Origin of the sequence: Pseudomonas sp. PAMC 26793, assembly GCF_000313235.1 — a bacterium.
Taxonomy (GTDB): domain Bacteria; phylum Pseudomonadota; class Gammaproteobacteria; order Pseudomonadales; family Pseudomonadaceae; genus Aquipseudomonas; species Aquipseudomonas yamanorum.
This window is the reverse complement of sequence record NZ_AMXG01000042.1, coordinates 1-57,671: the sequence shown is the minus strand read 5'-3', so window position 1 is coordinate 57,671 and position 57,671 is coordinate 1. Positions and strand designations below refer to the sequence as shown.

The 57,671-nt window shown below is 62.2% G+C and carries 48 protein-coding genes and 2 pseudogenes (1 of these 50 running past the window's edge); 25 read left to right on the top strand and 25 right to left on the bottom strand.

What is annotated here, in order from left to right; translation table 11 throughout:
* Together D109_RS0123070 and hpaR (D109_RS0123065) are read right to left on the bottom strand one after the other, a co-directional pair.
* A protein-coding gene (locus D109_RS0123070) for a TonB-dependent receptor (protein WP_017478956.1) crosses the window boundary here: on the bottom strand, positions 1–1,479 show its 5' portion. 912 nt of this gene lie to the left of the window's left edge; only the first 1,479 of its 2,391 coding nucleotides appear in the window; its start codon is at positions 1,477–1,479; the stop codon falls past the left edge of the window.
* A gap of 87 nt (positions 1,480–1,566) precedes the next feature.
* On the bottom strand, positions 1,567–1,989 hold the full coding sequence (gene hpaR / locus D109_RS0123065; RefSeq protein ID WP_010175430.1) for a homoprotocatechuate degradation operon regulator HpaR: 423 nt from the start codon (positions 1,987–1,989) through the stop codon (positions 1,567–1,569).
* A gap of 212 nt (positions 1,990–2,201) precedes the next feature.
* Here hpaR (D109_RS0123065) and D109_RS0123060 point away from each other — a divergent pair, with 212 nt between their 5' ends.
* Entirely contained in the window at positions 2,202–3,458 is a 1,257-nt protein-coding gene (locus D109_RS0123060; protein ID WP_017478954.1) for an OprD family porin, read from the top strand.
* An 11-nt stretch (positions 3,459–3,469) separates the two neighbouring features.
* Here the strand turns inward: D109_RS0123060 and hpaA are convergent, their stop codons facing one another.
* Positions 3,470–4,372, bottom strand: a complete 903-nt coding sequence (gene hpaA, locus D109_RS0123055; protein ID WP_017478953.1) for a 4-hydroxyphenylacetate catabolism regulatory protein HpaA — start codon at positions 4,370–4,372, stop codon at positions 3,470–3,472.
* 143 nt (positions 4,373–4,515) lie between these two features.
* Between hpaA and D109_RS0123050 the strand changes: the two genes are divergently transcribed.
* The 8 genes from D109_RS0123050 to hpaI all read left to right on the top strand — a co-directional run bounded on the left by D109_RS0123050 (position 4,516) and on the right by hpaI (position 11,838).
* Complete coding sequence (locus D109_RS0123050; RefSeq protein WP_017478952.1) at positions 4,516–5,181, top strand: fumarylacetoacetate hydrolase family protein; 666 nt, start codon at positions 4,516–4,518, stop codon at positions 5,179–5,181.
* Positions 5,178–5,948: a fumarylacetoacetate hydrolase family protein gene (locus tag D109_RS0123045; RefSeq protein WP_017478951.1), complete on the top strand. Its 771-nt coding sequence runs from the start codon at positions 5,178–5,180 to the stop codon at positions 5,946–5,948. The genes D109_RS0123050 and D109_RS0123045 overlap by 4 nt, the downstream gene beginning before the upstream one ends.
* Before the next feature lie 5 nt (positions 5,949–5,953).
* Positions 5,954–7,414, top strand: a complete 1,461-nt coding sequence (hpaE, locus tag D109_RS0123040) for a 5-carboxymethyl-2-hydroxymuconate semialdehyde dehydrogenase (protein ID WP_017478950.1) — start codon at positions 5,954–5,956, stop codon at positions 7,412–7,414.
* A gap of 170 nt (positions 7,415–7,584) precedes the next feature.
* Entirely contained in the window at positions 7,585–8,442 is an 858-nt protein-coding gene (gene hpaD, locus D109_RS0123035; protein WP_017478949.1) for a 3,4-dihydroxyphenylacetate 2,3-dioxygenase, read from the top strand.
* Between the two features lie 14 nt (positions 8,443–8,456).
* Complete coding sequence (locus D109_RS0123030) at positions 8,457–8,849, top strand: 5-carboxymethyl-2-hydroxymuconate Delta-isomerase (RefSeq protein ID WP_017478948.1); 393 nt, start codon at positions 8,457–8,459, stop codon at positions 8,847–8,849.
* A gap of 51 nt (positions 8,850–8,900) precedes the next feature.
* A complete protein-coding gene (locus D109_RS0123025) occupies positions 8,901–10,205 on the top strand; it encodes an MFS transporter (protein WP_017478947.1) in 1,305 nt (434 codons plus the stop codon).
* A gap of 10 nt (positions 10,206–10,215) precedes the next feature.
* Positions 10,216–11,019, top strand: a complete 804-nt coding sequence (gene hpaH / locus D109_RS0123020) for a 2-oxo-hept-4-ene-1,7-dioate hydratase (RefSeq protein ID WP_017478946.1) — start codon at positions 10,216–10,218, stop codon at positions 11,017–11,019.
* Between the two features lie 18 nt (positions 11,020–11,037).
* The gene (gene hpaI / locus D109_RS0123015; protein ID WP_017478945.1) at positions 11,038–11,838 is read left to right on the top strand and encodes a 4-hydroxy-2-oxoheptanedioate aldolase; all 801 of its coding nucleotides are present in this window, start codon (positions 11,038–11,040) and stop codon (positions 11,836–11,838) included.
* A gap of 131 nt (positions 11,839–11,969) precedes the next feature.
* Here the strand turns inward: hpaI and hpaR (D109_RS0123010) are convergent, their stop codons facing one another.
* A complete protein-coding gene (hpaR, locus tag D109_RS0123010) occupies positions 11,970–12,392 on the bottom strand; it encodes a homoprotocatechuate degradation operon regulator HpaR (RefSeq protein ID WP_017478944.1) in 423 nt (140 codons plus the stop codon).
* A gap of 195 nt (positions 12,393–12,587) precedes the next feature.
* Between hpaR (D109_RS0123010) and D109_RS0123005 the strand changes: the two genes are divergently transcribed.
* The 8 genes and pseudogenes from D109_RS0123005 (at position 12,588) to D109_RS0122970 (ending at position 22,680) form a co-directional block, all read left to right on the top strand.
* Entirely contained in the window at positions 12,588–13,886 is a 1,299-nt protein-coding gene (locus tag D109_RS0123005) for an FAD-binding oxidoreductase (protein WP_017478943.1), read from the top strand.
* Between the two features lie 127 nt (positions 13,887–14,013).
* Positions 14,014–14,379, top strand: a complete 366-nt coding sequence (locus tag D109_RS0123000) for a cupin domain-containing protein (protein ID WP_017478942.1) — start codon at positions 14,014–14,016, stop codon at positions 14,377–14,379.
* Between the two features lie 51 nt (positions 14,380–14,430).
* Positions 14,431–15,090, top strand: a complete 660-nt coding sequence (locus D109_RS0122995) for a helix-turn-helix transcriptional regulator (RefSeq protein ID WP_017478941.1) — start codon at positions 14,431–14,433, stop codon at positions 15,088–15,090.
* An 86-nt stretch (positions 15,091–15,176) separates the two neighbouring features.
* Complete coding sequence (locus D109_RS0122990; RefSeq protein WP_017478940.1) at positions 15,177–15,998, top strand: molybdenum cofactor biosynthesis F family protein; 822 nt, start codon at positions 15,177–15,179, stop codon at positions 15,996–15,998.
* Positions 15,991–16,791, top strand: a complete 801-nt coding sequence (locus tag D109_RS0122985) for an SDR family NAD(P)-dependent oxidoreductase (protein WP_017478939.1) — start codon at positions 15,991–15,993, stop codon at positions 16,789–16,791. Before D109_RS0122990 ends, D109_RS0122985 begins: the two co-directional genes overlap by 8 nt.
* Positions 16,784–17,545 (top strand): SDR family oxidoreductase, encoded by a 762-nt coding sequence (locus tag D109_RS0122980; protein ID WP_017478938.1) that lies wholly within the window; start codon positions 16,784–16,786, stop codon positions 17,543–17,545. Before D109_RS0122985 ends, D109_RS0122980 begins: the two co-directional genes overlap by 8 nt.
* Before the next feature lie 174 nt (positions 17,546–17,719).
* Positions 17,720–22,381 (top strand): annotated as a pseudogene (locus D109_RS01000000132090) (RNase A-like domain-containing protein).
* The gene (locus D109_RS0122970; RefSeq protein WP_017478937.1) at positions 22,378–22,680 is read left to right on the top strand and encodes a contact-dependent growth inhibition system immunity protein; all 303 of its coding nucleotides are present in this window, start codon (positions 22,378–22,380) and stop codon (positions 22,678–22,680) included. Before D109_RS01000000132090 ends, D109_RS0122970 begins: the two are co-directional and overlap by 4 nt.
* A 60-nt stretch (positions 22,681–22,740) precedes the next feature.
* Here the strand turns inward: D109_RS0122970 and feaR are convergent, their stop codons facing one another.
* The 3 genes from feaR to D109_RS0122955 all read right to left on the bottom strand — a co-directional run bounded on the left by feaR (position 22,741) and on the right by D109_RS0122955 (position 25,876).
* A complete protein-coding gene (feaR, locus tag D109_RS0122965) occupies positions 22,741–23,694 on the bottom strand; it encodes a transcriptional regulator FeaR (protein ID WP_017478936.1) in 954 nt (317 codons plus the stop codon).
* 117 nt (positions 23,695–23,811) lie between these two features.
* Positions 23,812–24,396 (bottom strand): DUF3156 family protein, encoded by a 585-nt coding sequence (locus D109_RS0122960; RefSeq protein WP_017478935.1) that lies wholly within the window; start codon positions 24,394–24,396, stop codon positions 23,812–23,814.
* Positions 24,377–25,876, bottom strand: a complete 1,500-nt coding sequence (locus tag D109_RS0122955) for an APC family permease (RefSeq protein WP_017478934.1) — start codon at positions 25,874–25,876, stop codon at positions 24,377–24,379. The genes D109_RS0122960 and D109_RS0122955 overlap by 20 nt, the downstream gene beginning before the upstream one ends.
* A 217-nt stretch (positions 25,877–26,093) precedes the next feature.
* Between D109_RS0122955 and D109_RS0122950 the strand changes: the two genes are divergently transcribed.
* Positions 26,094–27,422 (top strand): hypothetical protein, encoded by a 1,329-nt coding sequence (locus tag D109_RS0122950; RefSeq protein ID WP_017478933.1) that lies wholly within the window; start codon positions 26,094–26,096, stop codon positions 27,420–27,422.
* A 173-nt stretch (positions 27,423–27,595) separates the two neighbouring features.
* Here the strand turns inward: D109_RS0122950 and D109_RS0122945 are convergent.
* Positions 27,596–28,072: pseudogene (locus D109_RS0122945) on the bottom strand (flavin reductase family protein); the annotation flags it as partial.
* A 59-nt stretch (positions 28,073–28,131) separates the two neighbouring features.
* On the bottom strand, positions 28,132–29,301 hold the full coding sequence (locus D109_RS0122940) for a p-hydroxyphenylacetate 3-hydroxylase oxygenase component (protein ID WP_017478931.1): 1,170 nt from the start codon (positions 29,299–29,301) through the stop codon (positions 28,132–28,134).
* A 228-nt stretch (positions 29,302–29,529) separates the two neighbouring features.
* On the opposite strand from D109_RS0122940, the gene D109_RS0122935 reads away from it, so the two are divergent.
* The gene (locus tag D109_RS0122935; RefSeq protein ID WP_017478930.1) at positions 29,530–31,017 is read left to right on the top strand and encodes an aldehyde dehydrogenase family protein; all 1,488 of its coding nucleotides are present in this window, start codon (positions 29,530–29,532) and stop codon (positions 31,015–31,017) included.
* 161 nt (positions 31,018–31,178) lie between these two features.
* Here D109_RS0122935 and D109_RS0122930 read toward each other — a convergent pair whose 3' ends face one another.
* From D109_RS0122930 to D109_RS0122905, 6 genes are all read right to left on the bottom strand, one after another.
* Entirely contained in the window at positions 31,179–32,789 is a 1,611-nt protein-coding gene (locus tag D109_RS0122930) for a gamma-glutamyltransferase family protein (RefSeq protein ID WP_017478929.1), read from the bottom strand.
* Positions 32,790–32,814: 25 nt separating this feature from the next.
* Positions 32,815–33,906 (bottom strand): polyamine ABC transporter substrate-binding protein, encoded by a 1,092-nt coding sequence (locus D109_RS0122925; RefSeq protein WP_017478928.1) that lies wholly within the window; start codon positions 33,904–33,906, stop codon positions 32,815–32,817.
* Positions 33,907–33,926: 20 nt separating this feature from the next.
* Positions 33,927–34,706 carry an amino acid ABC transporter ATP-binding protein gene (locus D109_RS0122920; RefSeq protein ID WP_017478927.1) on the bottom strand — a complete coding sequence of 260 codons (780 nt, stop codon included), beginning with the start codon at positions 34,704–34,706 and terminating at the stop codon, positions 33,927–33,929.
* Between the two features lie 2 nt (positions 34,707–34,708).
* Positions 34,709–35,485, bottom strand: coding sequence for an amino acid ABC transporter permease (locus D109_RS0122915; RefSeq protein ID WP_017478926.1), 777 nt, complete (start codon positions 35,483–35,485; stop codon positions 34,709–34,711).
* A 12-nt stretch (positions 35,486–35,497) separates the two neighbouring features.
* On the bottom strand, positions 35,498–36,304 hold the full coding sequence (locus D109_RS0122910; protein ID WP_017478925.1) for an ABC transporter substrate-binding protein: 807 nt from the start codon (positions 36,302–36,304) through the stop codon (positions 35,498–35,500).
* A 74-nt stretch (positions 36,305–36,378) separates the two neighbouring features.
* Positions 36,379–37,047 carry a GntR family transcriptional regulator gene (locus D109_RS0122905; protein WP_017478924.1) on the bottom strand — a complete coding sequence of 223 codons (669 nt, stop codon included), beginning with the start codon at positions 37,045–37,047 and terminating at the stop codon, positions 36,379–36,381.
* Positions 37,048–37,339: 292 nt separating this feature from the next.
* Here D109_RS0122905 and D109_RS0122900 point away from each other — a divergent pair, with 292 nt between their 5' ends.
* Genes D109_RS0122900 through D109_RS0122890 form a run of 3 tightly spaced genes read left to right on the top strand, consistent with a single transcriptional unit; the run spans position 37,340 to position 39,737 of the window.
* Positions 37,340–37,876, top strand: coding sequence for a DUF3833 domain-containing protein (locus D109_RS0122900; protein ID WP_017478923.1), 537 nt, complete (start codon positions 37,340–37,342; stop codon positions 37,874–37,876).
* Between the two features lie 17 nt (positions 37,877–37,893).
* The gene (locus tag D109_RS0122895; RefSeq protein WP_017478922.1) at positions 37,894–38,199 is read left to right on the top strand and encodes a DUF6482 family protein; all 306 of its coding nucleotides are present in this window, start codon (positions 37,894–37,896) and stop codon (positions 38,197–38,199) included.
* The gene (locus D109_RS0122890) at positions 38,196–39,737 is read left to right on the top strand and encodes a cryptochrome/photolyase family protein (protein ID WP_017478921.1); all 1,542 of its coding nucleotides are present in this window, start codon (positions 38,196–38,198) and stop codon (positions 39,735–39,737) included. The genes D109_RS0122895 and D109_RS0122890 overlap by 4 nt, the downstream gene beginning before the upstream one ends.
* On the opposite strand, the gene D109_RS0122885 is transcribed toward D109_RS0122890, so the two are convergent.
* Positions 39,729–41,009 (bottom strand): MFS transporter, encoded by a 1,281-nt coding sequence (locus tag D109_RS0122885; protein WP_177325535.1) that lies wholly within the window; start codon positions 41,007–41,009, stop codon positions 39,729–39,731. The genes D109_RS0122890 and D109_RS0122885 overlap by 9 nt on opposite strands.
* Before the next feature lie 133 nt (positions 41,010–41,142).
* Here D109_RS0122885 and D109_RS0122880 point away from each other — a divergent pair, with 133 nt between their 5' ends.
* The gene (locus D109_RS0122880) at positions 41,143–41,607 is read left to right on the top strand and encodes a hypothetical protein (protein WP_017478919.1); all 465 of its coding nucleotides are present in this window, start codon (positions 41,143–41,145) and stop codon (positions 41,605–41,607) included.
* 144 nt (positions 41,608–41,751) lie between these two features.
* Here the strand turns inward: D109_RS0122880 and D109_RS0122875 are convergent, their stop codons facing one another.
* Complete coding sequence (locus D109_RS0122875; RefSeq protein ID WP_017478918.1) at positions 41,752–43,857, bottom strand: TonB-dependent receptor domain-containing protein; 2,106 nt, start codon at positions 43,855–43,857, stop codon at positions 41,752–41,754.
* A 412-nt stretch (positions 43,858–44,269) separates the two neighbouring features.
* Here D109_RS0122875 and D109_RS0122870 point away from each other — a divergent pair, with 412 nt between their 5' ends.
* Complete coding sequence (locus D109_RS0122870) at positions 44,270–45,457, top strand: acyl-CoA dehydrogenase family protein (RefSeq protein WP_026078168.1); 1,188 nt, start codon at positions 44,270–44,272, stop codon at positions 45,455–45,457.
* Positions 45,458–45,465: 8 nt separating this feature from the next.
* Positions 45,466–46,554: a sigma-54-dependent Fis family transcriptional regulator gene (locus D109_RS0122865; protein ID WP_017478916.1), complete on the top strand. Its 1,089-nt coding sequence runs from the start codon at positions 45,466–45,468 to the stop codon at positions 46,552–46,554.
* Between the two features lie 35 nt (positions 46,555–46,589).
* On the opposite strand, the gene D109_RS0122860 is transcribed toward D109_RS0122865, so the two are convergent.
* From D109_RS0122860 to D109_RS0122825, 8 genes are all read right to left on the bottom strand, one after another.
* A complete protein-coding gene (locus D109_RS0122860) occupies positions 46,590–48,395 on the bottom strand; it encodes an ABC transporter ATP-binding protein (protein WP_017478915.1) in 1,806 nt (601 codons plus the stop codon).
* A gap of 324 nt (positions 48,396–48,719) precedes the next feature.
* Positions 48,720–49,232, bottom strand: a complete 513-nt coding sequence (locus D109_RS0122855) for a GNAT family N-acetyltransferase (protein WP_017478914.1) — start codon at positions 49,230–49,232, stop codon at positions 48,720–48,722.
* Positions 49,232–50,671 (bottom strand): MFS transporter, encoded by a 1,440-nt coding sequence (locus tag D109_RS0122850; protein ID WP_026078167.1) that lies wholly within the window; start codon positions 50,669–50,671, stop codon positions 49,232–49,234. Before D109_RS0122850 ends, D109_RS0122855 begins: the two co-directional genes overlap by 1 nt.
* Positions 50,668–51,876 (bottom strand): acyl-CoA dehydrogenase family protein, encoded by a 1,209-nt coding sequence (locus D109_RS0122845; protein WP_017478912.1) that lies wholly within the window; start codon positions 51,874–51,876, stop codon positions 50,668–50,670. The genes D109_RS0122850 and D109_RS0122845 overlap by 4 nt, the downstream gene beginning before the upstream one ends.
* Positions 51,877–51,896: 20 nt before the next feature.
* A complete protein-coding gene (locus D109_RS0122840) occupies positions 51,897–53,612 on the bottom strand; it encodes an ABC transporter ATP-binding protein (protein WP_017478911.1) in 1,716 nt (571 codons plus the stop codon).
* Complete coding sequence (locus tag D109_RS0122835; protein ID WP_017478910.1) at positions 53,609–54,472, bottom strand: ABC transporter permease; 864 nt, start codon at positions 54,470–54,472, stop codon at positions 53,609–53,611. The genes D109_RS0122840 and D109_RS0122835 overlap by 4 nt, the downstream gene beginning before the upstream one ends.
* Complete coding sequence (locus D109_RS0122830) at positions 54,469–55,449, bottom strand: ABC transporter permease (RefSeq protein ID WP_026078166.1); 981 nt, start codon at positions 55,447–55,449, stop codon at positions 54,469–54,471. The genes D109_RS0122835 and D109_RS0122830 overlap by 4 nt, the downstream gene beginning before the upstream one ends.
* Positions 55,446–57,107: an ABC transporter substrate-binding protein gene (locus tag D109_RS0122825; protein WP_026078165.1), complete on the bottom strand. Its 1,662-nt coding sequence runs from the start codon at positions 57,105–57,107 to the stop codon at positions 55,446–55,448. Before D109_RS0122825 ends, D109_RS0122830 begins: the two co-directional genes overlap by 4 nt.
* Positions 57,108–57,671 lie beyond the last annotated feature (564 nt).

Below are 57,671 nucleotides of genomic sequence, written 5' to 3'. Positions count from 1 at the left end.
GCTTGGCGTAGGTGTTTCCACCGGGTTGTAGAGATTGCTCGGGGCTGCGGCATAGCGCGCGCCGCCGTTTTCGAAGTCCATGTAGAAGTAGCTGGCCGCCAGGTTGACCTCATGGCTCACCGGGCCGGTGTGGAACCAGTTGCGCACGCCCGCCGTGGCGGTGCGCACGTTTTCGTCGCGGGTGAAGTCGCGGGGCTGCACGCTGAAGTCACCGGCGTTGTTGGTCACCGACACCGCGTGGCGCAGGAAGTCGTGGTTGCTTTTGCGCGCGCCGACGCCGCCATAGAGCATCACGTTGTCGCTGAGGTCGAACTCGCCGTTGACCGTGCCAAAGGTGTCATTGGTGCTCGCCTTGCTCCAGGGCTGCGCGTAGTTGTGACGCACGTCGTTGGCACTCGGCACCTTGGCGTTGGGTCCAACTTGCACACGCTCTTGCGGGGCGTTGGTGTCGCGCTCGGTGCGGCCGATGTCGGTGGAGAGGCGCAGGCGTTCACCGCGAAAATCCAGACCCAGCACGGCCATTTCGCGGTCGACACTCTGGTCGTCCCAGGCGGTGTCGCCGGACTGCTTCACGCCGTTGAAACGCAGGCCGAATTGATTGTCTTCACCAAAACGCCGGCCTATGTCCACGGCCCCGCCCGCCTGGCTGTCGGAGGCCCAACTGCCGGTAAACGAGGTGATGGGTGTGTCGGTAGCGCGCTTGGGCACCACGTTGATCCCGCCACCGACGCTGCCCCGCGGCGAGATGCCGTTGATCAACTGGCTGGGGCCTTTGATGATGTCGACGCGCTCAGCCATTTCCATGTCGATGGTGTAGGTCGGCAGCACGCCGTAGAGGCCGTTGTAGGCGACATCGCTATTGAACAGGCTGAAGCCGCGAATGGTGAATTGCTCATAGCGCCCGCCCGCCGGGTTGGTGGCGCGCACCGAGGGGTCGCTGGCGATCAGGTCGCCGAGGGTGCGCGCCTGCTGGTTCTTGACCGCCGCGCTGGTGTAGGTGGTCATGCTGAACGGGGTGTCCATGAAGTCCCGCGAGCCCAGCAGGCCCTGGGAGCCACGGCGCGCCACCTGGCCACCGGCAAAGGACTCGCTGCCGGCATCGCCGACGGTGCCAAGAATCGAGGTGGGCGCCAGTTGCAGGCTGCCGCCTTCCGGAATTGGGGTCAGCATGTAGGCCTGCTCGCCCATGGGTTGCAGTTGCAGGCCTGAGCCTTGCAGCAAGCGGGCAAACCCTTCTTCGACGCCGTATTCGCCGGACAACCCGCTGCTGTTGCGGCCGCTGACCAGCGCCGGGTCTACCGAGAGGTTGACCCCGGCCAGGCCGGCGAAACGGGTCAGCGCGGCGCTCAGGCTGCCGGCCGGCACCTGGTAGCTGCGCCGAGACGCGCCGTCTTCGGCATAACTGATGGGGACGAACAACGGGCTGGCACTCAGGCTCAGCATGAGGCTGAAATTCAGCAGCGGACGGATTGCGGGCATTGGCAGAAGCTCTCGATTTTGTTCACTTACCTGGAATGACCAGTCACGTGAAAAAAAGGGACAGGCTTCAGCCAATTTTTTTGAATATTACGGTTTGATGCCTTTGAGCTTTTGGAGCAACTCCATCAATTGCTCCAGGGATTCCTCGCCGAACTGCTCCTGAATCTTCTGGTAGTTGCTTTCCATCCCGGCGCTCATGTCGACGAAACACTGCTGGCCCTGTTCGGTCAGGGCGACGAACACCCGGCGCTGGTCTTCGGCGGATTTGCGCCGGCGCACGATGCCGTCACGCTCCAGCCGGCCCAGTACGCCGGTCATGCTCGGCTTGAGGATGCACGCGAGGTGCGCCAGTTGGTGACTTTCGAGTTCGCCCTGCTGACGCAGGATGCGGATCACCCGCCATTGCTGTTCGGTCAGGTCATGTTCATTGAGCAGTGGCCGGAAGAACGCCATGGTCGCTTCGCGGGCCTGGAGCAAGGTGAGCGTAAGGGACGGTCTAGGGGTGGGCATGGTTCACGCGCATTAAAGGTCGAAGCGTCGAAGCTTAGAGTCGGTGTCCGGTGCATGCAACCCGGGGCATGGAACAAATCATTAACCTATAAATGATTTTTCAAAAACCTGTTAATCACGCTATTCAGCCTATAGATAACATGTTAACAATATGCCGCCCCTGACCTAGCAGAGGGCGCATACCAACAAAAACAACAAAAGGAACGCCCCTCATGCATTCGTGCCTCTTTCGCACGGCGGCAAGCGCTGGCCTGTGCGCCGCGTTTACCCCTCTGGTCGCCCACGCCGATTTCATCCAGGACAGCAAAGCCAGCCTGGAGCTGCGCAATTTCTACATGAACCGCGACTTTCGCCAGACCAACGCGCCGCAGAACAAAGCGGACGAATGGGCGCAAGGTTTTGTGCTGCGCCTGGAGTCGGGCTACACCGAAGGCGTGGTCGGTTTTGGCGTGGATGCCCTGGGCGAAATGGGCTTGAAGCTCGACTCCAGCCGCGACCGCCGTGGCACCGGGTTATTGCCATTTGGCGCCAGCGGCGAGCCGGCTGACAGCTACAGCGAACTCGGCCTGACCGCCAAGCTGCGCCTGTCGAAAACCGTGCTCAAGCTCGGCACCCTGCAACCGCTGTTGCCGGTGGCCGCCTACAACGACACCCGCCTGCTGCCATCGACCTACAACGGTGAACTGGTGACCTCCCAGGACATCGACGGCCTGACGTTGAACCTCGGCCGCCTGGAAAAACAGAACCTGCGGGACTCCTCCAACAACGAATCCATGAGCTACGGCGGCGTCACCAGCAGCCACCTGGACCTGGCCGGCGGTACCTACGCCATCAATCCGCACCTGGCAGCGACCTATTACTACGCGCAGATGCAGGACATCTACCGCCAGAATTTCATCGGCCTGGTGCATGACCTGCCGCTGGCCCAGGGCGTGAACCTGCGCACCGACCTGCGCTACTTCGACACCCGCGAGCAAGGCAGCGCACTGCTGCGCAGCCCTACCCGCGTGGACGGCGGCCGGATCGACAACCGCTTTTTCAACGGCATGTTCAGCCTGTCGGTGGGCGCGCACAAATTCGGCCTGGGCTTTCAGAGCCTTTCCGGTGACGGCGACTTTGCCTTCCCGGGGCAAGACCCGTACTCGGTCAACCTGGTGACCATCAATATCTTCACCAAGGCCAACACAGACGCGTGGCAGGCGCGCTACGACTACAACTTCGCCGCCCTCGGCCTGCCCGGCCTGACCTTCATGACCCGCTACGTCGACGGCAGCCACGCGCAAACCGCCACGGTGCGTAACGGCCGGGAATGGGAGCGCGACACCGACCTGGTCTACACCGTGCAGAGCGGCCCGCTGAAGAACGTCAACGTGCGCCTGCGCAACGCCACCCTGCGCTCAAGCAACGGCCTGACCAGCGACATCGACGAAAGCCGGGTGATCATCGGCTACACCGTGGCCCTGTGGTAACGCCGGGCGCCTCAACGCAACCCCGATTGACGCTGGCGGTATTCCCCCGGCGTCATTTGCGCGTAGCGCTGGAAAAACCGGCTGAAATACGCCGGGTCCTTGAACCCCAGCTGGTAGCAGATTTCATTCGCCGAGTTGCCGGTGAACAGCAACAGGCGCCGGGCTTCCTGCATCAGCCGTTCGAGGATCAGGCGTTTCGAGGGCAGATCGGCGATCCGCCGACACACCTCGTTGAGCCGCGCTTCAGTGACGCCGATACCGTCGGCATAACGCGACAGCGGCCAGTGTTGCAGGTAGTGGTCTTCGATCAGCTCGTTGAAGCGGTGGAAGATTCGCAGGTCTTCGTGACGTGCCGGCCGAGCCTCCAGGGAATTGGCGCAGAGCCGCAGCAGGCTGATCATGATCAGCCGCGTCAGGCTGTCCAGGGCCGAACTGCGCCCGCTGGCCTGGGCGTTGATCTCGCTGCACAGCTCATCGAACAGGAATTCCAGGCGGCGCACTTCGGGCTGAAACTCCGGTGCCAGCCGCGCCAACGCCACACAGGCCGCCGGCAATTGTGCGCCGGGGGCCAGGCTCGGGTCGGCGTCGATCAAGGCCCACACTAGTTGCTGGCGCACGGTCAGCACATGGCCATCGGCGTCGGCTTCGGTGACGAAGGAATGCGCCACCGTCGGCGGCGTGAGGAAAAACATCGGCCCGGATTCGAGGTACTGCTGGTCGTCCAGGTAGACCCGCACCGCGCCGGTCTTGACGTAATGCACCTGGAAAAACCGGTCGTGACGATGCACCGGCATGTTCCGCCCAAAAAATCCCGCCAGGTTGCCGAGCCGGTCGTAGTGCACCTCGGCATCGCTGTAACGCTGGTCGTAGACCTGCCCGATATTGATGTTGGGGATCGGCTGACGATCGCTCATCACTGCATTCTCTTTGTTGTTTTGAGTGCCCTGAAATATTGCCACGCTTGACGATAGTTAACATCTTAATTATAACGTTAATAGGTTAACTAATATCCCACGGAGCAGGCCCGAATCTGCCCCGCCACTGCCAGGAGAAAAGCATGAGCCGTGCCCTGCATGATGTTGCGAACGGCACCCTGTTCGGCGTTGCGCTGAACTACCAGGGGTTGCTGAACCAACGTCTCGCCGAATTCGAACAAGCGCCCTACCAGAAACCGCCGGTGAAGCCGGTGCTGTTCATCAAGACGCCCAACACCCGCAACGGCCACGACGGCGTGGTGCTGCACCCTCAGGGTGAACGCCTGCAACCGGGCCCGGCACTCGGTGTGGTGATTGGCAAGACCGCCAGCCGTGTCAGCGTCGAAAATGCCCTGGAGCATGTGGCCGGCTACACCATCATCAATGAGTTCAGCCTGCCGGAAGACAGCTACTACCGCCCTGCGGTGAAAGCCAAGTGCCGGGACGGTTTCTGCGCCTTGGGCCCGGAACTGGTGGCCCGCGACCAGGTTGCCAACCCGCACCAACTGAGCGTGAAGCTGTTCGTCAACGGTGAGCTGCGCCAGCAAAACTCCACCGCCAATTTCGTGCGCAGCCTGCCGCAGTTGATCGCCGAGATCAGCGAGTTCATGACCCTGCACGCAGGCGATGTGCTGATCACCGGGACCCCCGAAGGCCGTGTGGATGTGCAACCCGGCGACACGGTTGAAGTCGAGATCAGCGGCCTGGGCCGCCTGGTCAACCACATCAAGGCAGAGGAGCTGTCATGAAACACGCGCGTATTCGCTTTGAAGGTGAAGTTCATTCGGTACAGGTCGACGCTGAGAACGCCGTACGCCTGGCCGACGGTCGCCTGCTGGCTGAAGACCAGGTCGAATGGCTGCCACCGGCCAACGGGAGCATGTTTGCCCTGGGCCTGAACTACGCCGACCACGCCGCCGAACTGGCCTTCAAGCCGCCGACCGAACCGCTGGCGTTCATCAAGTCCCCCGGCACCTACACCGGCCACCACCAGGTGACCTGGCGCCCGGACAACGTCGCCTACATGCACTACGAGTGCGAGCTGGTGGCGGTCATCGGCAAACCGGCGCGCAACGTCAAGCGCGAGAATGCCCTGGAGTATCTGGCCGGCTACACGGTGTGCAACGACTACGCGATCCGCGACTACCTGGAAAACTACTACCGCCCCAACCTGCGGGTGAAAAACCGCGACGCCACCACGCCGGTGGGCCCATGGATAGTCGACGTCGCCGACGTGCCAGACCCAAGCAATCTGAAGCTGCGCACCTGGATCAACGGTGAACTGCGCCAGGAAGGCAGCACGAAAGACATGATTTTCGACATCCCGTATTTGATCGAATACCTGTCCAGCTTCATGACCCTGCAGCCCGGCGACATGATCGCCACCGGCACGCCGGAAGGCCTGGCGGATGTGGGGCCGGGGGATGAAGTGATCGTGGAAGTGGAAGGCGTCGGCCGCCTGGTGAATCGAATTGTCAGCGAGGCGGACTTTTTCGCCGCCCGTAAAGAGGCTTGAGCAACATGATCAAACACTGGATCAACGGCCGTGAGGTCGAAAGCAAAGACACCTTCATCAACTACAACCCGGCCACCGGCGAAGCCATCGGTGAAGTGGCCAGCGGCGGCGCCGAGGAAGTGGCGCAGGCGGTAGCAGCAGCCAAGGAAGCCTTTCCGAAGTGGGCGGGAACGCCAGCCAAGGAACGTGCCCGCTTGATGCGCAAGCTCGGTGAGCTGATCGAACAGAACGTGCCGCACCTGGCCGAACTGGAAACCCTCGACACCGGCCTGCCGATCCACCAGACCAGGAACGTGCTGATTCCACGGGCCTCCCACAACTTCGATTTCTTCGCCGAAGTCTGCACCCGCATGGACGGCCACAGTTACCCGGTGGACGACCAGATGCTCAACTACACGCTTTACCAGCCGGTGGGTGTGTGTGCGTTGGTGTCGCCATGGAACGTGCCGTTCATGACCGCCACCTGGAAGACTGCGCCGTGCCTGGCGCTGGGCAATACTGCGGTGCTGAAAATGTCCGAGCTGTCGCCGCTGACGGCCAATGAACTGGGGCGCCTGGCGGTCGAGGCCGGGATCCCCAACGGCGTGCTGAACGTGATCCAGGGCTACGGCGCCACCGCCGGTGATGCGCTGGTGCGCCACCCGGACGTGCGAGCGATTTCCTTCACCGGCGGCACCGCCACCGGCAAGAAAATCATGCAGACCGCTGGCCTGAAAAAGTACTCCATGGAACTGGGCGGCAAGTCGCCGGTGCTGATTTTTGAAGATGCCGACCTGGACCGCGCCCTCGACGCGGCACTGTTCACCATTTTCTCGCTCAACGGCGAACGCTGCACCGCCGGCAGCCGGATCTTCATTCAGGAGAGCGTCTACCCGCAGTTTGTCGCCGAATTTGCCGCCCGCGCCAAGCGCCTGATCGTCGGCGACCCACAGGACCCGAAGACCCAGGTCGGCTCGATGATCACCCAGGCCCACTATGACAAGGTCACCGGCTACATCAGGATTGGCCTCGAGGAAGGCGCCACCCTGCTGGCCGGCGGCCTGGAACGCCCGGCCAACCTGCCGGCGCACTTGAGCCGCGGGCAGTTTATCCAACCGACGGTGTTTGCCGATGTGAACAACCAGATGCGCATCGCCCAGGAAGAGATCTTTGGCCCGGTGGTGTGCCTGATCCCGTTCAAGGACGAAGCCGAAGCGCTGCAACTGGCCAACGATACCGAGTACGGCCTGGCGTCCTATATCTGGACCCAGGACATCGGCAAGGCGCATCGTCTGGCCTACGGCATCGAAGCCGGCATGGTGTTCATCAACAGCCAGAACGTGCGGGACTTGCGCCAGCCGTTTGGTGGGGTAAAAGGTTCCGGCACCGGCCGTGAAGGCGGCCAATACAGCTTCGAAGTGTTCGCCGAGATCAAGAACGTGTGCATTTCCATGGGCAGCCACCACATCCCGCGCTGGGGTGTGTAAGTGATCCCCGTGGGAGCTGTCAGGCTCTGGCGAGGCTGCGATGCAGGCGCTGCGGTCTGCCAGATGCAGCGCGGTGATCCCATCGCAGCCTCGCCGGGGCTCGACAGCTCCCACATTTGAGCTTTGACAACACGCTTCCCAGACAAAAACAATTATTCAGGAGAATGATCATGGGCGAAGTGGTTCTGGCAGCGAAGATCTGCCACGTTCCCTCGATGTACCTGTCGGAACTGCCCGGCAAGCACCACGGTTGCCGCGAAGCAGCCATCGCCGGGCACAAGGAAATCGGGCGGCGCGCCCGTGAGCTGGGGGCCGACACCGCCGTGGTGTTCGACGTGCACTGGCTGGTCAACAGCGGCTATCACGTCAACTGTGGCGAGCATTTCAAGGGCACCTACACCAGCAACGAGCTGCCGCACTTCATCAAGAACATGGAGTACGAGTACCCGGGCTGCCCGGAGCTGGGCGAGTTGATCGCCGCCGAGGCCAACCTGGCCGGCGTGCGCACCATGGCCCACAACATCCCGAGCCTGGAGCTGGAATACGGCACCCTGGTGCCGATGCGCTACATGCACATGGGCGTGCCGGACGAGCAGAAGTTCGACGTGATCTCCATCGCCGCGTGGTGCGCCTGGCACCGCCTGGAAGACAGCTTCGCGTTTGGCGCCGCCGTGCGCCGGGCCATCGAGAAGAGCGATCGCAAGGTGCTGGTGCTGGCCTCGGGTTCCCTCTCCCACCGTTTCTCCGACGACCGCGAAGCCGAAGCCAATATCCACAACTGGACCCGTGAATTCGACAAACAGATGGACCTGCACGTGGTGGAAATGTGGAAGCAGGGCCGCTTCAAGGAGTTCTGCGCAATGCTGCCGGACTACGCCGAGCACTGCTTCGGCGAAGGCAAGATGCACGACACCGCGATGCTCCTGGGACTGCTGGGCGGGCCGGACTACAACCAGCCGGCCGAGATCATCACCCAGCCGTTCGGCAGCTCGGGCACCGGCCAGATCAATGCCATTTTCCCCCTCTGACCCGGGAGCCGCACATGCCGCACTTCATCGCCGAATACACCGACAACCTCGAACAGCAAGCCAACCTGCCCGCTTTGTTCGAGCAGGTTCACGCCGTGCTGGGGGACAGCGGCGTGTTTCCCCTGGGGGGCATTCGCAGTCGCGGGGTGCGCCTGGACACCTGGCGCATGGCCGACGGCAAGCATGACTACGCCTTCGTCCACATGACCCTCAAGGTCGGCCACGGGCGCGACCTGGAAACCCGCAAGACGATCGCCGAAGCCCTGTTCAAGGTCATCACCGAACACTTCGCCGAGCTGCAATCCCAACGGCTGCTGGCGTTGTCGTTCGAGATGATCGAGCTGCACCCCGAGCTGAATTTCAAGCAGAACAACGTGCACGCATTCCTGAAGAACCAGGCGGGCTGACCACAGCCCACCTTTCCGCCCATGGCCACTCAAACAAAAAAGAACAACATCATGAGCACAGCCACTACCGCCGACAGCACCACCCTGATCGAACATCAGCGCACCCACAGCATCGTCACCTGGCGACTGATGCCGTTGCTGCTGATCTGCTACCTGTTTGCCCACCTGGACCGCATCAATATCGGCTTCGCCAAGATGCAGATGAGCACCGACCTGCACTTCAGCGACACGGTGTACGGCCTCGGTGCCGGGCTGTTTTTCATCGCCTACGCGCTGTTCGGGGTACCGAGCAACATGGCCCTGGACCGGGTCGGGCCACGGCGCTGGATCGCCTGCCTGATGGTGGTGTGGGGCGTGCTGTCCACCAGCATGCTGTGGATCGAAAGCTCCACAGGCTTCTACGTGCTGCGCTTTCTGCTCGGGGTGGCCGAAGCCGGCTTCTTCCCGGGGATCCTGGTGTTTCTCAACCGCTGGTACCCGGCCCGGCGCCGGGCGCAAGTCACCGCGCTGTTTGCGATTGCGGTGCCCATGGCCGGTGTGGTGGGCGGGCCGTTGTCCGGTGCGATCCTGGAACATTTCCATGATTTCGGCGGGCTGCGCGGCTGGCAGTGGATGTTCCTGATCGAAGGCGCCCCAGTGGTGCTGCTCGGTCTGGTGGTCCTCAAATACCTGCCGGACAGCTTCGAAACCGTGAAGTGGCTGGAACCGGCACAGAAGCAACAACTGCGCGAGCAACTGAGCAGTGAAGAACAGCGCAAATCCATCACTTCCTTCGGCGGCATCCTGCGTGACCCGCAGGTGTGGCTGCTGGTGGCGGTGTACTTCGCGGTGATGCTGGCGGTGAACACCCTGGCGTTCTGGATGCCCACCCTGATCCACGGCGCCGGCATCGGCCGCGACAGCCAGGTGGGCCTGCTGAGTGCCGTGCCGTATCTCGCCGGGTGCTTCTTCATGATCGGCTGCGGACGCTCATCCGACCGCAACCGCGAGCGCCGCTGGCACCTGTGCGTGCCGTTGTTGATGTCGGCCATCGGCATCGCAGTGGCCGGGCTTTCGCCTACCAACCCGACCCTGGTGCTGGGCGGCCTGATCCTGGCCGGCATGGGCGCCAGTGCCGCGCTGCCGATGTTCTGGCAACTGCCGCCGGCGTTCCTGTCCAACAGCACCCAGGCGGCCGGCATCGCGCTGATCAGTTCGTTCGGCAGCATCGCTTCTTTCCTCGCGCCGTACCTGATCGGCTGGATGCGCGACACCACCCAAAGCGCGAGCCTGGCCCTGTATGTGCTGGCGCTGCTTATCGCCCTCGGCGGCCTGCTGGTGCTGCGCACCCACGCTGCCATCGTCAATCCCCAGTAGAGAGTTCGTCATGCTTGATCAAGCCCACATCCAGCAAGCCGCCGCCCGCCTCGACCAGGCTGAGCGTTCCCGTGAACAGGTGCGCCAGTTTTCCCTGGAACACCCGAACATCACGATTGAAGACGCCTACGCCATTCAGCGCGCCTGGGTGGCACAGAAAATCAAGGACGGGCGCAAGCTGGTGGGGCACAAGATCGGCCTCACCTCCCGGGCGATGCAGGTGTCGTCGAACATCACCGAGCCGGATTACGGCGCCCTGCTCGATGACATGTTCTTCGACGAAGGTACCGACATTCCGTTCGAGCGCTTCATCGTGCCAAGGGTGGAAGTGGAGCTGGCGTTCATCCTCGGCAAGCCGCTCAAGGGGCCGAACTGCACGATCTTCGACGTGCTGGACGCCACCGAATGGGTGATCCCGGCCCTGGAAATCATCGACGCCCGTATCCAGCAGATCGATCCGCACACCAACGCCACACGCAAGGTGTTCGACACCATTTCCGACAACGCCGCCAACGCCGGTGTGGTGATGGGCGGCCGCGCCGTACGCCCGACCGAGATCGACCTGCGCAAGGTGCCTGCCGTGCTGTACCGCAACGGGGTGATCGAGGAGTCGGGGGTGTCGGCTGCCGTGCTCAACCACCCGGCCAAAGGCGTGGCGTGGCTGGCGAACAAACTGGCACCGTACGACGTCACCTTGCAACCGGGCCAGATCATCCTCGGCGGCTCCTTTACCCGCCCGGTGGCGGCGAATCCGGGTGACACCTTCCATGTCGACTACGACATGCTGGGCTCCATCTCCTGCCGCTTTGTCTGAATACTGGAGGACTGTTTCATGGACATGCCCATCAACCGCTTCAAGCAGCGCCTGCAACGTGGCGAAACCCAGATCGGCCTGTGGCTCGGTTTGGCCGACGCTTATTGCGCCGAACTGGCGGCGAATGCCGGGTTCGACTGGCTGCTGATCGACGGCGAGCACGCACCCAATGACCTGCGCGGCATGCTCGGCCAGTTGCAGGCCGTCGCAGGCTACGACAGCCAGCCGGTGATTCGCCCGGTGATTGGTGATACGGCGTTGATCAAGCAGGTGCTGGATATTGGCGTGCAGACGCTGTTGGTGCCGATGGTGGAGACGGCTGAACAGGCCCGGCAGTTAGTACGGGCCGTACGCTATCCGCCCTTTGGCGTGCGGGGCGTTGGCAGTGCGCTGGCGCGGGCGTCGCGCTGGAACAGCATTCCGGGTTATCTGGATGAAGCGGATGCGCAGATGTGCCTGCTGGTGCAGATCGAGAACCGTGAAGGCCTGGACAACCTGGACGCGATTGCGGCGGTTGATGGCGTGGATGGGGTGTTTATCGGGCCGGCGGATTTGAGTGCGGCCATGGGGCATCGGGGCAATCCCGGGCACCCCGAGGTGCAGGCAGCGATTGAGGACGCCATCGTACGGATTCAAAAAGCCGGCAAGGCGGCGGGAATCTTGAGTGCGGATGAGAAATTGGCGCGGCGGTATATCGAACTGGGGGCGGCGTTTGTGGCGGTGGGTGTGGATACGACGGTGTTGATGCGCGGGTTGCAGGGGTTGGCTGCCAAGTTCAAAGACACCGCAGCACCGGACATTACCGGCGGCGTGTACTGACTCTCTGAAACAACAAAGATCCAAAATGTGGGAGCGGGCTTGCTCGCGAATGCGGTGTATCAGTTCCAGATTTGTTGGCTGACCCACCCATTCGCGAGCAAGCCCGCTCCCACATTTGGATCGGCGGTGTGTCAGCGTTTGATGGTTTTCAACTCATCCAGCAACCCCAGCAACACCTGCAACTTCTCCTCCCCAAACTGCTCTTGCAAGCGCCGGTAGTTCTCTTCCATACACTGGCTCATCGACTCGAAACTGGCCTTGCCCTTCTCCGCCAGCGTCACCAGCACCCGCCGCTGATCCTGCTCGGCCTTGCGCCGGTGCACCATGCCCGCCGTCTCCATGCGCACCAGCACGCCGGTCATGCTCGGTTTGAGAATGCACGCCAGTTCGGCCAATTGGTAAATCTCCAGCTCGTCATGCTGGCTGAGAATTCGGATAACCCGCCATTGCTGCTCGGTCAGCCCATGTTCATTCAGCGAGGGCCGGAAAAAACTCATGGCCGCTTCACGGGCCTGCAACAGGGTCAGGGTCAGGGATTGTCTGGGTTTCAACATAGGCTCAGGGTCACGATAGATTTAGTTAATGTTTTAACGAAACTCTAACACTCTCCTCCCCGCCGCACGCTATAACTTGTGAAGCCGGCGAAGGCTCTGGCGCGCAGGATCAAAAAGCGCGGCACACAGGATCAAGACATCCAGCGTGCCAACGGCCTTAATACACTCATTAGCTCTTCACTGTCAGGCAGCGCAATGATCAATATCGAAACGCCGACCTATTACACGGCGACCAAGAAATACAACCTCAGCTTTCCCACCCTGGAACAGGACGTGGAAGCCGACGTGGTGATCATCGGTGGCGGCTTTTCCGGGATCAACACCGCCCTGGAACTCGCCGAAAAAGGCATCACCAACATCGTCGTGCTGGAAGCGCGTTACCTGGGTTTTGGCGGCACCGGGCGCAACGGTGGGCAGATCATGGCCGGCATCGGCCACGACCTGGAAAAGATCAAGAAGGACGTGGGTGAAGATGGCCTGCGCCAGATCTTCGAGATCAGCGACCTGGGCGCCGACATCATCAAGAACCGCATCGCCAAGTACGACATCGATGCCGACTTCTGCCACGGCTACGGCTACATGGGCTTCAACGCCCGCCAGGAAAAGACCCTGCGCGCCTGGGAAAAAGACTTCAAGTCCATCAACACCCAACACGAGATCCGCTTTCTTGGCGGCTCCGACGTGAAGCAGATCATCGGCTCCGACGCCTACAGCAGCGCCCTGCTGCACATGGGCGGCGGGCATGTGCACTCATTGAACCTGCTGCTGGGCGAAGCCAAGGCCCTGGCCGGTCACGGCGTGCAGATTTTCGAGAACAGCCCGGCATTGGAGGTCAGCTACGGCGAACGCATCACCGTGCGCACCGGCCGCGGTTCGGTCAAGGCCAGCAAGCTGCTGTGGGCCTGTGACAGCTTCCTCAACAAGCTGGAACCGGAACTGCACCGCTCGACCATCAATACCTATGCGTTCCAGATGATGACCGAGCCGTTGTCCGAAGAACTGATCAAGCGTATCAGCCCGATTCGCGGGGCCTACAGCGACATTCGGCCGGTGATCGACTACTACCGCGTCACCCACGAAAACCGCCTGCTGTTCGGCGCCGCCACACCGTTGGTGGAGCACATTCCCGGCGATTTGAAAGCCTGGAACCGCAACCTGATGCTGAAGATCTTCCCGTACCTCAAGGACGTGAAGATCGACCTGGCCTGGGGCGGCCCGATGGCCTGCAGCCCGAACCTGTTCCCGCAGATCGGCACCCTGCCCGGGCGCAGCAACGCGTTCTATGTGCAGGGCTATTCGGGCTTCGGCGTGACGCCGAGCCACATCATCTGCAAGGTGCTGGCCGAAGGCATGAGCGAAGGCTCGGCGCGGTATGACCTGGTCAGCTCGATCCACCGCCCGACCATCATCGGCAAGGACGCGATCCGCCCGCTGCTGCTCACCGCCGGCAAGTCCTGGCACCAACTCTCCGGTTACTGGAACGGCCGCCGCTAAATCCCACACCTGACACCTGACACCTGTAGGAGCGAGCTTGCTCGCGAAAAACCCAAGGGCGCCGCGTTCATCCAGGACGCCAGCGCCCCCATTCCCCCCCTATTTTTCATCATCAGGAGCAACTGCCATGACCCTCGTTACCCTCAAGAAAGACATCCAGCTATCCGAACTCGACGCCTGGGGCACCGTCGCCGACCTCGGTTCGACCATCCTCGAAGGCGAAGTCCGGGCCTTCGGCAAAATGACCTTCGGCGCCCCCACCGACCCGGTCAGCAGCGCCTATTTCGGCACCACCCAGGGCAAGTTCCGCATGGTCTACCCGTTTGCCGAACAAGCCACCGTGGTCACCGGCGAGGTGGTACTCACCAACGAATCCACCGGCCAGAGCACCCGCTACCAGGCCGGCGACAGCTGGTTCGTGACCAAGGGCACCCCGGTACTGTGGGAAGTAGTCAGCGAAAGTTTCGTCAAACACTACTTCGCCGTGGTGTGATGGCCCGGCTGCCGGCCGCCGTCGGCAGCCTTTTGGCGCAGGTGTCCCTCCATGCACGCTCTCCCCGCCCACGAAGTCGCCGGCCAGTGCCTGCAGGCTTTCACCCGATTGATTCCGGTCAGCCAGGCCGCGTTCTATTGCGTCGACCGCCACCTGCAAGCCCGGGATTTCCAGTTGCACGGCATGAGCGGCGAAATGCACCGCGACTACCTGGACAACTACCGTCAGTTCGACCCGTTGCAACCGCGCAACTGCCTGTCCAGTGGCTTGGCGGTGGTGCCGCTGGGCCTTGCCATGGCCCGCCAGCCGGTGCGGGATACCCGGCGCTATGGGGATTTTCTGCGGCGCTATGGCGTGGTGGATGTGGTGGAAATCCTCGCCCAGCGTGACGGACAGCCCCAGGCAGCGATTTCGTTGTTGCGCACCGCCGATCAAGGCGCCTTTACCGGCGAGCAACTGGCCCAGTTGAATGCCCTGCAAACCTTGCTGCAACTGGCCGTGGCCAATATGCAGCCCACTGAAGAGGCGCTGGCCGGGTTGACGCCCAAGGAGCGCCAGATCGCCCTGTTGTTGCGCCAGGGCGCCAGCAACAAACAGTTGGCCCGAGAGCTGGACGTCGGCCTGCCCACCGTCAAGACCCACCTGATCAACCTGTTTCGCAAGACCGGCGTCAGCAGCCGCACCGAGCTGGTGGGCAGCCTGTTTCTGTAGCCTGCCTCAACCATCCGGTTGATACCCGGGCCTGCTCCCGGGCGCGATGATCCGAGGTGTTCACCCACTCAACCGGAGCATCGCAAATGACCACCCCTTCTGACTGGATCACCGTGGGCGCCCTGGCCGACGGCTTCGCCCCCGAGGCGTTCATCCTGCCGAACCTGGCGGACCTGAGCGGCAAGACCTTTACGCTGAACTTCGCCAATGGCTGGCAGATCGAGCATCGCTTCGAACGCGACAGCCTGTCCTGGGTCGCAGCCGACGGACACTCCAGCGGCAGCGCAACCTACCGCGCGACCTCGGTACGCCCCGGCCTGTACCTGGTGGATTTCATCAAGCGCGAAGGTGCCCAGGCCTGGTCGGTCAGCCTGGTGCTCGACACCGCCAGCGCGTCGTTCACCGCCGTGCTCGGACGCCTGCCCACCCAGGAACAAACCCGCGAAGGCCTCTACAGCCGCGCCCTGGCCGGCAAGCCGCTGACCTCGGTGGAAGTGGAATTCCTCCACGGCAGCCTCGACCGCCCCTGGCAAGCCGGCCAGTGCCCCCACGCGCCCACCACCGAACTGACCGGCCTGCGCAACCAGTACCGCTACAGCCCGAGCGAGGTCTACGAGCACATCTACCTCAACCACCAGTTCTACGCCTGGCAATGCCTCAAGGGCGTCGAGCAAGGCCTGTGCGACACCGACCGCTGCCATTACTACAAGATCGCCGACCAGCTGTACCTGTTCGTCTGGCGCGAAAAAATCATCCCCACCCTCGGCCTAGTGCTGATCGACCTGCAACAGCATCGCAGCGACGGCAAGATCTTCGGCTATGCCGGGGCGGCTTTCGATGAGCTGTCGAACTTCCCCATCAGCTCCTACTGCCAGGTGCTCAACCGCACGGAGCATCCCGATGACTGAGCCGCGCACGATTGTGATCACCGGGGCCGGCACGGGCATCGGTGCCGCGTGCGCCCGGCTGTACGCCGCCGAGGGTGCGCGCGTGGTGCTGATCGGCCGTCGTCGCGAGCCGCTGGAGCAGGTCGCGGGGGAAACCGGGGGGTTGGTGTTGGTGGGTGATGCAGCCTGCCCTGTCACGTGGGCGTGCTTTGTGGAGCAGATTCGCCAGCGCTTCGGGCGAATCGATGTGCTGCTGGCTTGCGCGGGCGGCCATGGCCTGGGCAGCGCCACCGACACCAGCCCGCAGACTTGGGAAGCGGCGCTGCGCAGCAACCTCGACAGCGCGTTCTACAGCGCGCGAGCGTGCCTGCCGTTGCTGCTGGAAAGTGCCGGCAACGTCGTGTTGATGGGTTCGATTGCCTCACTGGCTGCCGGGCCCGAGGTGTGCGGCTACACCACGGCCAAACATGCGTTGCTTGGACTCAACCGTTCGCTGGCCCGGGATTACGGCCCACGCGGGGTGCGGGTGAACGCGGTGTGCCCGGGCTGGGTGCGCACGCCGATGGCGGATGAAGAAATGCAGCCGTTGATGGATTTTCACGGTGAGACGCTGCAACACGCCTATGACCGTGTGTGCGCCGATGTGCCGTTGCGCCGGCCGGCCAGCGCTGAAGAAATCGCCAGGGTGTGCCGCTTCCTGGCCTCCAGTGAAGCGTCGATCATTACCGGGGCCACGCTGGTGGCGGACGGCGGGTCGAGCATCGTCGATGTGCCGACGTTGGCCTATGCGCATCTGGAGCAGCGTCATGAATGAAGACCTGGACTTCACTGGCCGCAACGTATTGGTCACGGGCGGCGCCCAGGGCATTGGCCGGGCCATCGTCGAAGCCTTTGCCCTGCGGGGTGCGCGGGTGATGATCGCTGACCTGCAACTGGCCCACACACTCGCGCTGGAGCTGTGCGGGCGCGGCTGCCAGGTGGAAGCGGTGACGGTGGATCTGGCGGATGCGGCTGCGGTTTTCGAGCTGATTGCAGGGGTGGAACAACGTTGGGGACGGCTGGATGTTGTGGTGCATAACGCCGGGTATTTTCCGCTGACGCCTTTTGCCGAAATCACTCCGGCGATGCTCGACCGCACCTTGGCGGTCAATCTCTCGGCGTTGTTCTGGCTGACCCAGGCGGCGTTGCCGATGTTCCGCCGTCAGGGTCGGGGCTGCGTGCTGGTCACATCGTCAGTTACAGGGCCGAGGGTGGCATTTCCAGGCCTGAGTCACTACGCGGCGTCGAAGGCCGGGGTCAACGGTTTCATTCGCAATGCCGCGCTGGAGCTGGCCGGCTTGAATGTGCGAGTCAACGGTGTGGAGCCCGGCATGATCGCAACCCCGGCCATGGGCAACCTGGGGGATGACCAGGTGAACGCACAGATCGCCAGCCGGGTGCCGCTGGGACGCCTGGGTACGCCGTCGGATATTGCCGGGGCGATGCTGTTTCTGGCATCGGACCTGGCAGGCTACATCACCGGGCAGACGCTGGTGGTGGATGGCGGCTCGACCTTGCCGGAGGTTTAACGAAACGTCCTACCGAACCGCCGGATAACCTCTACTCCCCCGCCTCGAGAACCGCTGCAAAGTCCCTCGCCTGATCACACAGTGCGAGGGAACGCCGATGTCATTTTCGATTAACACCCAGCCCGAAGGGGCTGCCTCTTGATTCCCGCCATAGGCTTTCTGGTCGTGGCGGCGATGGACCCGAAGACACGCGACGTCGACGGGGTTCTCAACGACTTCACACACTGCCTGAACACCTACGACGCCTGGGCCGAGCACTTCTGGAGCTTCTCGGCACTGGACGTCGAGCAGGTGTTCAAGGTGGGGGATGAGGTTTCGCTGGTCGCACCCATCACCCGTTCCCTGTATCCCGCCAGCACCGTCGCGACCTGCAAGGCCAACGCGCCATTGACCCTGGTGCATATGTTCCAGAGCACGCGGTTCGTGCCCATCGGCAATACGCCGGTGATGCTGCAGGAAGTCGCGCAAGACGGTGGCCCTCTCGGCGACCCCATCCACAAAACCATCGGCCCCAGCGGCATTCTCGAAGTCACCGAGTGCACCGTGGACCGGCAGTATCGAGTCAGCTTTTATCCCAACGTTTCGAGGGACCACATCAAGGCGCTGTATGCCTCCTATCAGTCCGAGATCAGCTCGCTGGAAGGCCGCTTGCGTGGCGAGTGGACGAGCACGTTCAAGCCGATATGGGAGAGCTATTCCAAGGCGGGTTATGGCGAGCGCTACACCTCGCTGCAACTGGCTTATGCGCGGGGCTTTGAAAACGTGCTTTACGGTCTGTGGACGGTATTGCGCAGCTGTACCAGTGGTTGGCAGACATCAAGCCCAACAGCGAAAAATTGCTGCAGTACCTCTCCCAGGCTGAGCTTGAAGCGCTGCTGAAGCTCAGTCATGAGGCGATTGCCAAAGGGTTGTTGATCCTCAGCGACGAGCCGCTGCTGTTCATCTACCTGTCCGCAATGGTCAGTTGGATGCGCATGCTGCCGCCGCACTACCTGTTTGAGTTGCTGGGGGAAATCACCACCGAGGTGTTGCTCAACCTGCTGTTGCTGTGGGCTACCGGTGGCATGGGTGTGGCGGTGCGCCTGGGTGCGCAGGTGCTGGGCAAGGTCAAGTCCGAGCGGGCACGGGAGTGGTTGGAGCAGATTGCCAGGCTGGGCGGTACGGCCCGGATGGACGGGCATGCCGAGGCGCTTAAGCCGTTATCGCTTCAGAGTCATGCAGTGCCGGTGAAAGCTGCGGCGGCGCCGTTGAAGGTTGGTCCAGATCAGGTTTCGAATCCGGCACCGATGGTGCGGGAGCCGACGTCTCGCACGACGCTGGTGAAGCAGGAGCCTATGGATGATGTGCCTGCTTCTGCAAAGAACCCCGGCGGTGACGCGACGGCGCCCGCAGATAAGACCGCAACCAATGGCTGCCCGGTTTCGATGGTTACCGGTGAGGAACTGCTGACCCTCACTGACGGCTCGTTGGAAGGTGTGCTGCCGTTTGCCTGGACGCGGTTGTATCGCAGCAGTGCGGTGGAAGTGGATTGCGGGTTGGGGTTTGGCTGGAGTCATTCATTGGCGCAGCGGTTGGTGGTGAACGGTGAATCGGTGGTGTGGACCGATCACGAAAACCGCAGCACCACCTTTCCCCTGCCCTCTGCTGCACGGCCAGCCATCACCAATAGCCTGGCGGAAGCGGCGATTTATCTGGGCTCGTTTCCCGATGAACTGGTGCAGGCTCAGGCGTCGCTTTTCTACCACTTCCGTGACGGTGTGCTGAGGTCGATCAGCGACGCGTATGACAACCGGCTGCGTATTGCCCGCGACTATTCCGGACGGATCCAGCGGATCGATAACCACGTCGGCCAAGGATTGCTGCTGCGGTATGACCGTGGACACATCGTTGCGGTCGACTATCAAGTGCAGCGGGAACTCGGCTGGGTTACTGAGCAGAACGTTGTTTCCTACACGTACGACGATGCGTGGCGGTTGGTAGAGGCGACGAACGCGGTAGGCGAAAGCGAACGTTATCGCTACGACGATCAGCAGGTGATTCTGGAGCGGCAACTGGCCGGTGGGGCGAGTTTCTTCTGGGAGTGGGAACGGTCCGGCAAGGCTGCACGCTGTCCGGCACTGGGCCAGTTTTTCGCAGATGGACACGCGGTATGTGTGGGATGACAACGGCACGGTCACCGTGCACAACGCCGATGGCAGCCAGGAAGTCTACGTACACGACCAGCGCGCTCGGCTGGTGCAGCGGATCGATCCGGACGGCGCGCAGCACTTCAAATCCTACGATGACAAAGGCCGCCTGACAGTCGAGCAGGATCCGCTGGGAGCGGTGACGGCGTATCAGTACGACGAAGCCGGTCGGTTGATTGCGCTGTTTCCCGGTGACGATGCACCCACGTCCTACGAGTATGACAACGGGTTCGTGCGGGCTGTACGCCGTGGTGACGCGGTGTGGAAATACCAGCGTAACGATCAAGGCGATATCACCCGCAAGACTGATCCGGATGGTAACTACACCGAATACACCTACACCCAACACGGAAAGCTCAGCGGCGTCTGGTATCCGGATAACAGCAGTCAGCGGCTGACTTGGGACGAGCGTGGCCAGCTCATTGAGGAGAAGCTGGCGAATGGCGGAGTGCGGCGTTATCGCTATGACGACCTGGGGCGGCAGGTGGCTTGCGAGGATGAGTATGGCGCGCTGACCCAATACCAGTGGGACGCCGTAGGTCGTTTGCTGAAAGTGATTCAGCCGGGCGGCGCCACTCGCGAATTCAGCTACAACCCGTACGGAAAAATCACTGCAGAGCGCGACGAGCTGGGTCGGGTTACTCGCTATGAGTATGCCGACGGTCTGCACCTGATCAGCCGTCGGATTAATCCGGACGGCACGCAGCTCAAATACCGCTACGACAATGTTCGGTTGTTACTCACCGAGATCGAAAATGAGGTTGGGGAAACCTATCGACTTGAGTACCACGCCAACGGCCTGATCCAGCAGGAAACCGGGTTTGATGGTTGCCGCACCGCCTATGTCTACGACCTCGCCGGGCACCTGCTGGAAAAGACCGAGTACGGCGACGATGGCAGTCAGCTGGTTACCGGTTATGAGCGCGATGCGGCCGGGCGCCTCGTAAGAAAAAACCTGCCTGACGGCAGCAGCGTCAATTACACCTACGACCGCCTCGGCAACCTTCTCAGCGTCGACGACGGTCACTGGCCGCTCCATTACGAATACGACCTGCAAAACCGCCTCACCGCCGAGCACCAAGGCTGGGGCACGTTGCGCTATGGCTACGACGAATGCGGGCAACTCAACTACCTGCGCCTGCCCGATAACAACCGCCTGGCCTTTCATCACGACAAGGGCGGCGACCTCGCCACCGTCGAGCTGAATGGGAAGCCACTCACCTCGCACCTGTTCAAATCCGGACGCGAACATCAGCGCCAGCAAGGTCAATTCCTCAGCCACTACCACTACGACGACCAGGGCCGCTTGCACGCCCACGCCATCACCCAACAGGAACAACGCCACCAGCGCCGCCAATACGACTACGACAAACGCGGCAACCTCACCCGCATCCTCGACACCCGCAAAGGCCAGCACGACTACCACTACGACCCGCTCGACCGCCTGACCCGCGCCAACCATTCGCACGACCTGCAGGAACGCTTCGTCCACGACCCGGCGGGCAACCTGCTGATGCAAGACCGTGTCGGCCCCAGCGTCGTCAAAGGCAACCGCTTGTTGATGCAGGGCGACCGTCATTACGACTACGACGCCTTCGGCAACCTCCTGCGCGAACGCCGGGGCAGGGCCCAGCAGTTAGTCACCGAATACCGCTACGACTGCCAGCACCGACTGATCAGCATCACCCAGCCGGACGGTACCGAGGCCGCATATCGCTACGATCCTTTTGGACGGCGGATCGCCAAAATCCTCAACGGCCAGACCACCGAGTTTTTCTGGCAAGGCGACAAGCTGATCGCCGAGCACAGCACAGATCACCATCAGAGCTACCTCTACGAACCCAACAGTTTTCGCCCGTTAGTGCTGCTCAAAGGCTACGGCCCGGAAGACGTAAAGCCCTTCCACTACCAACTCGACCACCTGGGCACGCCACAAGAACTCACCGCGCCCGATGGTGAAATTGTCTGGTCAGCGCATTACCGCGCCTACGGCCAAATCGCGAAGCTGGACGTCAACACCCTCACCAACCCGCTGCGCTTCCAGGGCCAATACTTCGACCCGGAAAGCGGGCTGCACTACAACCGCCATCGCTACTACAATCCGGACATTGGCCGCTACCTGACGCCCGATCCCGTGAAGCTGGCGCGTGGGTTGAACGGATACCAGTACGTGCCCAACCCGACAGGCTGGGTGGATCCGTTGGGGTTGAGCTGTAAAGCTACAGCCTGCCCAGGCCAAATAGTCGCCGATGGGCCTTATAGCGAAATTGTTCCTGGTGGAGGTTTAGCTGCTCACGAAGCTGCCGGAGGACATTTGATGCAAAAGCACATTGGTAGAACTGACCAACAACTGGCAACACGTCTTAAAAATGAGCCTCATGTGCCTACGGCATCTACCTTCCCTGATCGCGCGACAGCCGAGTCAGCCATATCAAGCGTGATAGCAGGCAACGAAACCAAAATAAATTCGTTCGTTAAAGGAAAGGACAAAAAAATTGTTATTACTCAAAAGTCTCCTCAACCAGTTGGAACCAGCCTGAAGCGAGGTGCAAAAACAACCGTCCCCGGACGGGAGATCTACCTGATTTTGTACAAAGATAAAAGCATGCCCGATGGCTATAGAATTCAGACCGGATATCCGAATCCATGAATAAAGATTATTCACAGCTGCAGCAACTTCTCGCGGGTTACTTCAATCAGGATTGGGTTGATGAGTTTGATAGTGCGGACGATGTGATCCTAAGCTTTATAACTGAATCCTCAACAGAGACCTTTAAAACCGCACACCTTGAGTTAAAAGCTCTTTTACATGCCAACAAGACGGAGCAAGCGTTACAGCATTTTTTATTCTCAGATATTGGCTGTGGCTACTATTATCCTCACGATTGGAAAAGCGGGAAATTGTGGCTGGAGCACATTGACGCGCTTTTCAACCAAAGAGGCGAATAACTTCGATCTTTTAAGATATTTATAATGAAGAAGGTACTCGGAAAGCCCCTTCTTCCTCCCCTACCCCACCTGCTGCAACCGCCCAGCTCGAAAATCCTTCGGCGACACTTCGAACTGTTTCTTGAATGACCGACTAAAGTGCGCCGAATCCGTAAACCCCCACTTATACGCAATCGACGTAATCGACTCACTGCGCAAAAACGGGTTGGTCAGATCATCCGCACTGCGCTTCAACCGCGCCCGCTGGATATACCGGCACACACTGTCATCCTGTTCCTCAAACAACCGATACAAATGCCTTACCGAGATGTTCAACCGACTCGCCAACCCCACCGGGCTCAGCCCTGGCTGGGTTAACGACTCATCAATCACCTTCTGCACATAGCCGCGCAGATTGCTGCCCTGCAACCCGCCACAATCATCCCGCTCATCATCTTCCTGCTCAAACGCCGACCCCAGCAGCGAGACAAACGCCGATTGCAACGCCTGCCCTTCGCCGACCGCACCTTCGCCGTTGAGCGCGTCCTTGCACAACTGGTCCATCAGCACATGCAACATGCGCCCGCAGGCTTTGCTCGAGGAGATTTTGCCGAAGGTCTTGGGCTGGTTGCCGAACTGTTTGCACACCTCTGCGCGGGACAAGGACAGGGACGCATGTTCGATCAGCCCAAACGGGGTGATGTCGATGGAGCCCACCGAGTCCATCAAGAGTAATTCGCCGGGGGCGAGTTGCACGCTCTGGCCGTTTTGGGTGATCTGGCAGTAGCCGCTGCGCTGGCTGACGAGGAAACAGTTCTGGTCGTCATCGTGGTCGGCGCGGGCTTTGGGGCGCTTGATCAGGCCGGCGTTGGTGCGCAGGTTGGCCAGGGGCAAGCCGCCGCGGGAAAAGGTGCTGATGCTGCCAATGAACAGCGAGCGGTTGAAGGCCAGTTCTGTGTCGAAGTGACCGCAAACCGCGCGCAGATCCCGGGTCCAGCGGTCCAGCCCGTCTTGCCCAATCTGTTGCATGCTCATGGTTGTTTCCACCTTGGCTTTTTGTTTTTGTCGGGCAATAGTTAACATGTTATCTATATGCGCGCAACAAGTACGTGTCTGCCAAGGTGATTGCACTATTGATGCCAGATCCTGCGGTCAGTGGGCCTGTAATGCACGCTGGAAACCGCTGAAGGTGTCCAGTAGCCAGGCGCGTTGATCGCTGCTCAACGCGATATAGCGCCGGAACGCCGGCATGCGATTGACCACCTCGCTCCCGCCCATATGCTCAAGCCGCACGCACCATTGGTGATCCACCAGGTCGATGCGCAGGCGCTTGAAGTCCAGCGGCATCAAGGCGCGATGCAAGGCGCTGCCCTCCTGCAACTCGGCTTGCAGAACGCCTAACACTTCCTTGTCTCCAGAGCGCTGCCGACAGCGGATCCCGGTGCGTCGAACGGCCCCGGTGTGGTGCAGTTCAAAGCTCGCCGTGCCCTGCTGCGAGGCAGGAATGCGCAGTACGAATTCGGTCATGACCAGGTGCATCAACAGCTGCGACTCGGTGCGCTCGACGATCTCCAATTGCAACCCGAGCTCGTCCAGGGCCACCCGGGCCGTCGTCGGTCCACACACCGCATAACCGGCCAGGCCGAGGTTACGTCGCAGGTGTTCCAGCGTAACGCCGGGACGATAACCGGCAGGCGCGCGCCGGGCGCTGAGCAGCTCAGACAGTTTTTGCAGCATGGCTGATATACCCGTTGTGCGGTTGACCCGGTTCATGGGCGAACTCCTTGGCCAACACCTCTTCCACCGAGGCGGGCTTGAATGGATTGACCTTCTGCACCACCAGGGTCCAGAACAGCGCATACGCCGCCGTGCACCCAAGCATCACGCCGAAGGGAATGTAGATGTCAGCAGGGTTCATCCCCGGCGGGGTGATAAACCACATGCCCAGCAGGATGCCGATGCTCGACAGAATCTGCGGCAGCGGAAAGAACGGCGAACGGTAGGCACGAGGCAGATCCGGCCGGCGAATCCGCAGGATCACCACCGACAGCGTCACCAGCAGATAAGCAAAACTCCAGGCGCACACGGCGGCCAATACCAGGTGCATGATGTTGTCGGTGTTGCCCCCCAGGTACAGCGCGTGCAGGCACGGAATCAACATCGCCACCAGGATGCACAGCAGCGGTGTCTTGAAGCGCGGGTGCAGGTAGGTGAAAACCTTGGGCAACGCGCCGTCGACCGCCATGCCGTACAGGATCCGTGGCACACCGGCCATCAGGGTGTTGATGGTCGCAGCACCGGCAAACAGGAAACCGATGCCCAGCCACATCGGACCAATGCTGCCCATCACCTGCTCGGCAAATTTCGGGATGGCCATCGGCGTATCCAGCAGGTGCACCCCGCCCGCCGCGTCGATCAATACGTTCTCCACCTGGCGCTTCATGGCGGCGCCGTAGATGAACATGCAGGTGGCCACACCCAGCAACCCCAGCACCATGGCCTTGGGCATCACCTTGGCCGAGTTGCGCAGGTCCGGTGCCAGCGGCGTGACGAACTCGCAGCCGACAAACATGAACATCGCCATGCCCACCAGCGACAGGATGGTGATCAGGTCGGTGCCCACCAGGGATTCACCGAACCAGCCGTCCAACTGCACCGCCGGGGCTGCGATCAGGCCCAGCACGCCGAATACCATCAAGGTGGTCCACATGCCGAAGGTCAGGATGATCTCGGCCCGGCCGAACGCGCTGACACCAAACCCATTCAGCACCCCGAACACAATCACGAAGCCCACCCCGAGCAACCACGAACCGCCGGCGGATTCCGCCAGGGTGTTGAGGTGCTCGAAGTTCACCAGCGCCATCACCCCGGACAGGATCGTCTCGGCGGTGCCGGCAAACACATGCACGATCAAGTACGCCGACAAGGTGCCGGTGATCGCAAAGAACCGGCCCATGCCGCAGTTGATGTAGTCGTAGACCGAACCGGTGGTGGGCAGGATCGAGGCGGCTTCGGCGAAGGTGGTCGCCTGGGCCAGCATCATCACCACCGCGATCAACATCGCCACCGCGAAGGCACTGCCGCCGATGCCAAACCCCATGGTTGCGGTGAGGATCACCGGGCTGGCCATGATCAGGCCGATGGTGCTCGCCAGCGCGGTGGGAAAGCCCACCGTGCCGCGTTTCAAGTGTTCGGTGAGCCGGTCGTTGATCGACATGGTGCAGATCCTCAAGAAGCGGATTTTTAGAAGTATTGGCACTCTGCGCCCCGCCCTGGCTGATCGTCTTGCTCCTGGCTGCCGCCGGTTTTGTTGCTGCCTGCCACTGCTGCGCCACTGGCGGCCTGGGACAATTTCCTGGCACGCAGGGGAAAGACTTAGCCCGGTGGCGCTCGCCCTAATGCTCCCTCAATTCACCTTGTTGGGGACTATAACAATGCAGCACACACAACAAACCCGTCACCTGTACAGGGCCATCAGCCTGGGCATCGCGCTGATGGTCATCGACTCATCGGCCCAGGCGTTTGAGCTGTATGCCGATGACGACACCCAGGTCACCGGCAATTTCCTCGCGGTGTACGGCATGTTCAACAGCCGCAAAAACTATGACGGCACTACCGGCGGTTCCACCTGGCGCGAAGGTTTTATCAAGTATGGCTTGAGCGTCGACCAGCGCTTCGGCGCCCTGGGCAGCCTGTATGGCACGGCCAACCTGGTCAGCTCCGGCACCTGGGGTGAGGGTGATGCGTCGGGCGTGACCACCGGCAGTGAGCGCACCACCAAGTTCGACGAAGCCTTCGCTGGCTGGCGCTCGGGGGAGCTGTTTCCGGCGCTGGGCAAGGATGGTGTGGACCTGTCGTTCGGCCGCCAGATCATCATGCTCGGCGACGGTTTCATCATCAATGACGACGGCCCGAACCTCGGCAAAGGCGTGGATGACGGCAAGTTCAACCGGGGCGGCGCCTACTACATCGCCGCGCGTCATGCCTTCGATCAAACCGCTGTGTTACGCCTGGGGGGCAAGGACGGCGTGCATGGCAGCGTGATGTGGATCAAGTCCGACAACCGCGCCCAGGCCAACACCGAAATGGCCGCCGGCACCCTGGACTACACCGCCGCACCCGGCACCGTAGGGTTGACCTATATCCACGGCATCAGCGTCGACGACCGTTACGCCAATGACCTGCAAAAACAGCGCGCCGGGATGAACCTCTACAGCCTGCGGGGCGCCGGCAATGCCGGGATCGAGAACGCGCATTTTTCCTTTGAATACGCCTGGCAGGACAAGGACGCCGGCCCGGAAAAAGCCTGGTACACCGAGGCCGGTTACACCTTCGCCGCGCTGCCGTGGTCGCCGGACCTGACCTACCGCTACAGCCGCTATTCGAAAAACTGGGACGCCATGTTCTCGGGCTTCAACCGTGGCTATGGCACTTGGGTGCAGGGCGAAGTGGCTGGCAATTACTCAGGGCCGTTCAATACCAACACCGAAGTGCAGCATGTGGCGTTGAAGGTCAAGCCGCTGGACAGCGTGACCGTCGGCGCGCTGTTCTTCGACTACAAAACGTTGAGCAAGGGCGGCATGCTCAACCTCGATGGGCGCGAGCTGGACCTGTACGCGGAGTGGGCGGTGAACGAACACCTGATCGTCACGCCGCTGCTGGGTTTGTACAAGCCGAACAAGGATGAGAGCAACGGCGGGAATCAGGTGGGGGGCAACGGTACCAATATCTACAGCCAAGTCACCGTGGCGGTGCCGTTCTAACACAGATGCAATGAGCTACCGAGATCACATGTGGGAGCGGGCTTGCTCGCGAAGGCGGTGTGTCAGTCGCCAGATGTATTGGCTGACACTCCGCATTCGCGAGCAAGCCCGCTCCCACATTGAACCTGCTTCAGCCTTCGATAGAGGTGTTCGCCCTACGGTTGCCGTTCCTCAATCCGCGCATACGCGCCCTGGTGATAGAGCAGCGGCGAACGCCCAAAATCATCAAACGCCACCACCTTGCCAATCATGATCCAGTGATCGCCACCGTCCACCTGCTGGTACTTCTCGCAGTGAAACCGCGCCGAGCAATCGGCGAAGACCGGCGAGCCACCCTCGCCCGGCTCGAATTCGATTTCGGCGAAGCGATCGTCCTTGGACCGGGCAAAATTGTTCGACAGGTGGATCTGGTCGGCCGCCAGCACGTTGACCGCAAAATGGCTGGCCTGCTCGAACACCTCGTGGCTGTTGGAGCGCTTGTCGATGCTCCACAGCACCAGCGGCGGGTCCAGGGACACCGAATTGAAGCTGTTGGCGGTGACGCCGACCTTGCGCCCGCTGGCGTCTGCGGCGGTGACCACGGTGACGCCGGTGGCAAAGTTGCCCAGGGCCCGGCGAAAGGCCCGTGGGTCGAAACTGTTATCTGACATGCAAGACTCCCGGACTGCGTCAACGCGCAGTCCTGATTATTGTGATGGCCGGGTCGGCTTCAAATCATGCTCGGATCAGGCTCAAGCCCCATCAACTCACGCCCCAGAATCTGCGCGCACACGTCGTAATCGGTGTACGCGTGGGCGCCGGTCATATGGGAATCGCGGAACAGGCGCTGCATTTCGTTGTGCTCGAACCACGCGTTGCCACCGGCCGCCTCGAACAAGCGGTCCACCGCCTGGATGCACATCTTGGTGGCGTATGCCTGGTTGGTGCGCCAGAACGCCAGGGTCTCGCGGCTCGGGTAACGGTGCTGTTCGCTGTGTTCAGCATGTTCCTGCCAGGTCTTTTCCAGGAACGCCCGGGCGGCGGCTACCTGGTGGGTCGACTCCGCCAGGCGCATCAACGCCGGGGTCGCGGCCCCCACCGCCGCGCCGGTGTAGGCACGTACGCGGGTCTTGGTTTTCTCGCGGAACACCTCAAGCATGCGCTCGGCCACGCCCAGGCTGACGGTGGAAAAACCGCTGGCGAAATACGGACGGTACGGCGAGTAGAAAATCTTGCTGTCGGGGTACAAACCGAAACCGGCGGACTTGCCTTCCATCATGTCCTTGGCTTTCTGGATGCGGTGTTCGGGCACCAATACGTTGTCGATGATCAGGGTCTTGGTGCCGCTGCCTTTCATGCCCGCGGCGAACCAGTCATCGCGAATCTGGTAGTCGCTGCGCGGCAGCACCGCGAAGCAGTAATCCTGAGTCCCTTCGGTATTTTTACGACGGAACCCGACAATCGCCCACTCGGCGTGATCGCAACCGCTGCTCCAGCCCATTTCACCGCTGAACAGCACCCCCCCTTCAACGTCTTCAGTGCGGCCAAACGGCGCGATGCTGCTACTGGCCGTGGCGTTCGGGTTATCGCCCCAGACTTCCTGCTGCAACTTCGCGGAAAACAGCGCCAGTTGATGGCTGTGGGTGCACAACAGGCTCATGGCCCAGGCGGTGCTGGCACAGGCGCCGGCGAGCAAGGCGATGCAGTCGGCAAATTGCGGCAGGGAGATTTCCATGCCGCCAAAGGGTTTGGGTTGAAAGGCCCGGTGCATGCCGATGCTCTTGAGCAGCGCAATGTTCTCGTCGGGAACCTTGCGGTCCTGCTCGGCCTGGAAGGCGTTGGCAGCGATGGTCGGCAGAATCGCCTTGAGGTCTTCGAGGAGCGGGTTTGGCTTTTTCATGGACGGCCCTGCTTATTATTGGATGTCCGGCTGACGTCCGAAATCAACGAACGACGCTGGATGTGGGGCCAGTATGGAGCGGGCGACAACACCGGAAAATGCACCTTCCACAGCCAAGATTGCACTTTCCACAGGCCTGGCAGCCACAGACATATCGCCCGGCAGGCACAGACAAGCCTGGCCCGGCGGCGCTGGTTAACCTCGGGCTTTTGCGAGCAGGAAAACCCCATGAGCGATATTGCGCTGCTGCCTGAAGTCCAGGCCTTCCTCCGTCGAAGCCACGCCTTGTTTATCGACGGCGGCTACATCCAGAGCCACTCCAGCCAGACCCTGGAGGTGATCAACCCGGCCACCGGCGAAGTGATCGCCCACGTGGCCGACGCCGACCTTGTCGATATCGACGCCGCCGTGGAATCGTCCCGGCGTGGCTTCCGGCAATGGTCCCAGGTCGCGCCAGCCATCCGTGGCCATGTGCTGCTGAAACTCGCTGACCTGCTGGAGCAACACCGCGAAGAACTGGCACAGATCGAAACCTGCCAGTCGGGCAAGATCATCCAGATTTCCCGGGCCTTCGAGGTGGACCAGGCCGCGCACTTCCTGCGTTACTACGCCGGCTGGGCCACCAAGATCAGCGGCCAGACCATCACCCCGTCACTGCCCTCCTTCGCCGGTGAACGCTACACCGCCTTCACCCTGCGGGAACCCGTGGGCGTGGTGGTGGGCATTGTGCCGTGGAATTTCTCGACCATGATCGCCATCTGGAAACTCGCCTCGGCGCTGGTGACCGGCTGCAGCATCATCATCAAGCCCAGCGAGTTCACCCCGCTGACCATCCTGCGCATCGCCGAGCTGGCCATCGACGCCGGCCTGCCGGCGGGCGTGCTGAACGTGTTGACCGGCGGCGGCCTTGTGGGCAAAGGGCTGGTGGAGCATGCGGACACCGACAAGGTTTCATTCACCGGCTCGGTACCCACCGGCATTGCGGTGGGCCGCAGCGCCATGGGCGCCGGGTTGACCCGGGCGACTCTGGAACTGGGCGGTAAAAACGCGGCCGGGTTCCTGCGGGACGTGGACCTCGACAAGGCGGTCAACGGCATTATCGAAGCCGGCTTCCTGCACTCCGGGCAAATCTGCGCGGCCGCTGAACGCTTCTTCGCCCACCGCTCGCAGATCGAGGCGATCATGGACAAGCTGGCGCAGCGCCTGGGCCGCTTGAACATCGGCTCGCCCCTGGATGAGCGCACCGAATTCGGCCCGGTGACCAACCGTCAGCACCAACAGAAACTCGAAGGGTTTTTCGCCACGGCCCGGGCCGAGAACAATACGATTGTCCATGGCGGCAAGCTGATCGACGGGCCCGGTTGCTACGTGGAGCCGACTGTGATTCTTGCCAACACCCTCAACGACACCCTGCTCAACGAAGAAACTTTCGGCCCAATCGCCACGTTTTTCCCCTACGACACTGAGGAAGAGCTGCTGGAGCTGATGAACAACACGCCGTACGGCCTGAGCGCCAGCCTCTGGACCAACGATTTGAGCAAGGCCCTGCGCATGGTGCCGGCGATCAACGCGGGGACGGTGTGGGTGAACATGCACACCATGCTCGACCCGGCGGTGCCGTTTGGCGGCAACAAGTCTTCGGGGGTGGGACGGGAGTTTGGCGGGGCTTTTATCGAGGACTACACCGAGCTCAAGTCGGTGATGATTCGCTACTGACCGGCATGCGGGCAGATTGATCGTTCCCACGCTCTGCGTGGGAATGCATACCGTGACGCTCCGCGTCACCATTGCGCAAGGCGTCAATCCGGCGGTGCCAGCGGGACGCGGAGCGTCCGAGGTGGCATTCCCACGCAGAGCGTGGGAACGATCACCCTCGCCTACCACACCGCAATATGCGAATCCGCCCGGGGCTCGGTCCCACCACACAGCACCCCACTGACCGGATCCCGCAGGATAATCTGCCCACGCCCGAAGTCTGTCAGGTCACTGGCAATCTGCACCTGGTGCCCACGCCGAGCCAGGGCATTGGCCAAATCCCGCGACGCCCCCTGCTCGATGCCGACCTTCATGTCTCCCAGCCATTGCCAACGCGGCGCATCAAGGGCCGCCTGGGGATTAAGACCAAAATCCACCAGATTCATCACCATCTGCACATGCCCCTGGGGCTGCATATACCCGCCCATCACACCAAACGGCCCGAGAGCCTGGCCATCCCGAGTAAGGAACCCAGGAATGATGGTATGGAACGTCTTTTTCCCAGGCGCCAGGCAGTTGGCATGAGCCGGATCCAGGCTGAATTCCTGCCCACGGTTCTGCAGGGCAATACCGCTATCAGGCAACACCACACCAGAGCCAAACCCGTGATAGTTGCTCTGGATAAACGAAACCATATTGCCTTCCGCATCGGCAGTGGCCAGATACACCGTGCCACTGGCGTGAGGATCACCCGGTTTGGGCGGCTGGGCCTGTTCACCGATCTGGCCACGCCGCCGGGTGCTGTAGTCATCGCTAAGCAGGTCAGCCACCGCCACCCGCATATGCAGCGGGTCAGTGATGTAGTGCAAGCCATCGCTGTAGGCCAGTTTCATCGCCTCCAGTTGGCGATGCCAGGTCTGCTGGCTGTCGCGGTGATCGAAGCTGAACCCCTCCAGAATCTTCAGCGCCATCAGCGCCACCAAGCCCTGCCCGCTCGGCGGAATTTCCCAGACGTCGACGCCCCGATAGTTGATATGGATCGGCTCCACCCACTGTGCCCGGTAGCCGTTGAGGTCGGAGGCCCGCAAGTAGCCACCGGTGGCGCGGGAATGAGCGTCCAGGCGCTCGGCCAGGGCGCCGCGATACAGGCTTTCACAGCGGGTCGCGGCCAGTTCTTCTAGGGTTTTCGCCTGGGCGGGATTGCGAAAAATCTCCCCGGCCTGTGGCGCCCGGCCGTCAATCAGGAACGTTTCGAACCACGCCTCCAGCACCAGGTCGCGATGGGGGGTGAATTCGTCCAGGGCGACCTGCCATTGATGAGCAACCACCGGCGACAACGGAAACCCGTCCCGCGCCAAACTGATGGCCGGTTGCAGCAGTTCGGCAAACGGCAGCTTGCCAAAACGCTGCGACAACTCGGCCCACGCCGACGGGCAGCCCGGCACCGTCACCGGGGTCCAGCCATACAGCGGCATCTGCGCATGGCCGGCGGCCTTCACCGCCTCAATCGACACCGCCGCCGGCGCATGCCCGTTGCCGTTAAGGCCATGGAGTTGGCCCTTGCACCAGACCAACGCAAACGCATCCCCCCCCAGGCCGCAGCCGGTGGGCTCGACCACGGTCAGCGCCGCCGCCGTGGCGATGGCGGCGTCGATGGCGTTGCCGCCCTTTTGCATGATCTCGATGCCGGCCTGGGCAGCCAAAGGCTGGGAAGCCGCGACCATGCCGCGCCGGGCGAACACGCTCTGGCGCTGGGACGGATAAGGGTATTCATGAGCAGAGAATTTCAACATGGCAAAGGCTCTTCAAAACAAGGATTCATTGGCCGGATTTGACCCGGTTCCACTCCCGGGTCATCAGGCGCTGGATGGCTTCCGGCAGGTCGGCGGAAACGAAGGTATGGCTGATCACTTCGTCACCGGGATAGATGCCGGGGTTGCCGCTGACGTTGGGGTCCATCAGCGCCGTCGCGTCTTGGTTGGGGTTGGCGTAGCCCACGTAGTCGCTGATGGGCGCGATCACCTCGGGGCGCAGCAGGTAGTTGATCAGGGCGTGGGCGTTGGCCACGTTGCCGGCATCTTTGGGGATCGCCAACATGTCGAACCACAGGTTCACGCCTTCCTTGGGGATCAAGTAGCGGATGTCGATGTGCTTGCCCGCTTCCTTGGCGCGGTTCTGGGCCTGCATCACATCGCCGGAATAGCCGATGGCCACGCAGATATCACCGTTGGCCAGGTCGGCGGTGTATTTCGACGAGTTGAAGTAAGTCACCGAAGGCCGCAGTTCCATCAGGCGTTTCGAGGCTTGCTTGTAGTCGTCGGGCTTGACGCTGTTGGGGTCCAGCCCGAGGTAGAGCATCACCTGGGGAATGATCTTCACCGGCGCATCGAGAAACGCCACGCCGCAGCTCTTGAGCTTGGCCAGGTTGCCGGGTTCGAACACCATCGACCAGGAATCCAGTACCGCGTCCTTGCCCAGCACCGCACGAACTTTTTCCTCGTTGTAGCCGATGCCCACGGTGCCCCACATATACGGCACGGCGTAACGGTTGCCGGGGTCGGCGGCTTCCAGGCGTTGCATCAGGCGCGGGTCGAGGTGCTTCCAGTTATCCAGCAGGGAACGTTGCAGCGGCTGGTAGGCACCGGCCCGAATCTGCTTGGACAGGAACTGGCTGGACGGCACCACCACGTCATACCCCGAGTGCCCGGAAAGCAGCTTGGCTTCGAGCATCTCGTTGGTGTCGAAGATGTCGTACTGGACCTTGATGGCGCTGTCTTTCTCGAAATTCTTCAAGGTGTCGGGCCCGATGTAATCGGACCAGTTATAGACCTTCACCACCGGGTCGGCGGCCTGGGTCATGGGGACAATCGCGGCGCAGCACAGGGCCGTGAACAAGCTCGGTAAGCGCATGATGAATTTCCTTGGAAGGGTCATAGCACACGGCTGAGAAAGGCCCGGGTACGGGGATGGCTGGGACGGCTGAAAATCTGTTCCGGCGGCCCTTGTTCGATGAGTTCGCCCTGGTCGAGCACCACCACGCGGTCGGCCACTTCACGGGCAAAGCCCATTTCATGGGTGACCACCACCATGGTCATGCCCTCCTCGGCCAACTCTTTCATCACCTGCAAAACTTCGCCCACGGTTTCCGGGTCGAGGGCGCTGGTGGGCTCGTCGAACAACATGGCCTGGGGTTTCATCGCCAGCGCCCGGGCGATCGCCACCCGTTGCTGCTGCCCGCCCGAGAGCATCGACGGGTAGTGGCCGGCCTTGTCCGCCAGGCCCACCCGCTCCAGCAGGCCACGGGCTTGTTCCAATGCCGCCGCACGAGACACACCAAGCACCTGGATCGGCGCCTCGATGATGTTTTCCAGGGCGGTCATATGGGGGAACAGGTTGAAGCGCTGGAACACCATGCCGATGTCCCGGCGCTGGCGAGCGATATTGCGCTCCGAGTCCCGCACCAGGCTGCCGTCGGCACGCTCGCGATAACCCATCGCCCGACCGTTGACGCGGATGCGCCCGCCCTGGATGTCTTCCAGCAAATTGATGCAGCGGATAAAGGTGGTCTTGCCCGAGCCCGAAGCACCGATCAGCACCACCACTTCGCCACGGCGCACTTGCAGGGAAATCCCCTTGAGGATCTGCAACTCGCCGAAGGACTTGTGCACATCCAGGGCCTCGATGATCAACTCTTCACTTTTGTGCGCCATGGTTAGCGTCCCCTCAGCAATTTCAGGGTGCTGCGACCGAACATCCGGCTGGAGGCCGGCGGCGGTGACGAAGGCCGGTCCGACTGGCCGAAGCGCGCCTCCAGCCAGCGCTGGAAAAAGCCCCAGAGCGTGGTCAACAACAGGAAGTAGATGGCGACCACCAGGTACAACTCAAACACCCGGAACGTCGCCGAGGTGACCATCTGGGTGCTGAGCAACAGCTCCTGCACGCCGATCACACTCACCAGGGTGGTGTTCTTGAGCATCACGTTGAACTCGTTGCCCAGCGGCGGGACGATCACCCGGAACGCCTGGGGCAGCACGATGCGCCGCATCAACTTGGCGAAGCCCATGCCCAGTGAGCGCCCGGCTTCGTATTGGCCCTTGTCCACCGCGCCGATGCCGGCCCGGATGATCTCCGCCATATAGGCGCCTTCATTCAGGCCCAGGGCGATGATTGCTGCCTGGATATTCCCGGGGACCACCAGCCCGAACAGGTCGATATCCTCGAAACGAAAAATCCCCCCCGCCGCCAGCGCCGTGTACAGGAACACGATCTGCACCAGCAACGGCGTACCACGCATCAACCACACATAAAAACGCACCGGCAGGTGCAGCAGCGGGTTTTTCGACAACCGCAACAACGCCGCCGCCAGCCCCAGCACACAGCCCAGCAGCATCGCCGACACCGCGATCAGACACGTCAGCCAGAGCCCGGTCAGGTACACCCCGCTGGGCTGCAGCAGGTACTGCCAGAACACATCCCAATTGAAATTCATCGCAGGTTTGCCTCAGTCGAGTGTGTCGCTGCTGACATGCCACTTGTCCAGCAACTGGACGTAGCTGCCGTCGCTGCGCATGTCGCTGACCACTTGCTGCACGGCGGCGCTGAGCTGCGGATCGTCCTTGCGAATGCCCAGGCCGGTGAGGATCCGGCTGAACGCCGGCACGCCTTCCTGGAACAGTTCCGGGGCCATTGCCGCGTAGTACCCGGCGGTTTCCACGGTGGTGCCATAGGCGTCCACCTGGTTGATGCGCAGGGCCTGGAAGGCGTCGGTGTCGGTGTTGTACACCACCAGTTTCATCGGTGGCTTGCCGGCCTTGGCCAGGCTGTCGTTCTGGGCGTCGAGCAGGGTCTTGATGGTGGAACCGTTGAGCACCGCGACCTTGTGCCCGGACAGGTCATCCAGCGCCTGGATGCCCTTGGGGTTGCCCTTGGGCACCACCACCGACTGGCTGGAATACATGTAGTTGACGATGTCGATCACTTGCCGCCGCTCGGGCTTGTCGAACAGCTGTTCGACGATCATGTCGCACTGCTGGGCCAGCAGCGCTGGCACCAGCCCGGAGAACGGAATCACCCGCCATTGCACCTGCTTGCCTCCCAGGCGCTTGGCGATTTCCAGGCCCAGGTCGACGGTCAGTCCCCGGGGTTTCTGCGCTTCATCGAAGGACACCAGGGGCGGTGAATCCATCCCCGAGCAGTACACCAGTTTGTCGACCTTCTGCAGGCGCTCCGGCACTTGGGGCGCAGCAAAGGCCCCTTGTGTGCAGAGGCCCAGGGATAGGGCGACCAGCAAGGCGTGACGTTTATGCATGACCAGACACTCCAGTTCGTTGGACAACGGGGGCAGGACTCAAAGTCAAAACACGGGCGGGTTTGTACCCGCTTCTATTTTTCCGTTTGCTGGAACTGAATCAGCGCCGGCACGGTGCCTTCGATGTGCTCGCGCACCACGGCTTCGGCGCGGTCGGCATCACCGGCGCGAATCGCATCGAGGATCACCGCATGCTCCTGGCGGGCGCTGAGGGGTTTGTCGCCGTGCTGCAGCCACAGGCGCATGGGCGCCTCCACCAGCGAGTACAGCGCCGAGATCTGCTTCATCAGGCGCGGGCGGCCGCTGAGGCTGCACAGGTATTCGTGAAAGGCGCGGTGGCGGCTGACCCACTCGGCACTGTCGTCGCGGTAGTCGTCCATCTCGTCCAGCTGCCGCTCCAGCGCGGCCAACTGGCGCTCGCCAATCCGCCCCACCGCCACACGCACCGCCAGGCCTTCGAGGGCGCTGCGCATCTCGAAGACTTCGTGCAACTCCTCGATATCCAGGCCACTGACAATCGCCCCGCGGTTAGGCCGCAGGGTCACCAGGCCCTGGGCGTCGAGGCGGCGGAAGGCTTCGCGCACCGGCATACGGCTCATGCCGATCTCGCTGGCGATGTCCTCGGCGATCAACCGGTCACCCTTGCGGTAGCGGCCACTGCAAATCGCGTCCAGCAGGAAGGCGTAGGCCTCCTCCTCGGCGGTCAGCGGCTGGCGTTCTACATAAGCGGGAGCGAATTGCATCGGCAGCACCTTTTGAATTTTTGTATCCAATTATCTACGAATACAAAAAAGCAGTTTGCATGCCAGGTTCGCGGTTAGTGCTTCAAGTAATTGATTCAGATGGAGTTGGTGAGTGGCATTGACCTGCGCACGCCGCAATGCCGCAGGAAAGTGCTACCAAAAGGTTCAAGTAACGGCCCATAAGTGGGCAGGCCGGTAGCCAGTAACATCCTGGTACCTTTCTAAATACCTGTACAATTTTATTATTTTGTACAAGTATCAGTTGTATCAAGCCCTCTCTGGGAGAACCGCAATGACCCGTCTATTGGTTTCGCTGGCCCTGGTGCTGGGCCTGAGCAGTTGTGGCAGCGTGGATGTAAAACACTATGCCGACCAGCAGCCCCAACTGGACCTGGTGAGCTTCTTCAGCAAGCCCGTCAAGGCCTGGGGCATATTCGAGAAACGCTCGGGTGAAGTGGCCAAGCGTTTCGAGGTGAATATCGCCAGCCGCCGCGAGGGTGAAAACCTGATTCTCGACGAACGCTTTCTCTACAGCGATGGCACTCGCCAGCGGCGCGTCTGGACCCTGACCCCCGATGGCCCGAACCACTGGCGCGGCCGCGCCGACGACGTGGTCGGTGAGGCCAAGGGCGAAGTGGCCGGCAACGCGTTGCGCTGGCGTTACGTGCTGAGCCTGCCGGTTGACGGCTCCGTCTACGAAGTCAGCCTCGACGACTGGATGTACCTGATGGACGAAGACACGCTGATCAATCGCTCCAGCATGTCCAAGCTGGGGGTCGACGTGGGTCAGGTGACGCTGTTCTTTCGTCGCCAGTCTTCGCAACCCTGACCGGCAAGGAGTGAATCATGAACCTGCAAACCCTGACCCAACTGGCCACCCAAGGCGACGTGCGTGAAATGGAACTGCTCTCCCTGGAAGGCGGTTTCTATCTGGCGCGCGTCCGGCTGGACCACGGCCAGTTCACCTTGCTGGACGCGGCCGCAAAGCCCATGCGCTTTCGTTCCGTCAATCACCTGCGTGACGTGTTGCAGTCAGTCCCGGCGTTTCCCTGCACCCTGGTGCATCAGTGCGTCCATGATGAAATGTGCGGCCGGCGTGAAGGGCCCATTGAGGCACTGCGAACGCCATTTTCACTGGAAGCGCCCTGGTGACCAAGGCCGTTAGAAACCTGTGCCTGGTGCTGGGCGATCAGTTGTCCTTTGACCTGGCCTCCTTGGAGGGGCTGGACAGCCAGCACGATGCCGTCTTGATGGTGGAGGTGATGGAGGAAGCCAGCCATGTGCCCCACCATCCGCAAAAAATCGTCCTGATCTTCAGCGCCATGCGCCACTTTGCCCAGGCGTTGCAGAAGCGTGGTATCCGGGTGCAGTACGTCGCCCTGGACGACCCGCAAAACACCGGCTCGGTACCCGGCGAGCTAGGGCGCTGGCAATCGCTGATGCAGCCACAGGAACTGCACCTGACCGAATGCGGCGACTGGCGCCTGGAACAATCCCTGAAAGACTGCGGCTTGCCGATCCAGTGGCATGCCGACAGCCGTTTCCTGTGCAGCCGTGACGAGTTCGCTACTTGGGCCAGCGGCAAAAAACAGCTGCGCATGGAGTTCTTCTACCGGGAGATGCGCCGCAAGAGCGGGCTATTGCTCAACGGTGACGGCACCCCGGTCGGCGGTGCCTGGAACTTTGATGCGGACAACCGCAAGGCGCTGCCCAAGGGAACCAAAGCGCCCTACCCGGCGCGCTTTGCCTCGGACTCCATCACCCAGGAAGTGCTGGCGCTGGTACGTAAACACTTCAGCAGCCACTACGGCGACCTGGACACCTTCGATTACCCGGTGACCCACGCCGACGCCCAGGCGTTGTGGGATTACTTTCTGGATTACGGCCTGGCCGGGTTCGGCGACTACCAGGACGCCATGGCCAGCGACGAGCCGTTCCTGTTTCACGCCCGTATCAGTGCGGCGCTGAACATCGGCCTGCTGGACCTGCGCCAGCTGTGCAGTGACGTGGAGGCGGCCTATTGGTCGGGCAGCATCGGGCTGAATGCCGCCGAAGGGTTTATCCGCCAACTGATTGGCTGGCGTGAATACGTACGCGGCGTGTACTGGCTGAAGATGCCGGACTACGCCGCTGGCAATGCATTCGGCAACAGCCGTCCGCTGCCGGAGTTCTACTGGACGGGCGAGACGCAAATGAACTGCATGCGCCAGGCGATCGGCCAGAGCCTGAAACATGCCTATGCCCATCACATCCAGCGGCTGATGGTCACCGGCAATTTCGCCCTGCTGGCCGGCATCGTGCCCAGCCAGATAGGCGAGTGGTACCTGGCGATCTACATGGATGCTTTCGACTGGGTCGAGCTCCCCAACACCTTGGGCATGGTGATGCACGCCGATGGCGGCTACCTGGGTTCCAAACCTTACTGTGCCAGTGGCCAATATATAAAGCGCATGTCGGACTACTGCCGCGACTGTGCGTACAAAGTCACTGAAAGTACCGCTGACAACGCCTGCCCGTTCAATGCGCTTTACTGGCACTTCCTGATGCGCCACGGCGACCTGCTGCGGGGCAATCAGCGCATGGCCATGCTTTACAAGAATCTCGACCGGATGCCTGAAGCCAAACAGGACGCGCTGTGGGAACGGGGCCAGAGGCTGCTGGCGAAGCTGGATGCGGGCGAGTCACTTTGAGCGGGCGACTTGGTGTTTGCCGGCACGCTGACCGAGCAGCATCAATCCACCTCCCGCCAGCAGCAGGCTCGCCGCGATAACGATGTAGCCGCCGTACACATCCACGCCTTGCACGAGGCTGAGCGTCTGGGAACACACCAGGGTGCCGGTCAGCGAGGCAATGGCCAGCACCGGCGTCACGGTCGCGGAGACTCGGCCCATATAGCCTGCCGGCACGGCCTCTTGCAGCATCGGCCCCTGTACCATGGCAAACACCGAAAAGCACAGCCCGCAGCAGAACATCAGCCCCCAGGCCAGGTAAAACGGCGGATGCAACGCATAGCCCAGGTAGCTAAACCCCAGGCACAACAGCGCCACGGTGAACGCGCGTCGAATGCTCAAGGCCTTCAACAGCGGCCGAACGAGAAAGGCCGCCACCAGCCCGCCGACGGGGAATGCGGCGAGTACCAGGCCATATTCACGCGGGTTCAGGCCCAACGTTTTGAAGGCATACAACGACAGGACGACGTTGTTGATACCGACGGAAAAGCCATATAACGCCACGCCGGTCAGCAGGGTTCGAATCGATGGATGCCCCCAGGAAAACCGCAGGCCGGCCAAGAGTCCACGCCAGAATGAGGCGCGCTCTGCGGGCAATGCAGCCCCTAAATCTCGGGTGGCCAGGATACATAGTGCTGAACAGCTGAACGCCAGCACATTGATCAGCAACGCCCAGATCGGCCCCACCCACACAAACAGCGCCGGGCCCACGGAAGCGGAAAGTACCGAAATACCCGTGAGGGAAAACATCGTCTTGGCCGACGCTTCCACCCGCCGCTCAGCGGGAATGATCACTTGCATGACCGCCTGCCGGGACGGGTTGAAGAACTGCGCGGCGCTGCTGTTCATCACCAGCAACAACAGCACGCCGGCGAACACTTGCATCTGATCGAGGCTGGACAGCGAATAGATCAGGATAAAGATCAGGAAGTTGATCACCCGGGTAGCATCAGCCGTGATCATCACGTAGAGCGCAGGCAGGCGGTCGACCCAGGCACCCGCCAATGGCGCCACCAGCACCCGCGGGATCGCCGAGGCCGCCACCGCCAGGCCCACGGCGCTGGGTAGAAAGGCGCTGTCGCGGAACAGATCGGTCACCAGCCAGACGATGATCGTGCTCTCCAGCACGAACTCGCCGAAGGACGAGAGCGCCTGGCCCAGCCATAAAAGTGAAAAATTGCGGCTGATGAAAAAACCGGCAAACCGGCTTTGCCCTTGATTCGTCCTGAACACCATCCCTTCCCTGTGCGAAACGCTGTGAAATTTTCCGGCCGCTGCGAATTGTTGTGAAGCCGACGATAAATGGCCAATTGCCCATGCTAACGTCGGCTTCGATGTCATCCAATCCATTGAGGGAGCAGCGCCGATGTCTACTACCGTAACACCCGCCGGTGGCGGACCGACCACTCAAAAAGCCTCGCCGTCGGTATTTGACGACAAGTTGAATATTTCCAAGTCGAGCAAGGTGATCGCCGATTACATGCGCCAGTCGGGCAAGTCGGCGATTACCAAGCAAGAGCTTTCACAGTTGGCCAGCAATGCCTCGGGCAAGGTGCCCGCCGATGTGAGCGCTGCGGCCCAGTACATGGAACGCCACCCCGACGTGTTCACCGCCATCGAAACCCATGACGTGGCGGGTGCCGATAACCTGTCCGGGGTGTGGAACTTCGATTGGGCGGCCAACGGCGGCCTGAACGGCACGGCGACTGATGCAATCGCCAAGATGCAGGACACCTTTGACTTTGCAATCGCCAAGTCGGCGCTGATCACCGAGATCAGCACCGGCAAAAAGGCCGAGCTGGATTCGACCAAGCAGCGGCCGCAGAACTAGGTTCCTCGAAATGATCGTTCCCACGCTCCGCGTGGGAATGCATACCGTGACGCTCTGCGTCACCATCACCTCTCGCATCGACGGCTGGACGCAGAGCGTCCAACGCGGCATTCCCACGCCGAGCGTGGGAACGATCTGTCACGGTCAGAAGTGAAACGCCACCCCCGTGGTCACGTTGAACGCATCCCCCACATAGAAGTTGGCCGAGTCCTGGCCCTTGGCGTCATACGCGGTGTTGGTGGCCGTGGCGTAGCGCTTGTTGGTCAGGTTGCGCGCGTCGACGAACACCTCCCACTTCTTGCTCGGGGCCTCGTAGCCCACCTTGGCCCCCCACAATGTGTAGGACGGCGCACTCAAGGAGTTGGCAAAATCCACGTAGTAGCTGGACGCCGCCCGGGCATTGAGCTGCGCATAGAAACCGCTGCCCTGGCGATATTCCAGCTCCGCCTGGTACACCTGACGCGGCAAGCCCGGCAACTGGTTGTCGCCGAACACCCCATCATTGCGGTAGTGGAAGTCGTTGAAGGTGTAGGCCTGGCGCAAGGTCAAGGTGTCGCCATTGCCGCCGTCCCACAGTTGCGCATTCAAGCCGGCCTCGATGCCCTGGTGAATGGTTGCGCTGCCGTTGGAGGTAGCAACCAACTGGTCCTGGGTAGCGGTTGCCTGGCGCACCACCACCGACAACAGTTCTTTCTGCACCCACGACCGGTAGACCGTCAGGCTGCCGTCGAAGATGCCGTGGCCGCCACGAATACCGAACTCCACGGTGTTGGCTTTTTGCGGCCGCACATCACGGATGTAGGGCGTGCCGGTGCTGCCCAACTGCCAGGTGACCGGTGGATCTACGGAGCGGCTGACGTTGCCGAACACATCGAATTCCGGGGTCAGCTGGTAGCGCAGGCCAATGCGCGGGGCGACGTCGGTCTCGTCGTATTCGACGCCACTGGGGAATGCGCTGGTATTGGTGCCGGTGGTGTACTCGATCTGCGCCTTGCGCTTGATATCAATCAGCGACAGCCCGGTGGACAGCCACGTACGGTCGTTCAGTTGCAGTTCGTTGCCGAGGGAGAACACCGTGTCCCGGGAGCCGGTGTAGTTGGTTTTCTGCTGGGTTATACCGGTGGCCTTGCTGTGGGACTTCACATCGGCGAGGTACGCCAGGGTGTTGCTGAAGGTCACGCTGCTGTCGCTGCGCAGGCCGAAGAAGGTGTCGGCGGTGCGCAGGTAGCGCAGGGTCAGGTTGACGTCCTGGGAGCGCCATTCCTGGGGTGTTGGCGAGTAACGCCAGCCGTTGTCCAGCGGGTAGTCGTTGTAGCCCAGGCCGACTTCGAGCTTGGCATTGTCGTCGAAGGTGTAGGTGGTGGTGCTGCCAAGCAGGGTCGAGCCGTCCTTCTTGCGCCCGATGGGCACGAGGTTGCTCGTAGGGTCGTGCTTGAGCTGGTATTTGGTCAGGGTGTTGCCCTGGCTCAGGGTCTCTTCCTTGTAGCGAATGTAGAAGCGCGTCTCCAGTTGCGGGCTGAATACGTGGCCGAAGTTGGCGACGATCCCCTGTCCCTTGTTCGGCGTGTTGTCCTGATAACCATCCCGCTCGTTGTGCTGGATGCTGACGTAGTAGTCGTTGTCGCCCTCTACACCACCGGTGCTCAGTTGCTGCTTGCGGTAGCCGAAGCTGCCGGCTTCAAAGCGTGCGTAATTGCCCGGATCGGTGCGGCCGGTCTTGCTCACGAAGTTGATCGCGCCGCCCAGGGATAATGCCGAATAACGGAAAGCGTTGGCGCCGTAGAGCACCTCGGTGTGGTCCACGGAGGCCATGTCCAGCATGTCTTCCTGGGTGCCGCCCGGGCCGGTCAATGGCAGGCCGTCATAGAGGAATTTGATCCCCAGCACATAGCCTTGGTAGAAGGTGTTGAGGCCCGAACCACGGATCGAAATCTTGTTGGCACCCGAACCGCTGGTGGCCTGAGCGAAGACTCCCGGCTGCAACGCCAGCACGTCCTCGGCATTCGCCGCCCGGCCCTGCTCGATCTTGCGGTTGTCGATCACCGCAGTTTTGCCGGGCACCTTGGCCAGCTGCGTCTCGGCCTTTTGCGCTTCGGTGGCTTCGGCACCGGTGACCACCACCGTGGCCAGGGTCGGATCGGCCTGGGCGGCAAAGGCCGCGCCGTGTATCAACATCAACAGCACGCCAAGGCTGGACGCGGTGGCCAGTGACTCAAAACGACGAGCGCGTGGTTCAAACAGTTGCCGCATGGATTAAATACTCCTGGGGTCTCTAATTAGTTGGAGCATCTATTTGTATAGTCGCGCTCTGCTTTCAACCTTGCAGGGTTCGTGCCACGTCAAAACATCAATAAACACGGGCCCACAGCTCTGTTTAATCGCCACAGGCGCAACACTTTGCTGGTGAAATGTTCGTTTCACAACAATGCTTAAAACACAGATTTAATTATATGTTTAATCGATAAAAGCATAACCAAACCCCCGTCCTAAAGGCCTCGGTCGCAACTGTTCGAATCCCAACAGCGGACCAACAAAAGTTGCGTATCCGGCACTCTTCGCGCCTACACCCTCATCAGAAAACGCAAGTTACCCACGCTCTATTACTTGGTATGAGTCTTGCTCTACCCAACGCTCAGGGAAATTAATTAAATGGGGTATTCACGTGACGGCCAACTTACTCTGCACCCGCAGGACGCCGCAGGAGATTGCCCGTGACTTGGCAAGCGAATTTGCCCGCACCGCCGTCGACCGCGATGCCAGCGGCGGCACGCCCAAAGCCGAACGCGACAAGCTGCGCAGCAGCGGCCTGCTGTCCCTGAGCATCCCTGGGCAATTCGGCGGGCTGGACGCCAACTGGTCGGAAACCTTCGAGGTGGTGCGCGAGTTCGCCCGGGTCGACAGCTCCATCGCCCACGTATTCGGCTTTCATCACCTGATGCTTGCCACCGTCCGGTTGTTCGCCACGCCCGCACAATGGCAAACCTGGTTCAGCCTGACGGCGAGCAACAACTGGTTCTGGGGCAACACCCTGAACCCGCTGGACACCCGCACGGTGGTCAAGCGCCACACGGGTTGGCGGGAATTCTCGGGACAGAAGAACTTCTGCTCCGGGGCCAACGACTCGGAGATGCTGATCGCCTCGGCCATCGATGAAAGCGCCGGCGGCAAGTTGCTGATCGCGGCGATTCCCAGCGCCCGCAGCGGGATCATCCTGCACAACGACTGGAACAACATGGGCCAGCGCCAGACCGACAGCGGCAGCGTGACCTTCAAGCGCGTACGCGTGGAAGAGTCCGACCTGCTGCTGGACCCGGGGCCGTTGAGCACGCCGTTCGCCTGCCTGCGCCCGCTGATTGCGCAACTGCACTTCGCGAATATCTTCCTCGGCATCGCCGAGGGCGCATTCGAAGAAGCACGCCAATACACCCTGGAAGAAGCCCGCCCATGGTTCCGTTCCAGCGCCAGCCACAGCACCCAGGACCCTTACATCCTCAGCCACTACGGCGACTTCTGGGTGGCGCTGCAAAGCACCCGCCTGTTGGTGGAGCGCGCCGGTGAGGTATTGGACGCGGCATGGGCCAAGGGCTCGGCCCTGACCAGCGAGGAACGCGGCACAGCTGCGATTGCCATTGCCACCGCCAAAGTCGCCGCCAGCCGCAACGGCCTGGAGTTGTGTAGCAAGGTCTTCGAGGTCACCGGCGCGCGGGCGACCAACGCCTCGGTGGCCCTCGACAGGCACTGGCGCAACTTGCGCACCCAGAGCCTGCATGACCCGCTGGACTACAAGCTTCATGAACTGGGCGAATGGGCACTGAACGGTACCCCGCCCATCCCGACGTTCTATTCGTAGAGATTGCCATGCAACTGCTGACCCTACCGCCCTCGCCCGCCCTTGCCACTTCCATCCGCGCCACCGCCCAGGTATTTGAAGACCCCAGGTCCAAGGCCTTGCTCAAGCATGTGCAACAAGTCGCGCCCAGCGAAGCCAGCGTGCTGATCATCGGCGAAACCGGCACCGGCAAAGAGCTGGTGGCTCGGCATATCCACAACCTCAGCGGCCGCAAGGAACAGCCATTCGTGGCGGTGAATTGCGGAGCGTTCTCCGAGTCATTGGTGGAGGCCGAGCTGTTCGGCCACGAGAAAGGCGCGTTCACCGGCGCCCTCAGCGCCAAGGCTGGCTGGTTTGAAGAAGCCAACGGCGGCACGCTGTTCCTCGATGAAATCGGCGACCTGCCGATGTCGATCCAGGTCAAGATGCTGCGGGTGTTGCAGGAACGTGAAGTGGTGCGCCTGGGTTCGCGCAAAAGCATACCGATCAATGTGCGGGTGCTGGCGGCGACCAACGTGCAGCTGGAAAAAGCCATCAACGCCGGGCATTTTCGCGAGGACCTGTTCTACCGCCTCAACGTGGTCAACCTGGAACTCAGCCCGCTGCGGGACCGCCCCGGCGATATCCTGCCGCTGGTGCAGTATTTCATCGACACCTACACCCGCCGCCCGGGGTACGGCGAGGTGATCCTGAGCAAGGACGCCGAGCAACGGCTGGCCACCTACAGTTGGCCGGGAAATATTCGCGAGCTGGAAAACGTCATCCACCACACCCTGCTGATCTGCCGTGACGGCGTGATCCAGGCCGATGACCTGCGCATGTCCAACCTGCGTATCGAACGCCAGGAAGACAGCACCACCGCCCACGACCTGCTCGACCTGGCCTTCCAGCGCCTGTTCGAGGAACAGATCGACAACCTCCACGAACAGGTGGAACGCAGCCTGCTGACCGCCGCCTACCGGCTGTGCCACCACAACCAGGTGCACACCGCCGAATTGCTGGGGCTGAGCCGCAACGTGACCCGCACCTTGCTGATCAACCTGGGGGAACTGAAGGTCAACAAGCGCCGCCCGCTGGCCGGCGCCAAGGACGAGCGGGTGCTGCACCTGTCGATCTGAACTGCACTGCGCGGCGTACCCGGTACGCCGCCTGATCACAGCGCGACGTCATCCAGCGCATCGCTGAACTGGCGACTCCACAACCGCGCATATTGCCCGCCCTGGCGCAGCAACTGTTCGTGGCTGCCGTCCTCGATTACCCGGCCATTGTCGAACACCAGGATCCGGTCCAGATGGGCCACGGTGGACAGCCGGTGCGCCACCACCAGCACGGTCTTGTCTTCCATGATTTCGTCGAGCTTGTCCTGGATAAAGCGCTCGGTGATCGAGTCCAGGCTGGAAGTGGCTTCGTCCATCACCAGGATCGGCGCGTTCTTCAGCAACACCCGGGCGATTGCAATGCGCTGGCGCTGGCCGCCGGACAACTTGACCCCACGCTCGCCCACCAGCGATTCGTAGCCGTGCTCCATGCTGTCGATAAACTCACTGGCGCCGGCGCGGTGGATCGCCTCGGCGACTTCGTCCATCGAGGCATCCAGGCGGCCGTAATGGATGTTTTCGCGAATGCTGCGGTGGAACAGGCCCGGCTCCTGGGGAATCAGGCCGATCTGCTGGTGCAGCGAATGTTGGGTGACGTCGCGCACGTCCTTGCCGTCCACCAGCACCTGGCCTTGCTGGACGTCGTAGAGGCGCAGCAGCAAGCTCAACAGTGTCGATTTACCGGAACCGGAAGCGCCTACCAGACCAACTTTCTGGCCAGCGGGGATGACGATATTCAGGTGTTCGAAAATCGGCCGTCCGGCGCTGTAGCTGAAGCCCACGTCGCGAAACTCGATATCGCCGCGCTTGACCATCAGCGCCTTGGCGCCAGGTTGGTCGATGACTTCATGGGGGCGAATCAAGGTGCGCACGCCGTTGGCAATGTTGCCGGTGGCTTCGAAAAATTCGAGAAAGCGTCGCGACAGGTTGCCCACGTCACTGATGATCAACAACGACAGGCTGGTGGACATCACAAACGCCGCAATATCGATGCGGTGACTGCGCCACAAGTACAGGGCGAGCAGCAACAGGCCCAGCTTGAGCACCACGCCACAGCTGGCCTGGAACCAGCGGATGCGCTCCATATAGCCGAGGGACCGATAAGCCGCCGTCACCTCCTTGTCGAGGAAGGTGCCCAGGTAACTGTGCTCGAACGCATGCCGCGCAAACAGGCGGATATTGGCCAGGTTGGACACGGCGTCCACCACTTTGCCGGTACTGGTGCTGCGCGCTGCCGAATACTGCTGGGCCAGCGGATGACTGCGCCGTGCGAGCAGGTAACAGATGGCGATGAACACCACCGACCAGCCGGCCATGAACAGCGCCAGCAGCGGCGAAGCGGTCCATAGCAAGGCCGTGGCCAGGCTCAGCGTCACCAGCAGCGGGATCAGGTCGAACAGCAGGATGCTCAGGGTCTGGTTCACCCCAAGGGTCACCTCAGACACCCGGTGCGCCAGGGCGCCGGCGAATTCGTTGCTGATAAAGCGATGGGAATGCTGTTGCAGGTAGGCGAACACCACGTGGGTCACCGTTCGCCGCTGCAACGGCAACACGTGGATATGGCAGCCCGCTGCCGCGCGGGTAAATAACACCTCGCACACAAGCAGTATGGCGAACAGCGTCAACGGCCAGCGCAGCACTTCGAACGCACGCTCCGCCTCCAGCCCATTGCTGACGGTGCGGGTGATTTGCCCAAGGCCCCAGGGAATCAGGATCGAACACACCACGGCAGCAATCTGCAGCAGCAGGATCGCCAGGTACCACCCTTTGAAATGACCGATGAAATGCCGCACAAACGCCGCCGGCGTCGACGGCAAGTGCTGGACATTCCAGGTGCGAAACAATGAAAAAGACGAGCTCATGGCCAATGACATTCCTGAATGACGCCTGTGGCCGCGCAGCTTTCAGGCAAAAATGGTGAGTGTGATCGTTCCCACGCTCTGCGTGGGAATGCATCCGGTAACGCTCTGCGTCACGATTTTAAGAGCGGACGCAGAGCGTCCAGAGCGGCATTCCCACGCAGAGCGTGGGAACGATCTCAATAGACAGCACCTGTGCCCCATGAAACAGACAAACATTCCCCTGTGGCGAGGGAGCTTGCTCCCGCTGGAGTGCGAAGCGCTCCCAGGATTTTGAGGCCGCTGCGCAGGCCAGCGGGAGCAAGCTCCCTCGCCACAGGTTCAGCGTCACTTTTGGGATTGGTAGCGGATTTCCTCCAACTCACAACCGCCCCGGGTAAGGGTGCGGCTTGATTCGGGCTGCGCTATCCATCCTGCGTTTTGGTAAAAGCGCACTGCCCGCCGGTTCTCAGCCAGTACCCACAACGTCGCCGTCTCCAGGCCCAGACTCGCGAGATGTTCCAGCCCCCTGAGCCACAGCGCCCTGCCCACTCCGATTCCCCAGTGCTCGGCCAGCACATACAGCGCCTGCACTTCACCGATTACGCCTGGGTCAGCATCCTCATCACGGCTCGGGCTGACGACAATCCAGCCCACCATACGCCCCTCGATCTGTGCGACAAACACAGCTTCGTTTCCCTGCTCAATCGACTGCCGCCAAAAGGCTTCGCGCCTGGGCTGGGTCGCCTCCAGCGAAGCCAGGTAATCCGCCGGCATCAGCTCACGATAAGCCTGCTGCCAACTGCGAATATGCACCCAGGCAATGTCACCCGCGTCTTCGATACGTGCTGCCCGAATCATCAAATTCCCTCTGCGCGTTTTGCATAAATCGCCGAGCCCGCCTGCGGCGACAGCCTGCGATAAACCAGCCCCGATAATCCACACAGCAATCCGGCCCCCACCATGATCCAGGCGATATCACTCTGCTCGACCGTGGCATGCCCGCGCATGGCCATGATCAAGCCGAGCAGGCCCGCCGCGATGCCCACCGACAAACTCAAGGTCAGTTGAATGGTCATCGCCGACAGGCTGCTGGCGCGGCTGGATTGCTCCGGTGGCACGTCGGCATAGGTCAGTGCCCCCAGGGTGCTGAATTGCAGCGAGCGAATGATCCCGCTGCCAAATAACACCAGTATTACAATCCAGTAAGGCGTTGATACCTCGAACAGGCTGCACGCCAGGAGGGTCGCACCTGTGAGCACGGCATTGCTGATCAAGGTGCGGCGGAAACCGAAGCGACTGACGATCCGCACCGCCAGCATCTTCATCAGGAACGCGCCCACACCACCGGCCACACTCAGCAGCCCAGCCTGCAACGGGTTAAGCCCGAAACACAGCTGAAACAGCAGCACCAGCAAAAACGGCTGTGACGCACTGCCGATGCGCATCAGGTTGCCGCCCCAGAAGCTCACCGCGAAGGTCGGTATGTTCAACAACGAAAAATCGATCAACGGGTGCGCCGTGCGCCGTGCATGCCGGACATACAGCCAGGCACTGAACAGCCCGCCGCCAATCAGCAGCAACGCCCACTGGCGCGGCAACAGGCCGTGGCCCAGCACCTCGAAACCGAACACCAGCCCGCCCAATGCCACACCGCTGAGCAACAGGCCGGGAACGTCCAATGGCTGGCCGGGCGTCCCGGAGTAGTCCGGGATGTAGCGCAGCACCAGGATCACCCCGAGCACGCCGATCGGCAGGTTGATCAGGAAGATCCAGTGCCACGACAGCACCGTCACCAGCAGCCCGCCCAACGGCGGCCCCAGCAACGGCCCTACCAGCGCCGCGACCGTCAGGTACGACATGGCGCGCAGCAGGTTTTCCCGCGCCGACCAGCGCAGCAGGATCACCTGCCCCACCGGCACCATCATCGCGCCCGAAGCCCCCTGGGCCAGACGCGCCAGGGACAACTGCAGCAGCGAGCCCGAGCAGGCACAGGCCACCGACGCCAGGGTGAACAGCACGATGGCGCTGATAAACACCCGACGCGGCCCGAACCGGTCGGCCGCCCAGCCGCTGACCGGCACGAACAGCGCCACCGCCAGCAGGTACAGCGACACCACCAGGTTCATGCGCACGCTCGGTTCGCCGAAATCCTGGGCCATCTGCGGCAGCGCGGTAAGCACTGCCGTGGCGTCGATCAGTTCCATGAACAGCGCACAGCCGATGATCATCGGCACCCGGCGCGCGTGCCCGGTGCCCACGTCGCCCAAGGGGTGTGAAAGGTCGAGGGCTTTGTTCAAAACAGCCCCGAGGTCGGAGGCGGCGTGCCCTTGAGTTGCCAGGCGCCCACGGCCGCGGCTTTCCAGTGCCGGGGATTGTGGTTGGCCACGGTGCGTGCGTTGCGCCAGTGCCGGTCCAGGTTATGCGCGCGGCCGGTGGTAGAAGCGCCACCGACGTCGAACACCAGTTCGGCGGCCTTGAGCGCCGATTCCGCCGCGATGTATTGCGCCTGGGCCACATCCACTGCCGCCTGGTCGACGGCCACCGCCTCAAGATCGGCAGCCCAGGCGCGGTCGATGGCGTCCGCCGCGTGCAGCACCACCGCTTCGGCGGTAAAGGCCCGGGCCGAAACGTCGCCCACGCTCAGTTCCACGTACGGGTCGTCCACCGAACGCGTGGCGCTGCTGTGCTTGATCGGCCGTGCATGCTCCTTGGCAAAGCTCACCGCATCGTTCAGCGCATTGCGCGCAATACCCGCCTGCACCGCCGCGAGGAACACTTGCAGGAACGGCGTGACAATCGTGCGCTTGCCCTCCTCGACGGTGCGGGTGCGGATCTCACTGGCCAACACCTGCACATCATGCAGGTGGGTGGTGCCACTGGCGGTCAGGCGCTGGCCCATGGCGTCGAAATCATCCAGCAACTCCAGGCCCTGGCGGTCGCGGGGCAGGATGAACGATACGGGCTGGTCATTCTCGTCCAGGGCGACGGCGCTGACCCAATCGGCATACAACGAACCGGTGCTGTAGTACTTGCTACCGGAAGCGCGAAAGTGCTCGCCGTCACCCACGATGCGCGCGCTGATGGAACCGTTGGCGCCACCGACTTCCCAACCGGCATTGCCGATCACGGCGCCTTGCAGGTAGCGCCCGAACCAACGCTCGCGCTCCTCCTCTGCCCCCTCAGCGCGGGACGCCAGCAGGCCTTCGACAAACCCGAAACCGGGACGCAGGGCCTGGGCCACGTTGGAGTCGGCCGAGGCGATGCGAATCAGCAAGGCAATCACGTCCTTGACCGTCCCACCGGCGCCGCCAAACCGCTTGGGAATCCGCACGGTAAACAACCCGGCCTTGGCGATCTGCGCCACGGCCTCATAGGGCAGTTGGCGGTCACGCTCACGTTGCGCAGCGCCGGCGGCAATCTGCGGCAAGATGCGATCGGCACGGGCGTTCAGTTCGGCCACCGTCACAACCGGCGGCGTGGGTACAGCAGACAACTTGCTCATGGCACTTCCTTGATTCAGGTCTAGATGGCGATTTTCCACAGGCGCGATTCATCAAACAGCCAGCCGGGGTTTTCCGGCTCCAGGGCCGGCACCACCAGCTGCGTACCGCTGCCGGGCAGGCGCGGCACTGCGCCCAACAGGCGTTGGGTGTATTCGTGTTGGGGGGATTCGAACAACGTCTCGACGCTGGCGCTTTCCACCACCTGGCCGTGGCGCATCACCAGCACCTCGTCGCTGACGTGGCGGATCACCCCGAGGTCGTGGGAAATAAACAGGTAGGCCAGGCCCAGCGAGGCTTGCAGGTCGGCCAGCAAATCCAGGACCTGGGCCTGCACCGACACGTCCAGCGCCGACACCGGCTCGTCACAGATAATCACCTTGGGGTTGCTGGCAATCGCCCGCGCAATCGCCACGCGCTGGCGCTGCCCGCCCGACAGTTGCAACGGCCGGCGTTCGGCCAACTGCGGCGCCAGGCGCACCTGGTCAAGCAACTGTGTCACGCGGGCCGCCTGTTGCTCGGCGTCGATACCGGCAACGTCCAGCGCATCACTGAGGATCTGCCCCACCGTCCAGCGCGGGTCGAACGAACTCAGCGGGTCCTGATAGATCACGCTGATGTCGCGGCGATGCAGGCGCCGGGTCTTCTCCTCGACCCGTTCGGCGCCTGCAGCTGCCCATGGCTGATCGAGAAAACGCACCTCGCCGGCATCCGGTTGCAGCAGCCCGAGGGCGATACGCGCCACCGTGGTTTTGCCCGAGCCGGATTCGCCGACGATGCCCAGGGTGCGACCGGCGCGCAGCTCGAAGCTGACGTTATCCACCACCTGGCGCGACTGTTGATCGGGGCCAACGTAGCGCTTGCCCAGGCCGGAAGCCTTGAGCAACACCGGCGAATCCGGCCCCGGCCGTGGTTGCGCGACAGCATTGCCGCGTTCCGGCGACAGCCGTGTGCCACGGGCATGTTCGGCGGGCACCGCGTCCAGCAGCGAGCGCGTGTAGGCGTGGCGAGGGTTGAGCAACACTTGGTCCATCGGGCCCTGCTCCACCACTTCACCGTGGCGCAGCACCAGCACCTCATCCGCCAATTGCGCGACCACCGCCAGGTCATGACTGATGATCAGCAGCGAATCGCCACGGGCCTTGATCTGCTGCAACACCTGCAGGATCTGCGCCTGCACCGTGGCATCCAGCGCGGTGGTGGGTTCATCAGCGATCACCAGGCCGGGGTTCAACGCCAGTGCACTGGCTATCAGCGCACGCTGGCGCAGGCCGCCGGAGAGTTGATCAGGACGTTGGCGGGCACGCAGTTGCGGTTCGGGTACGCCCACCAGGTCCAGCAGTTCGATGACCCTTTCGCCACGGCTGCGACTGTCGCCCCAGCGATGGGTCTCCAGCACCTCAAGAATCTCCTTGCCCACCGGCCGCAACGGGTCGAGGGACACCAGCGCGTCCTGCAACACGAAGCCGATGCCATTGCCCCGCAAGCGGCGCCAGCCACGCTCCGAAAGGCTCAGCAAATCCACACCGTCATAGCTCAAGGTACGTGCGGTGACCTTGGCACCGGCACCTGCGAGGCCGATCAGACTGCGGGCGGTGACGCTTTTGCCGGAACCGGATTCACCCACCAGCGCCAAGGTCTTGCCCGGTTCCAGGGTGAAAGACAGATTGCGCACGACAGACTGCCCGGCAAACTCGATGGACAGGCCTTCAACGATCAAGCGTTTCTGGTCGCTCATGAAAGACGGCCCTCCAGGCGTTGTTGCAGGTAACGGCCAGTGACCGTGGTCGACAGGGTGGTGAGGACGATGAACAGGCCGGGGAAGAACGTCAGCCACCAGGCGTTGGCGATAAAGTCGCGGCCCATGGACAACATGGTCCCCCACTCCGGCGCCGGCGGGCGGGCGCCCAGGCCGAGAAAGCTCAGGGCAGAGGCCCAGACAATCGCCTGGCCCACGCCCATGGTCAGGGTCACGATCAGCGGGCGCATGGCGTTCGGCAGCAACTGGCGCAGGATGATGCGCAGCGGCGGATGCCCGAGCGCCCGAGCGGCTTCGATGTAGCCCGCGTTACGCACCGCCAGCACCTGGCCACGGACCATCCGTGCATAACCCGGTGCACTGCCAAGCCCGGTGGCGACGATCAGCGGGCCGATGCCGCTGCCGAAAATCGCCACGAACAACAGCGCCAGAATCAGGCTCGGAAACGCAAACAGCACTTCCAGCAACCAACCCACGCCGCGGTCCACCCGCGCGCCGCCAAGGCCGCCCAGCAGACCCAGAACGATGGCGATGCTCATGGCAATCGCCGTGGCTGCCAGGCCGATAAACAACGACTGGCGAGTGCCATAAATCACCCGCGAAAAAATATCCCGCCCCGACTGATCGGTGCCGAACCAGTGGGCCAGGCTCGGCGAATGAAACGCATCGCGGGGCACGATGGCCAGCGGGTCACTGTAGGCGAACAACTGCGGTACCAGCGCCGCGACAATCACCAGCAGCAGAAAGGTAATCGCCAACAGCGGGCCGAGGCGCAGGGTGCCAGTGGTGCGCTGAATCCGCAGCGCGGGCAGCGGTGTTTCCAGGGTCAGGCCGCTCATGCTGGAAGCTCCTGTTGGCGAGGGTCGACCCACAGGTACAGCAGGTCGACCAGAATATTGGCGAGCACGTAACCGGCGGCGACCACCAGGCTGATGCCGATGGTCAGCGGCAGGTCCTGTGCCTGCACCGCCTGGTACAACTGGCGGCCGAGGCCCTTGCGGGAAAAAATCACTTCGATCACCACCGCGCCGCTGATCAGCGCGCCGATGGCCCAGCCCGACAGCGAAATCCCCGGCAATACGGCATGGCGCAGCGCGTGCTTGAAGCGCACGTTGAAGTCACTCAAGCCACGGGTTCGGGCGGTCAGGATGAAGGGTTGATCAAGGGTCAGGTCCAGGGATTCGCGGGTGACCTGAGCGATAAACCCCGCCAGCGGAATCGCCAGGGCGAACGACGGCAACACCAGGGTGCGCCAGCCATCGCTGCCCGCCGGCGGGAACAGCCGCAGGCCGAACGCAAACACCGCCAGCAACAGAATCCCCAGCCAGAAGTGCGGCAACGCGGCGGCCAGAGTTTCGGCCAACGAGGCCAGGCTGGCCACCCAGCGCCGGCGCCCCGCCGTCAGCACCGTCAGCGCCAGCACCAGAACCCAGGCCAGCGCGAGAGAGGTCAGGGTCAGTTCAAGAGTCGGCCAGGATTGCTCCGCGAGGACGCGGGTCACCGGCAGGTGCTGGGAATAGGAAACCCCCAGGTCACCCTGCACCAACCGCCCGAGGTACAGCGCGTATTGCACCGCCAGAGGCTTGTCGAGACCGTATTCGCGGGTGGCTTCAGCGATGGTCTCAGCGGTGGGGTTGCCACTCGGGCCGCCGAGGATCGCCAGCACCGGATCACCGGGCATCAGGCGCAAGGCAAAGAAGGTCAGCGTGGCCACCGCCCACAGCACCAGCACACCGCCGGCAAGGCGCCACAGCGCACGTTTGCCGAGCCGGGCCAGGCGCTCGTGGCGTGGGTTGGCAAGTGATGGACGGCTCATTTGTTCACCCATGCGTCATAGAGATACGTCACCGCCAGCGACGGCTCCAGCCGCACGCCCTGGGTGGTCTTGTAGATACCCAGCCGCGTGCTTTGCGGGTAGGTGGTCAGTTGCAGGTACTGGCTGGAAGCGATTTTCTGCGCCTGGTAATACAAGGCCCGGCGCTGCTCGCTGTCCTGGGTGGTGAGGGCCTGCTGGATCAGCGTGTCGAAGGCCGGATCACTGAAGCCGGCGGTGTTCTGGTGGTAACCCCCGACGCCTGCCGGACGGATGAACTCGCTGCCAAAGATGATCCGCAGCACGTCGGCGGTGTTGGTGTTCCAGTAGCCGAGGCGAATGTCGTAGTCCCAGTCGGCCTGGCGTTTGGTGGCCTGCACGTCACTCATCTGGTCGACGATCAGCTCGAAGCCGACCTGCCGGGTGGTGGCCTGTACCTGCTCCCACAAGGTGTATTCCGACGGCGGCGTGCGGTTGCCCATCACCACGTGGACTTGCAGGCGCCTGCCGTCCTTGATGCGGTAGCCCTCGCTGTCGCGCTGGGTCCAGCCGGCTTGGTCGAGCAACTGCGCGGCACGGGCCGGGTCGTAATCCTGGGCGTGCTGGAACTCCGGGCTGTAGAAGCGCGTGGCCGGGCTCAACGGCCCACCGGCGCGGGGGAACTCATTGAAGTACACGCTCTTCAACGCGCCCTCGATGTCGGAACTGCGCACGAAGGCTTCGCGCACCCGCAGGTCATCGAACGGCGCACGGGTGATGTTCAGCGTGCCGTTGGTGGGGTTGCCGGGGCGTTGGGCGATCAACAGGGTCAGGTCCGGATTGCGTCGCGCGGCCTCGTGGGATTCGGGGGGCAAGGCTTCGATCACGTCGACCTCGCCGGCCTGCAACGAGGCGAAGCGTACGGAAGGTTCCTGGATGAACTTCCAGACGATCCGGTCGAGCCAGGCCGGGCCTTGGTGTTTGGCGGTGGGTGGGGCCCAGTTGTAGTCGGGGTTGCGCACCAGTTCGACCTGGCTTTGGCGGTCCCAGCGCACGACCTTGAACGGGCCGCTGCCGACCGGGCTTTCGCAGTTCACGTCGCGTGAGCGCAGCAGTGCGGTGGGGGACTCGATGCCGAGGAAGCCTTGGGCCAACACTTCCAGGAACGCGGCGTAAGGCGTGGCGAGGTGCACCACTGCGGTGTATTCGTCGAGCACGTCGGTGCTGCGGTATTGGCGGATGTAGCCGCCTGCGGTGCTGGATTGGGTCTTGGGGTTGGCCATGTGGTCGAGGTTGGCCTTGACCGCTGCGGCGTTGAACGGGGTGCCGTCGGTGAAGTGCACGTCGTTGCGCAGGTGGAAGGTGTAGGTCAGGCCGTCGGGGGAGACTTCCCAGGTCTTGGCGAGCCAGGGGCCGATGCGGCCGTCGGTGTCCATTGAGACCAGGGAGTCGAGGTATTGCTGGGCGACGAACACCTGGGGCATGTCGCCGGCCACGTGGGGGTCGAGGCAGGTGGGTTCGCGGTCGGTGGCGTAGACCAGGGTGCCGCCCTTTACGGGTTGGTCACTGCGGGTGACGGTGGAGCTGCCTTGGCCGCAGCCGAGCAGCAGGCTGCAGAGTGTGGCGGTGCCGATGAGGAGCAACGGGCTGGATCGTCGCGGGTAAGGGGCGGGTTCTTGCATGATAGGTCAGGCCTAAAGTCCGGGAACTGGGTCATTGCACAAGGCATGCCGGGTTTTTGGGCCTGTAAACAGGGGGTGTTGGGGGTTGCGGGGATTGGTGAAAACGACAATGTGTGTGGGAGGTGTTGGTCAGGCAACAGCTGGCCTTGGGGGGAGTACATATCCGTTGCTGCGGTAACGGCCACTTATGGTTCCGCTCTTACAGCGGCTCACTTTTGAACAGCGCAAAAGTAAGCAAAACGCTCTTGCCCCACCACTCGGCTCCTCGCCTAGGCTCGGTGCCCTCACTCCGGCTTTGGACCGTGGGCCGCCGCGATGGGCCATCCTTGGCCCAGCGCGGCTAACCCGGCGTCCTGCCGGGTTACCCACGCTCCAAAACCTGCGTTCGGCCAGCGTGGTTTAACGGGGCGCCTAAGATCAAGATCAAAAGCAGATCAAGAGCACAGCGGCCTACCGGCCGGCTTGAGTGTTTTAGAGCAACAGCACAATCAAAAGCTAAAGCGGGCACGGTCCAAATGTGGGAGCGGGCTTGCTCGCGGAGGGCGTTTACGATGACGCTGGGTA

Bases quoted from the DNA above. Each gene is read 5' to 3' on its own strand.
- D109_RS0122895 (WP_017478922.1), top strand. From the start codon at position 37,894: ATGAACCTGCAAACCCTGACCCAACTGGCCACCCAAGGCGACGTGCGT.
- hpaH (WP_017478946.1), top strand. From the start codon at position 10,216: ATGCTTGATCAAGCCCACATCCAGCAAGCCGCCGCCCGCCTCGACCAG.
- D109_RS0122830 (WP_026078166.1), bottom strand. From the start codon at position 55,449: ATGAGCCGTCCATCACTTGCCAACCCACGCCACGAGCGCCTGGCCCGG.
- D109_RS0122925 (WP_017478928.1), bottom strand. From the start codon at position 33,906: ATGCGCTTACCGAGCTTGTTCACGGCCCTGTGCTGCGCCGCGATTGTC.
- D109_RS0123005 (WP_017478943.1), top strand. From the start codon at position 12,588: ATGATCAATATCGAAACGCCGACCTATTACACGGCGACCAAGAAATAC.
- D109_RS0122935 (WP_017478930.1), top strand. From the start codon at position 29,530: ATGAGCGATATTGCGCTGCTGCCTGAAGTCCAGGCCTTCCTCCGTCGA.
- D109_RS0122985 (WP_017478939.1), top strand. From the start codon at position 15,991: ATGACTGAGCCGCGCACGATTGTGATCACCGGGGCCGGCACGGGCATC.
- hpaA (WP_017478953.1), bottom strand. From the start codon at position 4,372: ATGAGCGATCGTCAGCCGATCCCCAACATCAATATCGGGCAGGTCTAC.
- D109_RS0122995 (WP_017478941.1), top strand. From the start codon at position 14,431: ATGCACGCTCTCCCCGCCCACGAAGTCGCCGGCCAGTGCCTGCAGGCT.
- D109_RS0123030 (WP_017478948.1), top strand. From the start codon at position 8,457: ATGCCGCACTTCATCGCCGAATACACCGACAACCTCGAACAGCAAGCC.
- D109_RS0122920 (WP_017478927.1), bottom strand. From the start codon at position 34,706: ATGGCGCACAAAAGTGAAGAGTTGATCATCGAGGCCCTGGATGTGCAC.
- D109_RS0123050 (WP_017478952.1), top strand. From the start codon at position 4,516: ATGAGCCGTGCCCTGCATGATGTTGCGAACGGCACCCTGTTCGGCGTT.
- D109_RS0122900 (WP_017478923.1), top strand. From the start codon at position 37,340: ATGACCCGTCTATTGGTTTCGCTGGCCCTGGTGCTGGGCCTGAGCAGT.
- D109_RS0122950 (WP_017478933.1), top strand. From the start codon at position 26,094: ATGCAGCACACACAACAAACCCGTCACCTGTACAGGGCCATCAGCCTG.
- D109_RS0122910 (WP_017478925.1), bottom strand. From the start codon at position 36,304: ATGCATAAACGTCACGCCTTGCTGGTCGCCCTATCCCTGGGCCTCTGC.
- D109_RS0122855 (WP_017478914.1), bottom strand. From the start codon at position 49,232: ATGATTCGGGCAGCACGTATCGAAGACGCGGGTGACATTGCCTGGGTG.
- D109_RS0122835 (WP_017478910.1), bottom strand. From the start codon at position 54,472: ATGAGCGGCCTGACCCTGGAAACACCGCTGCCCGCGCTGCGGATTCAG.
- D109_RS0122845 (WP_017478912.1), bottom strand. From the start codon at position 51,876: ATGAGCAAGTTGTCTGCTGTACCCACGCCGCCGGTTGTGACGGTGGCC.
- feaR (WP_017478936.1), bottom strand. From the start codon at position 23,694: ATGAGCATGCAACAGATTGGGCAAGACGGGCTGGACCGCTGGACCCGG.
- hpaR (WP_010175430.1), bottom strand. From the start codon at position 1,989: ATGCCCACCCCTAGACCGTCCCTTACGCTCACCTTGCTCCAGGCCCGC.
- D109_RS0122955 (WP_017478934.1), bottom strand. From the start codon at position 25,876: ATGTCGATCAACGACCGGCTCACCGAACACTTGAAACGCGGCACGGTG.
- D109_RS0122840 (WP_017478911.1), bottom strand. From the start codon at position 53,612: ATGAGCGACCAGAAACGCTTGATCGTTGAAGGCCTGTCCATCGAGTTT.
- D109_RS0123045 (WP_017478951.1), top strand. From the start codon at position 5,178: ATGAAACACGCGCGTATTCGCTTTGAAGGTGAAGTTCATTCGGTACAG.
- D109_RS0122875 (WP_017478918.1), bottom strand. From the start codon at position 43,857: ATGCGGCAACTGTTTGAACCACGCGCTCGTCGTTTTGAGTCACTGGCC.
- D109_RS0122880 (WP_017478919.1), top strand. From the start codon at position 41,143: ATGTCTACTACCGTAACACCCGCCGGTGGCGGACCGACCACTCAAAAA.
- D109_RS0122980 (WP_017478938.1), top strand. From the start codon at position 16,784: ATGAATGAAGACCTGGACTTCACTGGCCGCAACGTATTGGTCACGGGC.
- D109_RS0123025 (WP_017478947.1), top strand. From the start codon at position 8,901: ATGAGCACAGCCACTACCGCCGACAGCACCACCCTGATCGAACATCAG.
- D109_RS0122825 (WP_026078165.1), bottom strand. From the start codon at position 57,107: ATGCAAGAACCCGCCCCTTACCCGCGACGATCCAGCCCGTTGCTCCTC.
- D109_RS0122905 (WP_017478924.1), bottom strand. From the start codon at position 37,047: ATGCAATTCGCTCCCGCTTATGTAGAACGCCAGCCGCTGACCGCCGAG.
- D109_RS0122940 (WP_017478931.1), bottom strand. From the start codon at position 29,301: ATGAAAAAGCCAAACCCGCTCCTCGAAGACCTCAAGGCGATTCTGCCG.
- D109_RS0122930 (WP_017478929.1), bottom strand. From the start codon at position 32,789: ATGTTGAAATTCTCTGCTCATGAATACCCTTATCCGTCCCAGCGCCAG.
- D109_RS0122860 (WP_017478915.1), bottom strand. From the start codon at position 48,395: ATGAGCTCGTCTTTTTCATTGTTTCGCACCTGGAATGTCCAGCACTTG.
- hpaD (WP_017478949.1), top strand. From the start codon at position 7,585: ATGGGCGAAGTGGTTCTGGCAGCGAAGATCTGCCACGTTCCCTCGATG.
- hpaE (WP_017478950.1), top strand. From the start codon at position 5,954: ATGATCAAACACTGGATCAACGGCCGTGAGGTCGAAAGCAAAGACACC.
- D109_RS0123000 (WP_017478942.1), top strand. From the start codon at position 14,014: ATGACCCTCGTTACCCTCAAGAAAGACATCCAGCTATCCGAACTCGAC.
- D109_RS0122970 (WP_017478937.1), top strand. From the start codon at position 22,378: ATGAATAAAGATTATTCACAGCTGCAGCAACTTCTCGCGGGTTACTTC.
- D109_RS0122990 (WP_017478940.1), top strand. From the start codon at position 15,177: ATGACCACCCCTTCTGACTGGATCACCGTGGGCGCCCTGGCCGACGGC.
- D109_RS0122960 (WP_017478935.1), bottom strand. From the start codon at position 24,396: ATGCTGCAAAAACTGTCTGAGCTGCTCAGCGCCCGGCGCGCGCCTGCC.
- D109_RS0122915 (WP_017478926.1), bottom strand. From the start codon at position 35,485: ATGAATTTCAATTGGGATGTGTTCTGGCAGTACCTGCTGCAGCCCAGC.
- hpaR (WP_017478944.1), bottom strand. From the start codon at position 12,392: ATGTTGAAACCCAGACAATCCCTGACCCTGACCCTGTTGCAGGCCCGT.
- D109_RS0123060 (WP_017478954.1), top strand. From the start codon at position 2,202: ATGCATTCGTGCCTCTTTCGCACGGCGGCAAGCGCTGGCCTGTGCGCC.
- D109_RS0122865 (WP_017478916.1), top strand. From the start codon at position 45,466: ATGCAACTGCTGACCCTACCGCCCTCGCCCGCCCTTGCCACTTCCATC.
- hpaI (WP_017478945.1), top strand. From the start codon at position 11,038: ATGGACATGCCCATCAACCGCTTCAAGCAGCGCCTGCAACGTGGCGAA.